This is a genomic window from Acrocarpospora catenulata, from assembly GCF_018476525.1.
Taxonomy (GTDB): domain Bacteria; phylum Actinomycetota; class Actinomycetes; order Streptosporangiales; family Streptosporangiaceae; genus Acrocarpospora; species Acrocarpospora catenulata.
Genome location: NZ_JAHCST010000025.1, coordinates 57,672 through 104,625 on the forward strand (window position 1 = coordinate 57,672; position 46,954 = coordinate 104,625).

33 protein-coding genes, 2 pseudogenes and 5 CRISPR repeat arrays (1 of these 40 running past the window's edge) are annotated in these 46,954 nt (G+C 68.4%); of the genes and pseudogenes, 13 read left to right on the forward strand and 22 right to left on the reverse strand.

Translation table 11 applies throughout. From position 1 onward, the window contains the following. Positions 1–808, forward strand: the 3' portion of a protein-coding gene (locus KIP79_RS24655) for an aminoglycoside phosphotransferase family protein (protein ID WP_214107280.1). Its footprint begins 38 nt before the window's first position; 808 of the gene's 846 nt are visible here — the last part of the coding sequence; its start codon lies off the left edge, out of view; its stop codon occupies positions 806–808. A 102-nt stretch (positions 809–910) separates the two neighbouring features. Here KIP79_RS24655 and KIP79_RS24660 read toward each other — a convergent pair whose 3' ends face one another. From KIP79_RS24660 to KIP79_RS24710, 11 genes are all read right to left on the reverse strand, one after another. After that, the gene (locus KIP79_RS24660) at positions 911–2,203 is read right to left on the reverse strand and encodes an IS110 family RNA-guided transposase (protein WP_214107281.1); all 1,293 of its coding nucleotides are present in this window, start codon (positions 2,201–2,203) and stop codon (positions 911–913) included. A 165-nt stretch (positions 2,204–2,368) separates the two neighbouring features. Then, on the reverse strand, positions 2,369–3,712 hold the full coding sequence (locus KIP79_RS24665; protein ID WP_214107282.1) for an IS630 family transposase: 1,344 nt from the start codon (positions 3,710–3,712) through the stop codon (positions 2,369–2,371). Positions 3,713–4,844: 1,132 nt separating this feature from the next. Beyond that, a CRISPR array of direct repeats spans positions 4,845–5,397; the repeat unit is 37 nt; unit sequence GTTGCGATCCTCACCGGCCACGGGGGGCCGGTGCTGG. Between the two features lie 553 nt (positions 5,398–5,950). Then, positions 5,951–6,275: direct repeats of the CRISPR family, unit length 37 nt; unit sequence GTTGCGATCCTCACCGGCCACGGGGGGCCGGTGCTGG. Between the two features lie 110 nt (positions 6,276–6,385). After that, positions 6,386–8,172: a CRISPR direct-repeat array (repeat unit 37 nt; unit sequence GTTGCGATCCTCACCGGCCACGGGGGGCCGGTGCTGG). A gap of 124 nt (positions 8,173–8,296) precedes the next feature. Next, positions 8,297–8,587 carry a CRISPR-associated endonuclease Cas2 gene (gene cas2 / locus KIP79_RS24670; RefSeq protein ID WP_214107283.1) on the reverse strand — a complete coding sequence of 97 codons (291 nt, stop codon included), beginning with the start codon at positions 8,585–8,587 and terminating at the stop codon, positions 8,297–8,299. Between the two features lies 1 nt (position 8,588). After that, entirely contained in the window at positions 8,589–9,614 is a 1,026-nt protein-coding gene (cas1c, locus tag KIP79_RS24675; RefSeq protein WP_214107284.1) for a type I-C CRISPR-associated endonuclease Cas1c, read from the reverse strand. Next, the gene (gene cas4, locus KIP79_RS24680) at positions 9,604–10,257 is read right to left on the reverse strand and encodes a CRISPR-associated protein Cas4 (protein ID WP_214107285.1); all 654 of its coding nucleotides are present in this window, start codon (positions 10,255–10,257) and stop codon (positions 9,604–9,606) included. Before cas4 ends, cas1c begins: the two co-directional genes overlap by 11 nt. Further along, positions 10,248–11,129 (reverse strand): type I-C CRISPR-associated protein Cas7/Csd2, encoded by an 882-nt coding sequence (cas7c, locus tag KIP79_RS24685; RefSeq protein ID WP_214107286.1) that lies wholly within the window; start codon positions 11,127–11,129, stop codon positions 10,248–10,250. The genes cas4 and cas7c overlap by 10 nt, the downstream gene beginning before the upstream one ends. Further along, positions 11,126–12,925, reverse strand: a complete 1,800-nt coding sequence (gene cas8c, locus KIP79_RS24690; protein ID WP_214107287.1) for a type I-C CRISPR-associated protein Cas8c/Csd1 — start codon at positions 12,923–12,925, stop codon at positions 11,126–11,128. Before cas8c ends, cas7c begins: the two co-directional genes overlap by 4 nt. Next, the gene (gene cas5c / locus KIP79_RS24695) at positions 12,922–13,605 is read right to left on the reverse strand and encodes a type I-C CRISPR-associated protein Cas5c (protein WP_214107288.1); all 684 of its coding nucleotides are present in this window, start codon (positions 13,603–13,605) and stop codon (positions 12,922–12,924) included. Before cas5c ends, cas8c begins: the two co-directional genes overlap by 4 nt. 203 nt (positions 13,606–13,808) lie before the next feature. Then, positions 13,809–16,076, reverse strand: coding sequence for a CRISPR-associated helicase Cas3' (gene cas3 / locus KIP79_RS24700; RefSeq protein ID WP_214107289.1), 2,268 nt, complete (start codon positions 16,074–16,076; stop codon positions 13,809–13,811). Between the two features lie 904 nt (positions 16,077–16,980). After that, entirely contained in the window at positions 16,981–17,868 is an 888-nt protein-coding gene (locus KIP79_RS24705) for a phosphotransferase (RefSeq protein WP_214107290.1), read from the reverse strand. A gap of 1 nt (position 17,869) precedes the next feature. Continuing rightward, the gene (locus tag KIP79_RS24710; protein WP_214107291.1) at positions 17,870–18,295 is read right to left on the reverse strand and encodes a glycine-rich domain-containing protein; all 426 of its coding nucleotides are present in this window, start codon (positions 18,293–18,295) and stop codon (positions 17,870–17,872) included. Between the two features lie 193 nt (positions 18,296–18,488). On the opposite strand from KIP79_RS24710, the gene KIP79_RS24715 reads away from it, so the two are divergent. Then, complete coding sequence (locus KIP79_RS24715; RefSeq protein ID WP_214107292.1) at positions 18,489–19,238, forward strand: GntR family transcriptional regulator; 750 nt, start codon at positions 18,489–18,491, stop codon at positions 19,236–19,238. A gap of 269 nt (positions 19,239–19,507) precedes the next feature. Further along, positions 19,508–19,963, forward strand: coding sequence for an NUDIX domain-containing protein (locus KIP79_RS24720; protein WP_308169869.1), 456 nt, complete (start codon positions 19,508–19,510; stop codon positions 19,961–19,963). A 2,096-nt stretch (positions 19,964–22,059) separates the two neighbouring features. Next, a CRISPR array of direct repeats spans positions 22,060–22,768; the repeat unit is 37 nt; unit sequence GTTGCGATCCTCACCGACCACGGGGGGCCGGTGCTGG. Between the two features lie 111 nt (positions 22,769–22,879). After that, positions 22,880–24,684: direct repeats of the CRISPR family, unit length 37 nt; unit sequence GTTGCGATCCTCACCGACCACGGGGGGCCGGTGCTGG. A 329-nt stretch (positions 24,685–25,013) separates the two neighbouring features. On the opposite strand, the gene KIP79_RS24725 is transcribed toward KIP79_RS24720, so the two are convergent. The 3 genes from KIP79_RS24725 to KIP79_RS24735 all read right to left on the reverse strand — a co-directional run bounded on the left by KIP79_RS24725 (position 25,014) and on the right by KIP79_RS24735 (position 27,000). Next, a complete protein-coding gene (locus KIP79_RS24725) occupies positions 25,014–25,286 on the reverse strand; it encodes a DUF6879 family protein (protein WP_214107293.1) in 273 nt (90 codons plus the stop codon). A gap of 301 nt (positions 25,287–25,587) precedes the next feature. Continuing rightward, positions 25,588–26,340, reverse strand: a complete 753-nt coding sequence (locus KIP79_RS24730; RefSeq protein ID WP_214107294.1) for a DUF2637 domain-containing protein — start codon at positions 26,338–26,340, stop codon at positions 25,588–25,590. Between the two features lie 453 nt (positions 26,341–26,793). Then, positions 26,794–27,000 carry a hypothetical protein gene (locus KIP79_RS24735; protein WP_214107295.1) on the reverse strand — a complete coding sequence of 69 codons (207 nt, stop codon included), beginning with the start codon at positions 26,998–27,000 and terminating at the stop codon, positions 26,794–26,796. Positions 27,001–27,009: 9 nt separating this feature from the next. Between KIP79_RS24735 and KIP79_RS24740 the strand changes: the two genes are divergently transcribed. Continuing rightward, a complete protein-coding gene (locus KIP79_RS24740) occupies positions 27,010–27,612 on the forward strand; it encodes a TetR/AcrR family transcriptional regulator (RefSeq protein ID WP_214107296.1) in 603 nt (200 codons plus the stop codon). After that, a complete protein-coding gene (locus tag KIP79_RS24745; protein ID WP_214107297.1) occupies positions 27,609–28,856 on the forward strand; it encodes a glycosyltransferase in 1,248 nt (415 codons plus the stop codon). Before KIP79_RS24740 ends, KIP79_RS24745 begins: the two co-directional genes overlap by 4 nt. Positions 28,857–28,904: 48 nt before the next feature. Here the strand turns inward: KIP79_RS24745 and KIP79_RS24750 are convergent, their stop codons facing one another. Beyond that, positions 28,905–29,918 carry a questin oxidase family protein gene (locus KIP79_RS24750; protein ID WP_214107298.1) on the reverse strand — a complete coding sequence of 338 codons (1,014 nt, stop codon included), beginning with the start codon at positions 29,916–29,918 and terminating at the stop codon, positions 28,905–28,907. A 60-nt stretch (positions 29,919–29,978) separates the two neighbouring features. On the opposite strand from KIP79_RS24750, the gene KIP79_RS24755 reads away from it, so the two are divergent. From KIP79_RS24755 to KIP79_RS24775, 5 genes are all read left to right on the forward strand, one after another. Further along, positions 29,979–30,257 (forward strand): ArsR/SmtB family transcription factor, encoded by a 279-nt coding sequence (locus KIP79_RS24755; RefSeq protein ID WP_308169870.1) that lies wholly within the window; start codon positions 29,979–29,981, stop codon positions 30,255–30,257. Positions 30,258–30,590: 333 nt separating this feature from the next. Continuing rightward, positions 30,591–31,100 carry a PadR family transcriptional regulator gene (locus KIP79_RS24760; RefSeq protein WP_214107300.1) on the forward strand — a complete coding sequence of 170 codons (510 nt, stop codon included), beginning with the start codon at positions 30,591–30,593 and terminating at the stop codon, positions 31,098–31,100. Next, positions 31,097–31,789 (forward strand): ABC transporter ATP-binding protein, encoded by a 693-nt coding sequence (locus KIP79_RS24765; protein WP_214107301.1) that lies wholly within the window; start codon positions 31,097–31,099, stop codon positions 31,787–31,789. The genes KIP79_RS24760 and KIP79_RS24765 overlap by 4 nt, the downstream gene beginning before the upstream one ends. Continuing rightward, a complete protein-coding gene (locus tag KIP79_RS49005; RefSeq protein WP_214107302.1) occupies positions 31,786–34,293 on the forward strand; it encodes an ABC transporter permease in 2,508 nt (835 codons plus the stop codon). Before KIP79_RS24765 ends, KIP79_RS49005 begins: the two co-directional genes overlap by 4 nt. 344 nt (positions 34,294–34,637) lie before the next feature. After that, positions 34,638–35,180, forward strand: coding sequence for a hypothetical protein (locus KIP79_RS24775; RefSeq protein ID WP_214107303.1), 543 nt, complete (start codon positions 34,638–34,640; stop codon positions 35,178–35,180). 83 nt (positions 35,181–35,263) lie between these two features. On the opposite strand, the gene KIP79_RS24780 is transcribed toward KIP79_RS24775, so the two are convergent. From KIP79_RS24780 to KIP79_RS24795, 4 genes and pseudogenes are all read right to left on the reverse strand, one after another. Next, positions 35,264–35,545, reverse strand: coding sequence for a hypothetical protein (locus KIP79_RS24780; RefSeq protein WP_214107304.1), 282 nt, complete (start codon positions 35,543–35,545; stop codon positions 35,264–35,266). Positions 35,546–35,555: 10 nt separating this feature from the next. After that, a complete protein-coding gene (locus KIP79_RS49615) occupies positions 35,556–36,704 on the reverse strand; it encodes a helix-turn-helix transcriptional regulator (RefSeq protein WP_308169871.1) in 1,149 nt (382 codons plus the stop codon). A gap of 416 nt (positions 36,705–37,120) precedes the next feature. Continuing rightward, entirely contained in the window at positions 37,121–37,930 is an 810-nt protein-coding gene (locus tag KIP79_RS24790) for a methyltransferase domain-containing protein (protein ID WP_214107305.1), read from the reverse strand. 138 nt (positions 37,931–38,068) lie between these two features. Next, a pseudogene (locus tag KIP79_RS24795) lies at positions 38,069–38,287 on the reverse strand (IS982 family transposase); the annotation flags it as partial. A 1,195-nt stretch (positions 38,288–39,482) separates the two neighbouring features. On the opposite strand from KIP79_RS24795, the gene KIP79_RS24800 reads away from it, so the two are divergent. Then, on the forward strand, positions 39,483–40,508 hold the full coding sequence (locus KIP79_RS24800; RefSeq protein ID WP_214107306.1) for an ATP-binding cassette domain-containing protein: 1,026 nt from the start codon (positions 39,483–39,485) through the stop codon (positions 40,506–40,508). After that, on the forward strand, positions 40,505–41,341 hold the full coding sequence (locus KIP79_RS24805; RefSeq protein WP_214107307.1) for an ABC transporter permease: 837 nt from the start codon (positions 40,505–40,507) through the stop codon (positions 41,339–41,341). Before KIP79_RS24800 ends, KIP79_RS24805 begins: the two co-directional genes overlap by 4 nt. Before the next feature lie 2,019 nt (positions 41,342–43,360). On the opposite strand, the pseudogene KIP79_RS47300 reads toward KIP79_RS24805, so the two are convergent. Further along, positions 43,361–44,404 (reverse strand): annotated as a pseudogene (locus tag KIP79_RS47300) (AfsR/SARP family transcriptional regulator); the annotation flags it as partial. A gap of 180 nt (positions 44,405–44,584) precedes the next feature. Further along, positions 44,585–45,922, reverse strand: a complete 1,338-nt coding sequence (locus KIP79_RS24815) for an AAA family ATPase (protein ID WP_250213766.1) — start codon at positions 45,920–45,922, stop codon at positions 44,585–44,587. A 299-nt stretch (positions 45,923–46,221) separates the two neighbouring features. Here KIP79_RS24815 and KIP79_RS24820 point away from each other — a divergent pair, with 299 nt between their 5' ends. Then, entirely contained in the window at positions 46,222–46,476 is a 255-nt protein-coding gene (locus KIP79_RS24820) for a hypothetical protein (RefSeq protein WP_214107309.1), read from the forward strand. Between the two features lie 352 nt (positions 46,477–46,828). Here the strand turns inward: KIP79_RS24820 and KIP79_RS24825 are convergent, their stop codons facing one another. Beyond that, positions 46,829–46,951, reverse strand: coding sequence for a cellulose binding domain-containing protein (locus KIP79_RS24825; protein ID WP_308169739.1), 123 nt, complete (start codon positions 46,949–46,951; stop codon positions 46,829–46,831). Positions 46,952–46,954: the final 3 nt, after the last annotated feature.

Below are 46,954 nucleotides of genomic sequence, written 5' to 3' on the forward strand. Positions count from 1 at the left end.
TCTGGCCGCCGTCCACGGCCGCGTATTCGTCAAGGCCGTCCCCGCCGACCATGACCTGGCGCCGAAGTATCGCGCCGAGGCGGCCGTCGCCGCGCGGCTTCCACACGCCACCCCCGCGCCCCGGCTGCGCTGGACCGGTGACCTCGACGGCTGGGTGGTGCTCGTCTTCGACGACGTCCCGGGCCGGCACCCCGACCTGTCGCCGGACTCGCCGGATGTGCCGATCGCCGTCGCTGGAGTCGCGGGCCTGGCCGCCACGCTGACACCGAGCCCCGCCGATGCCCCGCCCGCGCCGATGGCTCGCGGCGGCCTGCTCCACGGCTGGGGTGAACTGCTCCGCGACAGTGCCCGGGACAAGCCCGACACCGGACTCGGCCCGTGGGAGCGTGACCGGCTGCCGTTGCTGGCAGAGCTGGAAAAAGCGTGGGTCCCCCGCGCGGAGGGATGGTCGCTCGTTCACGGCGACATTCGCCCGGACAACCTGCTCATCCGCGATGGGGACGGGGCACTGATGGTCATTGACTGGGCGCAGCCATCGATCGGGGCGCCCTGGCAGGATGTTCTGGACCTGATACCGCACATGATCATGGCTGGGCACGAACCCCGTGCTGCGGAGAAAGCCCTCATCGGGGTGCCAGCCTGGGAGGAACTGCCCGCCGAGGTGGTGACCAGCTACGCCGCCGCCTACGCCGGGTACTGGACGCGCATGAGTCGGCAGCCTCCGCCACCCGGCGTTCCGCACCTGCGCGCCTACCAAACGCACGCCGCCCGGGCCGCGCTCATGTGGACCCACGTCAGGCTGCTGTGACGAAACTTGGGCCTCAGCCACAGGGCGGCAGCGAACAGTAAACGAGCAGGCGGGATCAGCGGCTCGGACGTGGATGTGTCCGGCCGCTGACCTGCCAGGTCATCAGCCTGTCGACTCCTTCGGGTACGCGGGAGCCGAGACGTCGGCGGGATCTGGACCCGGCGGGATCAAGGTGACCTGGTAGCCGAGGCGTTCCAGGGTCTTCTGGTAGCGCTCGGCCAGGTGCTGAGCCTGCCGGGCCTGGCGCCGGTCGTAGAAGTCACCGCCGTCCTCCCGGTAGTCCTGGCCTGTGGCCATCACCGCCCAGTCGATGCGGATCAGGGTGTGGGCGACGGCGACCGCGGCCTTCTCGGCGTGCGCGGGGCCGAAGCGGCGGATCAGGCGGCGCATCCGGGCACCGGGGCGGGATCGGGTGCGGGCGGTGGCCCAGGCGGCCTCCACCATCGCGGCCTTGAGATGCTTGTTGCCCTTGCGAGCGCCGGTGCGCTTGCGCTTGCCCGCCGATTCCCGGTTGCCCGGGGCCAGCCCTGTCCAGGCCGCCAACTGCTCCGGGGTGGGGAAGCGGGACATGTCACCGCCGGTCTCGGCGACGATCACCTCGGCGGTCCGCCGCCCGATCCCGGCAATGGTCGTCAGCCGGGCGATGACCGGCTCGAAGGGGGCGGCGGCCTGGGCAACCAGCGCGTCCAGCTCGGCGATCTTCCCCGTGGCGTGGTCGTAGGCGTCCAGGTGCAGCCGGCACATGGCCGCGTGGGTGCCGGTGAACCGGCCGTCGCAAGCCATCACCAGATCCTCGTGCCTGCGGCGCAGCACGCCGCGGGCCAGGGCGGCCAGCACGTGCGGGTCGCGTTCCCCGGCGATCAGCGCCTCGATCATGTCCCGGCCGGAGACGCCCAGCAGCGTGGAGGCCACCGAGTCAATCTTGATCCCGGCGTCCTCCAGCACCTTGGCCAGCCGCTGTCCCTCGCTCATCCGCTGCTCGATCAGCTTCTTGCGGTAGCGGGTGCGCGCCCGCAGCGCCGCCACCTGCTGCCCCGGGATGAAGCTGGGCCGCAGCAGCCCGAAGGAGTGCAGCTCGGCGATCCACTGGCAATCCCGCAGGTCGCTCTTGCGGCCGGGGACGCTTTTGAGATGTTCGGCGTTGGCCAGGCACACCTCGATCGTCCCGGTCTGGGCCAGCGCATGGTAGACCGGCCACCAGTACACCCCGGTCGATTCCATCGCCACATCGGTGACGCCCAGCTCCGCCAGCTCAGCGGCCATCTTCCGCAACGCCCGCCAGAACGTCGGGTACTTCTTGATGATCGGCTTGTGCTCACCGGGCAGCCGGACCGCCACCCATAAGACCTTCTTGTGCACGTCGATCCCGGCCACCCGGGGATGCACGACCTCCATTGCGCCTCCGTGGCTGCTCCCCCGAAGATGGGCAAGGGCGCGCCGTCCGTGGAGCCCGCGACAACATCGAGATGCTGTGACACGCGCTCGTAGCGGCAATCCGGGGTACCTCCCGGGCAGGCTCCAGCGTCAGTCTCTAGTGTCCCGCGCCTGAAATCTAGGCGGTTAGTCCTGCTCGGTCTTGCTTGTGTCGATCCTGATTCTGGCCAGATAGCCGGCAAGGGAGTTGAGGATCTGGTCAGCGGTCTTGGTCCAGGTGAACGGCCGGGGATTTTCGTTCCAGGTGGCGATCCACGCCTGGATGTCGTTCTCCAGGGCCTTGACGGAGGTGTGCACGCCGCGGCGGATGAGTTTGTCGGTCAGCAGGCCGAACCAGCGTTCGACCTGGTTGATCCAGGAGGAGCCGGTCGGGGTGAAGTGGACGTGGAAGCGGGGACGCCTGGCCAGCCACGTTCTGATCTCGGCGGTGTTGTGGGTGGCGTAGTTGTCGCACACCAGGTGGACGTCCAGTTCGGCGGGCACCGCTTTGTCGATCGTGACCAGGAACTTCTTGAATTCCACCGCCCGGTGGCGGCGGTGGAGCCGGCCGATCACGGTGCCGTCGGCGATGTTGAAGGCGGCGAACAGGGTGGTGATGCCGTGCCGCAGGTAGTCGTGGGTGCGCCGCTCGGGCATGCCCGGCATCATCGGCAGCACCGGCTGTGATCGGTCCAGCGCCTGGATCTGGCTCTTCTCGTCCACGCACAGCACCACCGCCCGCTCGGGCGGGTTGTGGTAGAGCCCGACGACGTCGACGACCTTGTCGACGAACTGCGGGTCGGTGGAAAGCTTGAAGGAATGCTGCAGGTGGGGCTTGAGGTCGAACCGTTTCCAGATGCGGCCGATGGTCGATTTCGACAGGCCGGTGCGCGCGGCCATCGAGGCCCGCGACCAGTGCGTGTCGCTGCCGGGGGTGGATTCCAGCGTCGCGACGATCACGTCCTCGACCCGATCGAGCAGAATGGAGGGCGGTCGTCCGGGCCGGGGCTCATCGTGCAGCCCGTCAAGTCCCGCGGCGATGAACCGGGGCCGCCAGCGCGCCACCGTCGATTCATCGATCCCCAAATCGGCTGCGGCCTGCTTGTTGGTCCCGCCCTCGGCACACCGCAGAATGATCTTCGCCCGCAGCGCCAGGTACTGCGCGCTCCTGGCGCGCCTGGCCCACCGCATCAGCTGAACCCGCTCGGCCTCGCCCACGACCAGATCGGCCTTCGGCCGGCCGATACGGCCGGCATCCTCAAGACCGGCCAGCCCATGCTCGGCGAAGCCGCGCCGCCACTTGGTCACCGACTTGACCGCCACACCCAGCTCCCGGGCGGCGCCCATGTTCGACATGCCCTCAGCGCACGCCAGCACAATCCGGGCCCGCTCGGCCAGACGCCGATCGGCTAATCCCGCCCGCCGCACCAGCTCGGCGCGCTCTTCCTCTGACAAGGTGATCTCGACCGCAGAAGGGCCTGGATGCGACATCACAACAAGGTAGAGACTTATCTACAAGATTTCAGGCGTTTGACACTAGCACGGCCTCGCAAGTCCAAGCGAGAACGACGTCGAGCGGGCGGCGCGCCCCAAGTTTCACCTATCCGTGGGCGCCACGAAGTGGCATGAGGTCTCTAGTGATCGCCTTGTCGCTGAAAATGGGCGCCATCATCGACAACGGCTCCGTCATCAACGATCCGAAGGCGTAACGGTCACTGTCAGAGACGGGGAAGGCTTCATGCGCCAAGAGTGCGATAACTGGATCCGCGCTTAAGGGATGTGCGAAAGCTCTCGGATGCTTCCCCGCGCAGGGGCCAGCAGAGACAATCGACCCCGCTGACGTCGTCCCTGGTGCGGCTGGCTTTGGCGAGTCCTTTGTCGAGCGGGGCGAGGATCCCGCTTGCAGTCCTCCCCCCTTCACCCGTTCGGCGCGCCCACCCCGCACGCCATGGTGGCAGCCGGGCCGGTAGAGCCGCTCGTGCCGCCGGGGCAGGTAGGGACCTGCTGCGGCTGCCCTGTCGAGCCGGCCGGTGAGCCTTCCACGGGCCGGTGCGCATGTAACCCGCCCGGACCAACCGGGACTTCCCGACTTGGGGACGGAAGATGAGTTGCGATCCTCACCGGCCGCGGGGGCCGGTGCTGGGTTGAGGGTGACCACGCTGCCTGCGGGTGTGGTGTACGTGTTGCGATCCTCACCGGCCACGGGGGGCCGGTGCTGGCTGGGCGATATCGACGGGCCGATCGAAGACGCCCTGATGTTGCGATCCTCACCGGCCACGGGGGCCGGTGTTGGGAGACCGAGGACGCGGGCACGTCGAAGTACAACATCGTTGCGATCCTCACCGGCCACAGGGGGCCGGTGCTGGCACGGAACCCGGCCAGCAGCGGCTGGAGGGCTGGCTGGTTGCGATCCTCACCGGCCACGGGGGGCCGGTGCTGGGTCCGACTGGGTCTGTAGCCGCTGTTTGAATCCGGGAGTTGCGATCCTCACCGGCCACGGGGGCCGGTGCTGGCTGTTCGGCTTGATCCTTCGCCATGCCTTGGAGCAGCGTTGCGATCCTCACCGGCCACGGGGGCCGGTGCTGGCTGTTCGGCTTGATCCTTCGCCATGCCTTGGAGCAGCGTTGCGATCCTCACCGGCCACGGGGGGCCGGTGCTGGAGCAGGGCATGGCCGCCCAGCAGCCGGAGAACGAGGTTGCGATCCTCACCGGCCACGGGGGGCCGGTGCTGGCTGAGCACTGTCCGCGTCCCCGCCGAGCGCCTCGTTGCGATCCTCACCGGCCACGGGGGGCCGGTGCTGGGCGCATCGACGCCCACCGTCACGCCGTCGCCGTCGCGTTGCGATCCTCACCGGCCACGGGGGGCCGGTGCTGGGCCACCAGGGGCGCCGACAGCCGGAACAGGCCCTCAGCGTTGCGATCCTCACCGGGAACGAGGGGCCGGTGCTGGTGGTCCCGGAATCGTTGGTGACGGCCCGGACCTCGTTGACGTTGCGATCCTCACCGGCCACGGGGGGCCGGTGCTGGTACCTCTCGCCGACGGACTACGTGACCGGCATGGCCTGGTTGCGATCCTCACCGGCCACGGGGGGCCGGTGCTGGGCCGAAGGCGTCCATCTGCCGCGCGAGCATTGCCACGTTGCGATCCTCACCGGCCGCGGGGGGCCGGTGCTGGCTGACCTTCAGCGAGAGGGAGGAGCGTCGCACCACGTTGCGATCCTCACAGGCCACGGGGGCCGGTGCTGGGGGGACCGCGTCCGCGGATGGGACCAGGCCGTCGGCGTTGCGATCCTCACCGGCCACGGGGGGCCGGTGCTGGTGGGTGATAGATCGGCCGCGCGTCCCGCTCAGCCCGGACATGTTGCGATACTCACCGGCCACGGGGGCCGGTGCTGGCCTCGCCGTGCTCCAGTTCGTGCTGGTGCGGGCCCGCTGGTTGCGATCCTCACCGGCCACGGGGGGCCGGTGCTGGTGGTTCCTGCCTATGGGTGTCGCTGAGTCGAACCCAGCGTTGCGATCCTCACCGGCCACGGGGGGCCGGTGCTGGTAGGCGGCGTTCTTGCCGTGGCGGGCCGAGAGGCAGATGTTGCGATCCTCACCGGCCACGGGGGGCCGATACTGGTGCAGGTCAAGCACTCAGCTGAGGTACCCGCTGAGGTTGCGATCCTCACCGGCCACGGGGGCCGGTGCTGGCTGGAACTGTGGCACGACGCCACCCAGCTAGGCCGCGTTGCGATCCTCACCGGCCACGGGGGGCCGGTGCTGGCTTCGACGGTGGTCACCTGGATCTCGGTCATCTGTTGCGATCCTCACCAGCCACGGGGGGCCGTTGCTGGCCGCGTTCCGTAGACCACCCGGACCTGTACAGGGTGTTGCGATCCTCACCGGCCACGGGGGGCCGGTGCTGGGACAGACCGATGGGAGAGGACCGGGTCGACCTGGTGTTGCGATCCTCACCGGCCACGGGGGGCCGGTGCTGGCAGGTCCTGGAGGAAAACGCCGGGCGCCTGGACCATGTTGCGATCCTCACCGGCCACGGGGGGCCGGTGCTGGCCGCGAGCCCAGTCCCTCTGAAAGTCCTGAACAGAGAGTTGCGATCCTCACCGGCCACGGGGGCCGGTGCTGGCCCGACCTCGTCCGCATCCTCCAACTCCTCCATGCCGAGTTGCGATCCTCACCGGCCACGGGGGCCGGTGCTGGGTCCAGCTCCCCGACGGCATCGCGCCGCTCACCCGGGAAGTTGCGATCCTCACCGGCCACGGGGGGCCGGTGCTGGGGTTCCCCGGACTCCGCGCGTTCCTTGAGTTCCTTAACGTTGCGATCCTCACCGGCCACGGGGGGCCGGTGCTGGCCCGTCGTCGTCCCTACGAGTACGCCAGGAGCGCTGCGTGTTGCGATCCTCACCGGCCACGGGGGGCCGGTGCTGGGTGGCGAGCCGCTTGACGTCCTGGCGGACGGCGAGCTCGTTGCGATGCTCACCGGCCACGGGGGGCCGGTGCTGGTCGCCCGCGTACTCGTGGCCGTCCGGTATCGGCCCTCGGTTGCGATCCTCACCGGCCACGGGGGGCCGGTGCTGGCGCCGAGCTCGCCGAGCGCGAGGCGGGTGCCCTGTGTTGCGATCCTCACCGGCCACGGGGGGCCGGTGCTGGGCGCCGTGGTAGATCCCGGATGCCCGCCGCCACGGGGGGCCGGTGCTGGCGAGGGCTCGGGCTGGCAGGTCACCACCTTGACGAGGTTGCGATCCTCACCGGCCACGGGGGGCCGGTGCTGGCCCCCGTGTGCCTGGTAAGAAGGTGATCCAGCTTCCCGTTGCGATCCTCACCGGCCACGGGGGGCCGGTGCTGGATCGGACCGCAAGCGCTCTCAGGCTGGCGTTACCTAGTTGCGATCCTCACCGGCCACGGGGGGCCGGTGCTGGATCGAGGCGGCGCCGCACCCCCACCAGGTCGCATGGTTGCGATCCTCACCGGCCACGGGGGGCCGGTGCTGGACTGGAGCCACCAGGCGTCGCATTCGTCCTCGGTGGGGTTGCGATCCTCACCGGCCACGGGGGGCCGGTGCTGGTCAAGGTCCCTCAGCGCAGCCTCGATATCGGTCCGGGTTGCGATCCTCACCGGCCACGGGGGGCCGGTGCTGGGAGACGCGCCGCGCTGGCGAGACGCTCCGTGAGGCGCTGTTGCGATCCTCACCGGCCACGGGGGGCCGGTGCTGGGTGCTGACGCGCCGCGGCCTCGTCCCGATCGAGGACGTGTTGCGATCCTCACCGGCCACGGGGGGCCGGTGCTGGTCGCGATCCGAGCGATCCTCATCGCCGTGGACTGGTGGGTGTTGCGATCCTCACCGGCCACGGGGGGCCGGTGCTGGGCTCGGCACCCGCGCCTTCGACGACCCCGCGTCCGGGTTGCGATCCTCACCGGCCACGGGGGGCCGGTGCTGGCTGGCGGTAGACCTGCTCGCCGAGGGCGGACTCGAAGTTGCGATCCTCACCGGCCACGGGGGGCCGGTGCTGGCAGGGACCTCCCTAGATGTTGAATCCGCGCAGGCTGTTGCGATCCTCACCGGCCACGGGGGGCCGGTGCTGGAACCCCTGATAGCGAGCAAAGGAGCAAGTATGCGGGACATTGTTGCGATCCTCACCGGCCACGGGGGGCCGGTGCTGGGTGTTCTGCACGGCGACCTCGCCGGGTTGACCGGTGTTGCGATCCTCACCGGCCACGGGGGGCCGGTGCTGGAACGGCATTTCCGGCCTCACGGGCTAGCGCCCGACGTTGCGATCCTCACCGGCCACGGGGGGCCGGTGCTGGCGCGACCACGCGCACGACTTTCCGCGTTGCGGTCGGGTTGCGATCCTCACCGGCCACGGGGGGCCGGTGCTGGCGTCGAGACGGGCCAGGACGTACGCGCCCGATCGGGTGTTGCGATCCTCACCGGCCACGGGGGGCCGGTGCTGGAGTCTTTGAGCAGGGTCTTCTGCTGAGAAGGGGTGTTGGGGATAGTTGTGGATGTGCTGGATGTCCGGTTGTTGGCTTTCGAGGGTTGGGTGCGAGTGGCGTGTCGCTTGCCTGCTTGGGGTTCCTAGATCACTAGTGGTCCCCGTGGGTCGATGTCGCGGGGACGGCCGAGGTGTTCCACATCGTCGAGAGCGTGATGGGGCAGGTGGTAAATGCGGATGCTGTCACGTTGAGGGTCGATTACCTGGTGCAGAGCGGCGAGCAGGCGAATCTTGTCTACATCGCGGCAGACGACCTCAAATACTGACTTCTGGACGCGGTGGCCATACGCCTCGCAGATCTTGGCGACGCGACGAAGTCGAGCTTGGCCTTCCGGTGTGACGGTCTCCACGTCGTACGTGATCAGCAGGTCCATGTCAGTTCACGGTCCAGGGCAAGTATTGGTCGAGGTCGCCGCGGACATGGCGGGCCAGGAGACGGGCCTGGATGAGGGGCAGCAGCGCGGCCGGGATATCGCGGCCGAGATGCGCGTGTGGCCAGGTGCGCAGGCGGCTCTGCTGCCAGGCGTTCAGGACGGTACGGCGGCCGGTGTCGGTCAGGCGGACGGCGGGGCCGGGGAGGGTTTCGAAGTCGGTGGTGGTGATTTCCTTGCGATTGAGCAGGGTGATGGCCAGCCGGTCGGCGAGCAGGGGGCGGAATTCTTCCATGAGGTCGAGGGCCAGTGCTGGCTTGCCGGGGCGGATGCCGTGGAGGAAGCCGATGTAGGGGTCGAGGCCGGCTTGTTCGAGGGCACCATGGACGGCGACGCGGAGCATGCCGTACAGGAAGGACAGCAGGGAGTTGAGTGGGTCGGCGGGTGGGCGGCGGCTGCGTTCGAAGGGGTCCGGCGCGGTGGGGCACATGTGTGGGACGGCGGCGAAGTAGTCGCGGGCGGCGGTGCCTTCGGTGCCCATGAGAGCGTCGATGTCGGGGATGTGCCGGGTTTGGTCCAGGCAGTGGGCGTGGCGTTCGGCTGCGGTGCGCAGGCGTTGTTGACGGGGTCCGGTGGTGTCGCGGGCGGCGCGGAGCAGGACCTGACGGCTGTTGTGGATCTTTCCGGCGACCATGCGCTGGGCGATGTGGAGGCGGCTGGTGGGGTCTTCGTGGGCGCGGTGCTGGGCGCGGCGCAGGAGCGGGTTTCCGGCGGTGGGGCCGTTGAGGCGGGCGCGGAATCGGCCGTTGGAGGTGAGCCAGCTGACGCTTCGGCGGTCGTCGGCGCATCTCAGGAGCAGGTCATCGGTGATGGTCACGCCGCCGAACAGGACGATGTGGTCGATGCGGATGAGCGGCAGGATGCGTCGGCCGGGCTGGTCGGCCTGCACGATGCGTACGGTGGCGCCCTCCAGATGGAGGCTGGTACCGGGAGTTTGGACGTAGAGGGTGTTGAGCAGTTCAGTTGTCATGCCAGGCTCCGAGGGGACGGGGGGTGAACAGGTCCCGGGGCTGGGGTTGGGTTCCGGTGATCTCGGGGATGCAGTCGTCACGTAGGGAGCAGCGGCGGCATCGGCGGTCGTTGTGCGCGGGTGGCAGCCGTTCGGCGGCCAGCAGCCTGCGCATCTGCTCGGCGGCGTCGCGTACGGCATCGATGAGCGCATCGTCGATGACGACCTCATGTCGGCGGCGTTCGGCGGCCGAGTAGACATAGCCTGCGGGTACGTGGAATCCGGCTTCCCGTAGGCAGAGTGCTTGTCCGGCGACCTGGAGATCGGCTGCTCCGCTGGGCCGGTAGGCGCCCACCTTGTACTCCACGGGGGTGGCCGTTCCCGCGGTGATCTCCACCAGGTCGCAGACGCCGTGCAAGCCGAAGGCCCGGCTGGCGACAGGCAGGGCGCGGATGAGGGTCAGGCCGCGTCGGCTGCGGGTGCCGGGCAGGTCGACGGCCTGGTGGACAAGGTCGCCGCGGGCGGTGTCGGCGTTGTCGGCCCAGGTGGCCTCGACGTGGATGAGGGCGGCCTGGCGGCGGCAGTAGGCGACGTGTTCGAGGGCTGACAGGGGGATGCTGACGGGGTCGGCATCCCCCTGTTCCTGGGGCGGGTTCAGACCCACAGGTCGGTGCCGCGCCAGAGGGTGACGCCCTCGGGCAGGTCGGCGTCGTCGATGCGACGGGTGTAGTCGCCGCGGTGGCGGGCGGGTTTGTCGGGGTCGGTCAACTGGAGGCGGATGCGCTGGGTCAGGCTGGCGGAGGGGGCGCGGCCGAAGGCGTTGTCGTGGGTGAAGACGTACAGGCCGCACAGGGTCATCTCGCCGCGGGAGGCGGAGCGGTCGTGGTCGAACATCATGGCGAGCGCAGTCCATAGTGTCTGCAGGTCGTCGCTGGTGACGCCGGTTTTCAGGCCGCGGCTGGCGGAGTAGAAGGCGTGCCCGCGGTAGAGGCCGTAGGGAACGGTCCATTTGGAGCCGATCTCGGTGCTCTCGCCCTTGTCGATGTCCGACCTGCGGGTCTGGGTGACCCGTGTGATGGTGTGGTCGATCGGCTGGATCGGGTGCAGGCTGCGGGCGAAGGTCAGTTGCCAGGGGCCGCGGATCTGGCCGGCTCCTGCGGTTTTCTTGCCTTCGTCTTTCTGCCCGGTGCTCAGGACGGCGCCGAACATGCGGATGTCGAAGTACCGTTCGCACAGCCAGCGCTGCTTGTCCTGGATCGATCCGGTGGGCTGGGCGGTGGCCGCCTCGGCGATGCGGTCGTTGAGGGCGTGGCCGGCTTCGACGAAGATGCCGAAGCGGGGGTCGGCGGGTTTGATCTCCGGGACGACGTCGCGGATCTTCCGCTTGAGGGCGACGTCGGTCACCAGTCCTTGTCCGGTTTCGTCGTCGATGCGTGGCTGGTTGCCCGCGTCGGGGTCACCGTTGGGGTTGCCGTCGCTGACGTCGAACAGCAACACGATGTCGTGGCGGAGGGCAGGGTCGAGGTGGGCGCTCACGCGGAGTCTCTTTCGTCGGGGGTGGGGGTGTTGTCGTCTTTGGGGGCGTTGCGCGCCGCGCGTTGCTCGGCGCGCTGCTGGTGGTAGCCGAGGATGAATGCGCTCTTGTCGGCGAGGTTGGTGGTGTGGGGCGGTCCGCCCGCTTCAGCGAGTTGCCGCACGAGGTCGTCCAGGCGGCCGCCGACCGCGCTGGCCCAGCCCGGCTTCTTGCGGCGCATGCGTTTGAGCCAGGCTCGGGAATTCTTGCTGCCGGCGAGCAACACCAGTGCGGGGCTCGTCGTCGCGCGTCCCCAGTACTTGTCCGCGAAGGTCGTGTTGGGCGGCTCGTCTCCTTCGGCGCGTGCGGCTGAGAGTTGGATGTCCTCCAGAACGGCGAAAATCCGTCCCGACAGGTACGCGGGCTGGTTGTTGCCGGGATTGAGGGTGGGCATGTAGAGCTCCCGTTGGTGTTCGGGCAGACGTCGGCGAAGGGCGAGCCGCACGAGCGCGGCCCGTTCCAGGTCCACGCGGCCGTCGGTCGCGATGCGGTGGACCAGGTGGGACAGCAGCTTGGGCGGCAGCGGCTTGGCCAGCAGGGCGCTGCGCAGCAACGCCCAGTACAGGCCGTCGGGGCGGTCGGCACCGGGCTGGCCGAGCTTGGCATAGCTGCCGTTGGCACCGTTTCTGCCGCTGATCCAACGCCCGGCGGCAGCGACCAGACGAGTCACTTTGGGCTGGCGTACCTGCCCGGACCAGGTGTCGAGCATCATGAGGTCGGTGGCCCAGTCGTCCAGGTTGGCCTGAATGATCGGTAACGGCTGCTCGATCCACTGCCTGACCATGACGCGGGAGACGTTCCCGCCGATCGCCATGGCGTAGAACAGGGTGGCGTCATCGCGTTCCAGCGGGGTCGGCGCCCGCCCCCGGGCGGCTGCGGACACGAGCGAGGCGGCCTGCTCGGGATCGGGCGGCTCGAGATAAAGCTGGAGGTCGAACGCTTCGGGGCCCTTGGTCCACCACACCAGGCGGGTGTCCTCCCCGACGACGGTACTGGACCATTGGTCGTTGAGCAGTCGTTCCAGGGTGTCCATCACCTGCAGACCGCACCCGTCGCAGATCGGTGTGAAGACGAGTTGTTCCTGCAGGTCGAACCCGTGTGTCGCCTTGTTGACACTGACCAGGGACGCCCGCTGGGTGGCCTTGGGCACCAGCCGGGCCGGCAGTTGCTGCGGGATCGACTGAAGCAGGTTTCCCACCTGGCCGCACACCAGGCACAGTCCCGTCCGGCCCGTGGACTTGCGGCCGCCGGCGATCTGCTGCCAGAACACGCGTGCCGAGTCGGTATCGTGCAGGAACCGCCGGTCCACCCGGATCGCGATCAGGTCACCGCGGGACCAACCCTCCGGTCGCCGCAGTTGCTGAACGTGGCCGTCGCGGTAGAACCGCTGCAGTGCCTGGCCGGGACCGCCGGGGTCTGCGGTCGCCCACTGGTCGACGAGATCGCGGGACTGCTCGTGCATCCGTGCCACTCGCCCGGGGTCCTTGGTCGCCTCGTCCACCCAGCCGAACAGGTACTCACCGGAGTCGACCGCGAGGGTCGGGGCGATACCCGAGGTCTTGACGATTGAGGGAACGGTGTGGACCACCCCGTTCTTCATGCGGGGTTCGGCGGGGTTGGCGAGCGAGGTGAGTTGCGCGGACGCGAGCGACCCGTCAGCGTTGAGTTCCAGGACGAAGCGGATCACCTTGTCCTGGTAGTACGCGGGGACACCTGCCTTGCCGCTGGCGTGCTCGACGAGGCTCTTCAGCAGCGTCATCGTGCTCCGATCGTCTCAAGGGACGCGGGGATCCCGTGCTCGGGCACGTACAGCACTCCGGCGTCCAGTCGCGCGGTGAACCAGTCCATCGTCACCGGCGGGCCGTGATGGATCGTGTGGATCATCAGGCCGAGATCCTGGCTTGTGGTGATCGGAGGCGTGTCGTCGGGGTTGCCGAATTCGGCGCTGAATTCCTTGGTCCCGAGGAACGGCTGGTGGAAGCAGGCGCCCCGGCTAACCCGCCGCCGGAACTGGTCGCGGTACCCGGCGGCGTTGTGCTTGGCACCGGGCAGCGCTTCGATGTGTGCGTGGATCCGGTAGGCCACCTCGCGCAGGCATACCGCGTTGCGCTGGTCACGGTGGGCGGCGGTGTCCACGCGCTCGCCGCGAAGAGCCGCGTCCAGGGGCACCACCCGGTGCGTCTCGTTCCGCCGCACGGTGAACTGCTGGATCGGCGTGAGCACCTCGATGGCGGCCACACGGTAGCGCATCTGCGGTTTCCAGAAGATCGCTTCCAGGACGCCGCGGGCAGCGGGCGGTGTCATGACCGGATAGGTCACCCGCTCGGCCTTCAGCTCCGGCCGGGAGAACAGGGCGGCGTCCGCACGGACCTGGACCACGACGGGCGGCGCATTGCCGGAAGATCGTTCCAGGCATGGCAGGGGGAAGGCATGGGTCATAGCTGAATTTCCTCACTGACGTATCGCGAATGAAGCGAACGAGAAGCGCAGCCACAGACAGGCAACTGCGCCCATTTGCCCATTTCGTGGCATATCTGAGGATCGATGGATGATTGCGAGCCTCGCCAGTAAACATGGCGCTTCGCCCAGAGTATTCCATCCATCGATTCTCAGAGGGCGGATCGACAAAATATTTCACCCACTTAGAGAACAAACCGCTCCATATCCGGATTTATCTCAATTCCGGTTCTGGAGTCGTATTCTCCAATCCACTCGGCGAGCACGCCATTCCATGCGGTCGGCGAGGAGGCGGGCTGTGGCGTACCGAGGATGGGGCGCAGTTGTGCGATGGCGCCGGGAGTACGAAGCGCGGAGGTGTGGAGAGAGGTCATGTACGGCTGGAGCCGCCGAATGTCGGCCAGGTCCGGTCGCGCAGCCGTACGGACGCGTTCGATCAGCGCCTCCACAACCTCTCGAGCGACCGGGTCCTCCTCTGCTTGGGGCGTGACGACGGTGACTCCGTTCTCCTCGATCATCCGGAAGCTCTCCTTCCGGTCGCGGCGCCCGGTAGCCGGATCCATAGGGCCGTCACGGACCGTCAACAAGTCGAACCTTGCCCGTGCCTCCTGCAGGCGCATCCCACGACTGGTTGGATGCTGAAGGTTGAGCGAGCCGTAAACGTCCTGGTAGTAGGCAGTCAGCGCCTCGGGATCCGCTAAGGAGCGACTGCCGTCCCCGAAGATCTTGAGCGTGGTATCCACCAGCGTCTTGTATGGCGGAGGCTGCCCAGCATCAGCCGCCGCGACAATGACCACACGACCCCGACCTGGCAGGTTCCCGTCGCGGTTGGCGCGGCCGGCGGCCTGCAACAGCGAGTCCGCCGGAGCGATCAACCGGTAGACCACCGGGAAGTCGACATCGACCCCGGCCTCGATGAGTTGCGTCGAAACAAGCTTGACCGACTCGCCGTTCCTCAGACGCTTACGCACGCTGTCCAGTACGCGCCGCCTGTGCATGGCGCACATGCGTGTCGACAGGTGCCATGCGACACCGGGCTGGTCGTCCCAGGCGTTGAAGAGGTTGTTCGCGTCCGCGGTGGTGTTGACCACGACCAATACCTGATCATGGTCACCGGCGGTTTCGGCGACCTCCTCGAGGGTCGGCTGCGGATCGATCCACCACTCGAAATCGACACGCTGCGAACGGGAAATAAGCGCCGGGGCATCCGGCAGCACATCATGCACCGGCAGCTGCTGGAACGGGCTCAGGTCCCAGAACGCAGGCTGGGTCGCCGACGACAGCAGAACGGTGACCCCGAAGTGCTCGACCAGACAGCGAAGCCCATCCAGGATCGGGACCAGTAGTAAATGCGGCAGTGCCTGGATCTCGTCAAGCACGATCACTGACCCCGCCAGCCGGTGCAACCGGCGCATCGCCGCCGGACGACGGTCGAACAGCGACTCGAACAATCGCACCATCGTGGTCACCACGAATGGCGCGCCCCAGTTCTCCGCGGCGAGTCGATCCCAGCCACGCCCGACCGCATCGAAGTCGACACCGCTGTGATGCTCCAGGATCACCCGGTCATCGCCCTCATCGAGCAGTTCCCGATAGACATCGGCGTTCTGCTCAGTGATCGTCAAGAACGGGACCGCCACAACGACCCGGCGCTTGCGATGGGCGGCGGCATGATGGACCGCGAACGCCGCCCCGGAGATCGTTTTCCCGGACCCGGTCGGCGCCGCCAGCCGGAAGATCCCTGGCTCGCGACTGGCTGCGGCCACGCACGCCCGGTAGACCTCATCCCGGATGTCGTCCATCTGTGCCCGCCGACGATCACCACTGAACTTGACCCGCCGGTGGCGCTCGAACCGATCCCGCAGCAGGGCGTAGTCCGCGTCCGCGCTTACCGCCGGATAGGCGCGGCCGACGAAGTGGGCGGATGTGTCCAGGTAGTCGGCGTCGCAGAGCGCGCTGAACACTAACCGCAGCCCCATCTCCTTCACATGCGGATCGGCCTCCCATGCCGTCGGTACAGTAGGCCGCTCCGGCAGCGCGAGTTCGGGAAGCAATTCCGTGAACGCTTCGCCTGCCTGCGCCAGGGCCGCCGCCTCCTTTGCCGTGGACTGCGCCAGCCAGTTCCGAAGTTCGGTAGGTGATGTGAGGCCGCCATGATGGCCCTGGATCGCCATTGCGAACCTGCCCAGACCGCGCTCAGCGGCAAGGTGAGCGCCCAGGCGCTTGTGATCCAAACCGACCGGCTTGCCCGTCCCCTCGACCTCCAGCAACCGCTGCTGCCATGCGCACGACACTTTTCCCGCGTCATGCAAGGCCCCCAGCCACCACGCGATGCGTCCCGCGCCGAACGGCTCCGCAAAGGACGCTCCTAGTTCCGCAGTACCACGCAGATGATCGATCAGAGCATGACGCGTTCCGAACGCATTAACGCTGTGAGCCCAAGGACTGTTCATTTCCCGCCTCCTCGCGTCGACGGGCAGAACACTAGGGGTCGGGTACGACAAATTCGGCTTGGATATACCGGAGCACCCACGGGTAATTTACATGAATATTGCTCATCTTCTTAGGTTGGCGTCGCGCCGAACAGCGATTAGCCAGCCCACGGCGTTTCCGGGAAATGGCAGGGACAGGTCCTTCGCACCAGAGCGACTCGGGTCCGCATCAACGTCAAGGACAAACACCTGACACACACACGACAGACCCCGAACGAAGAACTCGGGAGTCGCCAGCCTCCTGGCCGAACACGGTCGAGTCGATCAACTACGCGTCTGTACAGAGGAGGTGATGTCGGAGCGTCGCGATCGGGGTGGCCGACCAGCAGCTTGATGGCCTCGTCCGCCAGTCCCTGCCTGGCCAGCAGCTCGGCCGAACTGTTTGGTGGCTTGCCGAGCTCAGGTTGATGATGTAGCCCTTGAGCTGGCGAACTCTGTGGTCTTGTCCACTCTCGAACCAGCCAGGCTCGTGGGTTGACTACTGATTCCAGTTCCCGTCTGGGGTCATCCGCGCGCCACGAGGAACGCTGACTGGACGGCGTCCGCCGTGTTCCTCGCCCCGATCGCAGACGGCGATGATCAAGTTTTCAACTTCGTCCGGGGCAGCGGCCTCGGTCGTGGTGTACCAAGGTGTCCGGCAGGAGGACGGCCGCGCACTCGTCCCGCGACCAGCAGTCCCGCCGAACCACTCCGGCTCCCGCGCGAGGTGACCGCCCTAGTCCACGGTTATCAGCCCGGCCACTCGCGAGGTCGGCGCTCGTCGGGCTGTCCGTACGGCGGCGTTAACGGCCGTTCCAGATACGGCGGCGGTAGGAGTGCCCGCTTCCCGGGACAAGGCACCCGGAGGCGGGCACTCCGTGCGGTGCTACGTGTTGCGGTACTTCACCCACGCCCGTCCGGCGGTGGCCGCGCGGGCGCGGTGTTCCCGCGCCTCGGCGGGACCGAATTCCGCCTTGTAGACACGGAACAGCGTCCACAGTGCGGCCAGCGCGGTGACCGCTCGGGCGGGCGCGTCCTGCCATCCGGGCAGCTGGCTAAGAATGCTTTCGGCCTGCTCAGGGGTGTGCCCGGCCTCGATGAGGCGTGGCGCGAGCATGACGCCGTCGACCCATGCCGCGCCCCGGGAGGCGAACGACCAGTCGATGACGAACACGCCGCGGTCCGTCATGCGCAGGTTCCCGGGGTGCAGGTCGTAGTGGAGCAGCGTCTCCCCGGCCAGGTCCTCGATGTCGAACCCGTCCAGCGCTCGCTCGTACATGGCCCGGTCGGGGATCATGTCGGCGCGTGGGCCGAGCATGTGCGCGCCTTTGCGCAGCAGTGCGGTGACGTTGTCGGCCACGAACGGCGCGGTGGCCGGGCACGGCGTGAGGATGCGGTGCATTCCGGCGACGGTGCCGAACACGAGCGGCAGGTCCGGAGAGCCGGGTGACAGGTCCGCGCCGCGGCCGTCGATGTACTCGAACAGCATGACGAGCCAGCCGCCGGTGCGCGCGGACCAAGTCATGCGCGGTGCGGGTACGGCTTCAGGGAGCACGGCGCCTGCCCACATCTCGCGCTCGTACAGCGGCGCGGCCGGGCTGTCGTCGGCGACTGCCTTGAGGAACACCTGACCGCCACCCTCGACGTGCAGGTGAATGGCCGTCCCCGGCATGAGTCCCTGGCTTGCGGACTCGGCCTTGAGGACTTCGCCGGCCTCAGCCGTGACGGCGTCGCGGACCTGCTCGGGTAGGTCATCCCAGGTGGGTCGGGTCATGTCAGCCTCCGCTCGGGTCGTCGACGCAGCCCGCGTAGCACTGACTGCATTCGCTGGTCGGGATCCAAAGCTCGACGTCGACCGGCAGCCCGGCGGCGCGCATGGCCTCGACCGTAGCGCCGACCCGGGTGGCCGGGCTGGAGGTTTCAACGTCCGCCGTGTCGTCGTCGGGCCGGTGGTGGATCATCCGCCCGGCGACGCGCTGGCAGAGTTCGGCGTATTCCCGCGTGTACAGGATCAGGGTGTGCCAGCCGATGTCCACGATCTTGGACGGGGCGAGACCGAGGCCCGGGTTGGCCGCGCACGCCAGCAGGAACGCCAGCGTCTGGGCGAGGATGCGGTCGGCCTGGTGGGCGTGCTCCGGGTGGTCGAGCCGGATGCGCGCGGTGAGCTGGTCGTGCAGCTTCTCGGGGATAAGGGCCCTCATCGTTGTGAGGGTTGGGGGTGAGGTCACGGGGGTTTCCCCTCCTCGTGATGGCGACCTTGATGAGGTCGGTCGGATAGTCGCGACGGGGTTCACCCCGCCGAATAGGTAGCTATCTATTGCGGAGTGTGAGTCGAACGTGGCGGGTCGTCAATAGGTAGTGATGTAATCGGCGGACCGCATCACAGGAGGCACCATGGCTCGCTGGCAGGAGGTCGCTGACGCGCTCCGCGCCGCCATCACGTCCGGCGCGTTCCCACCCGGCAGCAAGATCCCAAAGGAAGAGGAACTGGAAGAGCGGTACGGGGTGAGCCGTACCACGATCCGCCGTGCCGTTGCGGCCCTCGCCGCCGAGGGCCTCCTCAGCCCAGTACGAAAGGGCGGCACCTACGTTCAGCCCCACCCCGCCCGGCGTCCGGTCACGCTGGATACACAGGTGCATCGGGACGAACTGGGCTACTACTTCTCGGCCGCAGTGCAGGAACTGCGCGCTCTGCAACCGCCTACCGTCACCATCGGTCCCTGCCCTCCGGATCTCCTCACCGTGCTTGCCCTGGAGCCGGGCGCCGAGGTCATCATCCGGGATCGGGTCATGGGAGACCCGGCCACAGGCAAGGCCGCGCAGCTTGCGACCTCTTATCTGCCTGCGGATCTGGCCGCTGACACCATCCTTGCCGAGGCCGACACCGGACAGGGCGGGATCTACGACCGGATGGAGCGAGACCTCGGCTGGGGGCGCCTGGAGTGGGCGGGGAGAATCTCGGCGCGCGCTGCGACGCCGGAGGAGGTGCGACTGCTCGGGCTCGCGCCTGGCGTTCCGGTGCTGTGCGTCACACGCACGACGACCGCGACAGACGGGTCAGTACGGGGGCGGGTCGTCGAGGTGAACGTCACCCGTCGTGACGCCTCGCTGTGGGAGGTTGGCTATCCGATCGCGCGCGCCTGAGCAGCCGTCTGAGTCGGCGGTTTCGACCTCGCAGAGGGGTACGGGCAAGTCTGCAGCCGGATGATCGCGGCGGCGACCAAACCGGCCCACCGCCATCACCCGGCTAAGCCGGATTCTTCTACTCCCAGCGCGTCGACGCCGCCGCCATCGAGGCGAGCTGGCGCCCTGAGCCATCGCCCCCAACGCGTTGCCGTGACCGATACGGTATTCCGATGAGTCACACTGGCCTCGAGCAGCGCACAACCGACTCCTGCCTCGCCGATACACGCGTGGCGATCACTGAGTACGATGACGCGCTGGCCTGGCTGGAGGTCGCGATGAAAGGCCCGATGGACCCGATCGCGGCGGAGGTGTGGGCGTTCGACGAGACCTTCGAGCATGTGCTGCTGGTGAAGCACCGCTGGCGGGGCTGGGTTCCTCCGGGAGGAACGGTCGAGGCGGGCGAGACTCCTCGTGAGGCCGCCCTGAGGGAGCTGCGAGAGGAAACCGGGCAGGAGGCCCATTTACTGGAGTTGCCCGCTGCGGTGACAGTGCGTGCCTACCGAGCGGACTGGACGCCCACGCTCGGCCTCTCCTACGCGGCAGTCCTGGATGGTTCGGCCGACGTGGTAGGCGAGAGCCACCAGCCCGCCGCATGGGTCCCGCTGCAGCACGACTGGGAGGGGGTTTTCCCCGAGGACCTGCCCCGGATCCGGGCCTTCGCCGGGCAGCTGAAATCTACGTAGATTGCCGCGACCGGTTTATCAGACCGGTTCAGTCCAGAGCGTCGACTGCGCTGAGCTCACACGGTCGAGGGACGGAGTGGTGACGTCCAGGCCTCGCGGGTGGCGTGCTGGCACAGTTCGCTGGTCAGGGCGGCGGGACCGAGGTCATCAGCGCGCCCAGGGCGCGCCTCGATCCCTATAAGTTGCGATCATCACCGGTCACGGGGGCCGGCGCTGGAGCCATGGGCGCACGTGGAGCGCCGAACGGGGGTCGTTGCGATCCTCACCGGCCACGGGGGTCGGTGCTGGGGTCTGGGTCTTCGGCCCGGCGGTGTGGTGCACGAAGTTGCGATCCTCACCGGCCACGGGGGGCCGGTGCTGGCTCCGTTGTCCAGCATCTTGTGCGCCGCGGTTCCCCGGTTGCGATCCTCACCGGCCACGGGGGGCCGGTGCTGGCACGAGCGTCCCGAACATGTACGTGCTCGCGTCGTAGGTGTTGCGATCCTCACCGGCCATGGGGGGCCGGTGCTGGTGGTTCGGGAAGCGTGCGGCGGACGAGCTGGCCCGCGCTGTTGCGATCCTCACCGGCCACGGGGGGCCGGTGCTGGCGAGCGCCTTGACGTCCTCCTTCGACGGCCGCCCAGCGACGTTGCGATCCTCACCGACCACGGGGGGCGGTGCTGGCCTCATCATCGCACTCGTCAACCTCAAGCCCGGTACGGGGTTGCGATCCTCACCGACCACGGGGGGCCGGTGCTGGCGGATGTGAACCGATGGTTTGGACCGTTTCATAAGAGTTGCGATCCTCACCGACCACGGGGGGCCGGTGCTGGCTCGGGTTGAGCAGGCCGCCGCGCTGGTGGCGGCCGTTGCGATCCTCACCGACCACGGGGGCCGGTGCTGGGACTCATGAGCCGCCGCAGGATGACGAGTTCATTGAAGTTGCGATCCTCACCGACCACGGGGGGCCGGTGCTGGCCCTCGGCGTCCCCGGCAGGCCGCACGAACAGCGGGTTGCGATCCTCACCGACCACGGGGGGCCGGTGCTGGTGTCGCCGTAGCGGGCGTTGAGCAGGTCCCACTTGAAATTGCGATCCTCCCCGACCACGGGGGGCCGGTGCTGGTTGGACATCTCGTTCCTCCTACAGTCCGAGCGCCAGTTGCGATCCTCACCGACCACGGGGGGCCGGTGCTGGCGCCCGCGGCTTACAGGGTGTAGCACCCTGGAACATGAGGTTGCGATCCTCACCGACCACGGGGGGCCGGTGCTGGGATCAGCGCGCGTGACGCGCTCGGGAGCCTGCCGAACCAGTTGCGATCCTCACCGACCACGGGGGGCCGGTGCTGGTGCGTTTGCTCAGGTCCCGTAGCCGGTCCTCGGGGAGCCAGTTGCGATCCTCACCGACCACGGGGGGCCGGTGCTGGCCCGTTGGGGGTGAGCGTCCATTCCTCGATCGGCGTGAGTTGCGATCCTCACCGACCACGGGGGGCCGGTGCTGGGACCTAGTGGACAAGCGCACCCGATGAACGACCTTCAAGTTGCGATCCTCACCGACCAGGGGGGCCGGTGCTGGGATCGAGGCCGAGCCACACGGTTGATACCGTGCAGCGGTTGCGATCCTCACCGACCACGGGGGGCCGGTGCTGGCTCGACGTACCCCACGACGTACCCCCCCGACCAATGGTTGCGATCCTCACCGACCACGGGGGCCGGTGCTGGCTGGGTGGCGACGCCGCCGGTGACGACATCGCTCAAGTTGCGATCCTCACCGACCACGGGGGGCCGGTGCTGGCCCCACCGTGTACACGCCATCCCGGAACGCCGTCGTTGCGATCCTCACCGACCACGGGGGGCCGGTGCTGGTCGGCCTTCTCCGAGATGGTTTCGGCCAGCACCATGTTGCGATCCTCACCGACCACGGGGGGCCGGTGCTGGCCTCGCGGGCCTGGGCGACGATGCGCGCCACCCACTCGTTGCGATCCTCACCGACCACGGGGGGCCGGTGCTGGGCTGTTCGGCCGCGACGAGGACGGCAACGCCGTCCGGTTGCGATCCTCACCGACCACGGGGGCCGGTGCTGGTTCGCCGCCCGGCTGATCCCCGAGTTCAGCTCCGCGTTGCGATCCTCACCGACCACGGGGGGGCGGTGCTGGTGGGCCAGGGCGTCGGCCGCCGTGGACTTGACGGCGTTGCGATCCTCACCGACCACGGGGGGCCGGTGCTGGCCGTCCCGCCGCCCGCGCTACGCCGTGCCGACTCGCCGTTGCGATCCTCACCGACCACGGGGGGCCGGTGCTGGCGCTCCCCCACCAAAGGGACCGAAACCATGGCTACACCGTTGCGATCCTCACCGACCACGGGGGGCCGGTGCTGGCAGAGACAGTGCCCCCATGGCGGTGTCAGCGGCGATCGCGTTGCGATCCTCACCGACCACGGGGGGCCGGTGCTGGCCGTGCAGCTGCACGGGGGAGGTCCGCACCGCAGGAAGTTGCGATCCTCACCGACCACGGGGGGCCGGTGCTGGCGGCGCCCACGGATGGCCTCTCCGTTGCCGACCGGCCGTTGCGATCCTCACCGACCACGGGGGGCCGGTGCTGGAGTCGGGGGTTGGCTTCAACACTCTGTCCCGGGTCGAGTTGCGATCCTCACCGACCACGGGGGGCCGGTGCTGGCCCGTTGGATGACCTCCTCCGACTTGGACACGATTCCGTCGTTGCGATCCTCACCGACCACGGGGGGCCGGTGCTGGACGACGCCATCGCAACAGAGTCTCCTCAATCAGTCGGGGTTGCGATCCTCACCGACCACGGGGGGCCGGTGCTGGCGAGGATCACCATCAGCAGCCCGATGATGACCACGAGTTGCGATCCTCACCGACCACGGGGGCCGGTGCTGGCTCCAGACGGGCGGGAAATTCCGGACCTGGATGCGATCTGGTTGCGATCCTCACCGACCACGGGGGCCGGTGCTGGGTATGACCCCCCACTCGTCTCCTCCGGGCGTAGGGTTGCGATCCTCACCGACCACGGGGGGCCGGTGCTGGACGGCGGCGCCGTCGGCGACCTGCAGCGTGTCGCCGCAGTTGCGATCCTCACCGACCACGGGGGGCCGGTGCTGGCACGAGCACCGTGCTCACATCGGCGCCGGCCGAAACGTTGCGATCCTCACCGACCACGGGGGGCCGGCGCTGGGACGGCGTGCCGCCGGAAATCTGCACCGTCAGCTTGTTGCGATCCTCACCGACCACGGGGGGCCGGTGCTGGCCCAGGGCCGCGCCGGGCTGGTCTTCCCCACCGAGGACGTTGCGATCCTCACCGACCACGGGGGGCCGGTGCTGGTCCTACCACCACTTCTACGGCCTGGCCCGCCGCCTCGGCGTTGCGATCCTCACCGACCACGGGGGGCCGGTGCTGGGCCGTCAGGACTTGGAAATTTGGGGGCCCAAAGGGCGTTGCGATCCTCACCGACCACGGGGGGCCGGTGCTGGGCCCGCTACCTGCCCACACCTCCGAACTGGACCCCCGTTGCGATCCTCACCGACCACGGGGGGCCGGTGCTGGGTTGCCGCTGGATCTGTTCTTCGGCGAGGAGAGCGTTGCGATCCTCACCGACCACGGGGGGCCGGTGCTGGCTCGCCCGCGAAACCGAGGCGTGTGGGTCTCCATGGTTGCGATCCTCACCGACCACGGGGGGCCGGTGCTGGGCGCTGCCGGCGATCTGGTTCTGGGCGTGCTCCCAGGTTGCGATCCTCACCGACCACGGGGGGCCGGTGCTGGCTGGAGTCCTTCGAATGGCTGGACGCCCACCCCGAGTTGAGGGTTGCGATCCTCACCGACCACGGGGGGCCGGTGCTGGCTGGTGGCGTGGTCGCTACGGGCGAGGGACATCCAGGTTGCGATCCTCACCGACCACGGGGGGCCGGTGCTGGATGGGCCAGCGCACACCGACGGCGCGTTCCCGTTGTGGTTGCGATCCTCACCGACCACGGGGGGCCGGTGCTGGTTGGCGGCTGATGCCGACTTCATGGCCGATGACCTCGTTGCGATCCTCACCGACCACGGGGGGCCGGTGCTGGGCCGGTCTGAACGGTCATCGCTTGCCCCACTTCTCGTTGCGATCCTCACCGACCACGGGGGGCCGGTGCTGGGGGCACCTCGCAGAAAGAGGTAGGTCCATCATGCCCCAGTTGCGATCCTCACCGACCACGGGGGGCCGGTGCTGGCGGGCCCCGCCCCGGCCGAAGCCGAGGCGGGGGTGGGGTTGCGATCCTCACCGACCACGGGGGGCCGGTGCTGGCCGGTATAGCCAGGCGATGCCCACAAATTCGCAGAGTTGCGATCCTCACCGACCACGGGGGGCCGGTGCTGGCTGGCCTAGAGCCTCCGCTGACCCGTGGCAGTGCGTGGCGGTTGCGATCCTCACCGACCACGGGGGGCCGGTGCTGGGAGCCCTCAGAGGCGGTTTTCATCGCCCACACCCGCCGGTTGCGATCCTCACCGACCACGGGGGGCCGGTGCTGGGTCGTGCGATTGAGCTGGTCGAAAGCGGTCAATCGCGTTGCGATCCTCACCGACCACGGGGGGCCGGTGCTGGTTCCTTCACGGCCACGGGCGCAACACCGGCCAGCAGTTGCGATCCTCACCGACCACGGGGGGCCGGTGCTGGTGGCAGTGACCGAGTACCCCGGGGCGAGAATGCTGCTCGGTTGCGATCCTCACCGACCACGGGGGGCCGGTGCTGGAGTCTTTGAGCAGGGTCTTCTTCTGAGAAGAGATGTTGGGGGTAGTTGTGGATGTGCTGGATGTCCGGTTGTTGGCCTTCGAAGGTTGGGTGCGAGTGGCGTGTCGCTTGCCTGCTTAGGGTTCCTAGATCACTAATGGTCCTCGTGAACTCAGCGTAAGTGCACGATGGCAAATCATGCCCGGCGAATGTCGCACCACGTAAGACGAAACACGCCGGACAATCTGAACGCCAGCGCTGACCACGTTCCGGCTCGCGCGGACAGGCATCGGTCCCGATGGCGTGAACTCGGTACAGCCAACGTGAACCTTCCCAATCCGCCACCCCCCGCTACTGGGGGAAGACATACAGGTAGGAGCGGTAGGTGAGGGCGTGCTGCCAAGCCGCATCCCGCCACACCAGATGCCGGACGACGGCGACGGGATCGTCGGTCTGCTCGAAGCCGATGAACCGGTCGGACTCGTCGAACCGTAGGTACACCGGCTGGGCCGCGACCGCCTCAGCGCGTGCCCCCAGCGAGCGGACCTTCCGCCGGGTACTGAGCGGGGCCGTGCTGCCGCCCGCACGTCGAGGAATGACAGCCATGAGGTGCTGCAGTTCCACGACCCGACGGCAGGTCACAAAGCGGATTCATCTTCTGTCGATCTTCCTGGTGGACGTCCAGGAATATCCCAGAGCATTGGCGGCAGTATCCAGGCCGGGCACTACGTTCGGAGCATGCCGCCCTTGACGTCCCCTCCCCCGAACCTGGAACCTTCACGGAATCCTGACACGAACGGATGAGTAGGAGTTCGTTTCCCTCTCCACCTGGGCGGTTGGAGAGGGAAACGCGGACCTACCCGTCGTGGTGTTCGCTTTCGCAGGCAAGAACGAGACCCGCACATAGCAGCGATCGGCTGCCCTTTTACGCCCCGTCCCCATACGTGAGGCTCGGCGGCACTAGGTCCTCCGTACCAGACACCTCGCTCCCTACCACAGCGGTGGACTGCGTCCTTTCCTTCTCCACCTCAGCGATGATCTCCTCCGCTTCGCGCTGCTCCAATCCCCAACGGCGCATCAGTGGGCGCCGGCCGATGCGCTGCTTACCCTCGCCAAGGCTGTCGATGTAGCTGAGCCGTGCCGCTTCATGCCGGTCGATAGGCAGCACCGGCACCACCCGTTCCACCTCGACCACGGTCTCCAAGTGCTGGCACACGTGCTCTTGCGCCTCAACCGCCTCCGAGGGGCGCCGATTGTTGCGGACGATCCACATCAGCAGCTCGTACGCTCCCGCGAAAGCCAGCGGTGCCAGGGCACTGACCAGCCGCGATCCGAGTCCACCGGACCAGCCATGCGCCACATTCGCCGCCAGTGTCACCGCACCTCCCAGGGCGAGCGCCACCCACGCCAGCACTGGCACACGAAGCCGACGACGCGAGCAATAGACCATCACCAGCGAAGCCATGACGATCACGCCGTCGGACATCGCCGGATACAGGATGGCCATGTCGTGCCGCTCACCCAGAGCGATCGCAAGACCGTAGAAGTGGTGGTAGGAGACGTAGGCAGCCGCGCCGGCGACCGCCAGCAGAACAGCCACCGCAGAGCCCAGGATGATCCGGTCTCCGTACTGATCGCGCTGAGTGCGCTCGACCCAGGCTCCTTCGATCGGAACCACCCCCTCGGCAATTGCTGGTGTCGAGGGGCGGCGCGCGGCCTGGCTTCCGAGTCGATCAGGTTGCTGGGATGAAGAAAGGGGCTCGGTGCTGCAATCACCGAGCGCCTGCCCCCTTACCAGCGCTGTTCTGGGCGCAGTTGAGATCCTCTGCTGAGGATGCTGAACTGGCGGTTGCTGGGCTCCTCCGGCATGGGTGTGTGCCGCGAGGTAGGAGCCAATCTCGTTGAGGTGGGTGCGGGCACCGCCTCCCTGCGCGCCTATTCCGGACATGAGATGTCCAGCCATGGAGCGTCGGTGCTGCTCAGGAGATGGGCGAACGGTTCAAGTCCCCCCTCGGACACCAGGAAAAGCCCTGCTCAGCTGGGCTTTCTTCATGTCGGGGTTGCAACACAGCCTGATCGACGTCAGGCGAAGAGGGCGGACACGGTCTCGGCGGCTTCCGCCTGCATGCCCTTACATAACGTGCGCGTAGATGTTCATCGTGATCGACGGGTTCGCGTGCCTCTTGTTCTCCCAGTCGATGTCCTGCCAGCGAAGCCCAAGCGCCTCGCCTCTCCGCACGTCGCGCCACCGCTCGGCGCCGGCCACCCGGATCTCCTTGCAGCGCAGTTGTTCGTGGAGCGAGGGCCGGGCTTGACGCTTGGCGATTTCATGTCCCACACTGCGGACATGAAATCGGAGGGGTCTCGTTCGTACCGGATGACGGTGCGGGCGGCAACGACGGCGCGAACCGGTGAGCAGATCGTGTCGGCGGCACTCGCGCTGTACCACGAGCTGTGGTTGGACGAGATCACCGTGGAGCAGGTGGCCGCGCGCGCGGGCGTGTCGAGCAAGACGGTCCTGCGTCGCTACGGGAGCAGGGACGGCCTGCTGACCTCGGTCGCGGGCCAGCTCGCCGCCGACGTGGCCGAGCAGAGGTTCGCGGCGCGAGTCGGGGACCTCGACGACGCCGTGAACAACCTGATGGCCCACTACGAGCGAAACGGACGCCTCGCCCTGCGCAACCTCGTGCAGGCTCAGCGTTCACGCTGGATCGCCTCACTCGTCGACCACGCCCGTGCCGAGCACGCGCAGTGGGTATCAACGATCTTCGCCCCGTTCCTCGCCCGGGACGACGACGTCGACCGGGAACTCCTACGCGTTCAGCTGACCGCCGTGACGGACATCGCGATGTGGAACGTGCTGCGCAACGAGCTGGGCCTGTCCCCGGCCCGTACCGAACAAGCCATAGCCGGCCTCCTGTGCGGCCTCCTGAGAGAGGACCACCCATGACCCGCTTCCTGTTCTACCTGAGCCCGCAGACCGGACACCTGTTTCCCCACGTGCCCGCGTGGCAGGAGCTGATCCACCGCGGCCACGAGGTTTCCGTACGATGCCAGCCGCAGCACATCCCCTTGCTCGCCGAGTTGGGGATCGCGGCCGAACCGGTCGCGCCGGCCATCATCGCCCGCGAACAGGACGACTGGAAGGCGCGTACCCCGATCGAGGCGTTCGAACGTTCGATGCGGACCTTCCTCGACCGCGCCCGGCTGGAAATCGACGACCTGCGTGGATCGCTCGCGAAGACGACCCCCGACGTCGTGGTCGTCGACGGACTGTGCTGGGGAGCCGCCGCGGCCGCCGAGGCATCCGGTCTGCCGTGGGCCTGGACCGCGCCGTACCCTCTCGCGATCGAATCCAAGGACCTCCCCCCGCCCGGACTCGGGCTCGCGCCCCGATCCGACGTCATCGGCGCACTGCGAGATGCCGCGGTCGGTGCCGTCACACGCCGCTTCTACCGGCCGTTCCTCGCCGAACTCAACGAACTGAGGACCGGGCTGGGGGTGTCGGCCGTTGCCGATCTGACCGAGATGTGGACGACGCGTGCGCCCCTCACGATGATCTGGGTCGCCGAGCCGCTCGAATACCCGCGTTCGGACTGGCCGTCGACCGTGTCCCTCGTCGGCCCGAGCGTATGGTCCCCTCCGACACCCGAGCCCGGCTGGCTGGCCGCGGTCGATGTCCCGCTCATTCTCGTGAGCTGCTCGACCGAACGCCAAGCCGACGGCCGGCTGGCGACCGTCGCGCTGGAGGCGCTCGCGGACCGGGACGTCTTCATTGTCATCACCACGGGCGCCGCCGACATCGAGCTCGGGCCCTTACCTCGCAACGCGCGCGTCGAGCGCTTCGTCCCGCACGGCCCTGTCATCCGCCGAGCGGCGTGTGTGATCTGTCCAGGCGGGATGGGCACCGTCCACGCCGCCCTGCTCGCCGGCGTCCCGCTCTGCGCGGTGCCCTTCGGCCGGGACCAACCCGAAGTCGCCCGACGTATCGAGCGCGCCGGCGTCGGGGTCAGGCTGCCGGCCGGCCGACTGAACGCGAAGCGACTCCGCCGAGCCGTGGACAACGCGCTCGGAATGCGCCGGCGCGCCGCCGACGTCGGGCGGCAACTCACGCACGCCTCGAACCCCGCCAACGCGGCCGACGCTCTCGAATCACTCCAACCCATCCTCGACGACCCCTCTCTACCTGTCTAAGAAGCGGAAGCGCCAGAAACGGGCCATAGGCCAGGGCTGGATCACGCGCTACCCGCCCAGGACCTCGATCGCGCGGGCGGCGGTGTGAAGGAAAACCGGGTCTCCGGTGATGGTGTGCTGGCGGAGTACCGCCTCGGTCAGCTTGATCGCGTGTTCCTCGCCTGTCTCCGCAGCCTGCCCAGCGAGTTCCTTGGGGGAGGATGGGTCGGCCGAGGGTGGTGGCTCCACGGTGCCCTGGTAGGCGTAGCCGCTGTACAGGGCGGCCGACATCTGCCAGATCCGGTCGTAGGTGGGGCGCCAGGTCTCCTGCGGTAGGTGGTGGAGGATCGAGGAGACGGCTATGGGCATGGTCACCGCGTGGGTGAAGGGGATCGGCGCGTGCCTGGCGTGCGTGAGGAACACCCCGGAAAACACTCGCGACAGTTCGGACAGGTCGGCCCGGACGTCCGAGGGCGGGCGCAGCGCGGAGACGGCGTTCGCGAACTCCGGCAGGTCCTTCAGATTGCCGAGATGGCTAACGATGAGGCTCCTGGGAGCCAGTTCCAGGATGGGCAGTACGGCGACGGCCTGTTCCATCGTCCGCACTCCGGCGGTGAGTGGCCTGCCGGGAAGCTCGACATAGGCGGCGGCCCAGTAGGCCAGGGCATGGGCCAGCTCCGCCTGTCGCGGTTCGGTCTCCTGGTCGGCGACGGCTCGTACGGCGTGTGCCGTACGGATCACACCGTGGGTGGCGCCGGCCGCCAGCCCAGGGGTGAGCCGGGGCCACCACTGGGCCAGCACCTCACGCCAGGGGGATTCGGCCAGCGCGGCCGTGAAGTACGCGGTCCAGTCGCCGATCCTGCGCTTGTCACCGAGCGCGTCCCGCCAGTCGGTGATGCGCTCCCGGGTGCCCGGTTGGTCGTCAAGCTTGGGCAGGTACGCGGAGATCCATCCCGGCACCATCTCCGGCGCGCCCAGCCGCACCAGGGCCTCGGCCACCATAGGGCCGTGGTTGGACAGTCCGCCGTGGAACTCAGGACCGGTGTCTGCCAGCCGTACGAGTGCTTCGTCCAGTTGATCCATATCGCCTCCCCACTATATAGGAAATCTACTATATAGCGGGGAGGCGATATGGTGTCCAGTGTGGAGATCGAGGTTCTGCGGGCGCTCGCCCATCCGGTACGGCTCGGCATCGTACGCAAACTGGCCGCCGAGCCTGAGATCTGCGCATGTGACTTCACCGACGAGTTCGAGGTGAGCCAGCCGACGATCTCGGCACATCTCAAGGTGCTGCGCGAGGCGGGGCTGGTCACCACGAGACGGCGGGGCACCACCATCTGTTACTCACTGAACCGCGAACCGCTGGCCGCACTCGCCGCCGATCTGGGGGCACTGTCCGTCGGGGAAGGCGCCCTGACGTAACACCGCTCCGCACCGCACACCCGTACCCGCCTCACCCGCGCCGCACGGCAGAACCACAGCCCTCCTGGGCCGACACCCCGGGTGAGACACGGGCATGACGCGCCGACGAAGCGACCGAGGTGTGCCCGGAGTAAACCACCGCAGCCTCGCTCACCCCGAGCCCCGGCGACCACGGCCGGGATGCGGTTGGCGTCGCGCGCCCGGTAGTGGCATTTCAGGCTCGTCCCCGCCGCCCGAGCGAGCGCCGTGATCCGAGGCGACGCGGAACGCCGTGACCTGCACATACGTCGGTCTGCTTGAGAAGCACATACTGAGTATGCATACTTAGTATCCATGTCGACCAGGCACGGCCTGCTCGCCCTACTCAGCAGGGGACCCCGCTATGGCTACCAATTGCGGGTCGAGTTCGAGGCGTCGACCGGGGCGACCTGGCCGCTCAACATCGGCCAGGTCTACACGACGCTGTCCCGCTTGGAGCGCGACGGTCTGGTCAAGCCGGGCGAGTCGGACGAGCAGGGCCGGGTCGTCTACACGATCACCGCGGCCGGCCGGGAGGAGATGGCGCGATGGTTCAGCACCCCCGTCGTCCCGTCCGACCGGCCGCGGGACGAGCTGGTCATCAAACTGGCCATGGCCGTCGCGGCCAAGGAGGTGGACGTCTCCGAGGTCATCCACAAGCAGCGGACGGCGACCATGCGAGCCCTTCAGCGGCTGACCCGGGCCAAGCGAGCCGCCACGGACGGCGTGGCCCAGCGGCTCGTGCTCGATTCCATGATTTTCCAGGCCGAGGCCGAGCAACGGTGGCTGGACCACTGTGAGGCCGTTCTCACGGAGGAACGATGACAGTCGTACGGCTGGCAGAGGTGGCCAGAGTCCATGGCGAAGGGGCGGCAGCCGTCCACGCGCTGAAGTGCGTGAACCTCGAGGTCGACGCGGGAGAACTGGTCGCGGTCATGGGCCCGTCCGGGTCCGGCAAGTCGACCCTGCTCAATCTCGCGGGCGGGCTCGACCGGCCCACGTCGGGGATGGTGCACATCGGCGAGCAGGACCTGGCCACCCTGCGTGACCTGGCGGCCCTGCGGCGCCGCCGCGTCGGCTACGTCTTCCAGGACCTCAACCTGATCACGTCGCTGACCGTGGTGGAGAACGTGATGCTGCCGCGTGAGCTCGACGGCGTGCGCTCACGCCGGGCCCGGCAGGAGGCCATGGCCGTGCTGGCGGAGATCGACGTGGCGGACCTGGCCGACCGCTTCCCCGGCGAGCTGTCCGGTGGCCAGCGTCAGCGGGTCGCGATCGCCCGCGCTCTGGTCGGCGAGCGGCGCCTGCTGCTGGCCGACGAACCGACCGGCGCGCTCGACACGCGCACCGGCGACGAGATCCTGCAGACGTTACGGGCTCGCTGTGACGCGGGCGCGGCGGTCCTGCTGGTCACTCACGAGCCGCGCTACGCCGCCTGGGCCGACCGTGTGGTGTTCCTCCGCGACGGGATGATCGCGGACACCACGGACGTGTCGCTGGTGAGCGCCCGATGAGCGCCGTACTGGTCGCGCTGCGCCTCTCCCGCAGAAACGCGTGGCGTTCCCGGGGGCGAAGCGCGCTCATCATGGTGATGATCGGCCTGCCCGTCCTGGTGATCACGGGGGTCTTCACCCTCACCGAGACCATGACCGTCACCGCTCGGGAGGGGCTGGTGGCCGCGCTCGGCACGGCCGACGCCCGCCTTCTCCAGATACCTGAGGGTACGGTGCTCCAGCAGGAGCCGAACGGGGCGAGCTGGAACACGGGAGGCGGCGACGACGGAGCGGCCGCTCCCGAGCTGAGCACCGCCGAGGTGGCGGCCCTGCTCGGACCGGGCACCCGGTTGATCCCCTTCAACTCCGGCGTGCTCCGACTGGGCGCCGAACGGGTCGACGCGCTGGAGACCGACCTGCGCGATCCCCTCACCTCGGGGATGCTGACATTGAGCGAGGGCAGATTCCCCGCCGCCCGCGAGGTCGCGGTGACACCCGCGCTCGGCCTGCGGCCCGGGGACATCCTGCGGCCGTCCGGCGCGGCGCCGCTGACGGTGGTCGGCGTGGTCGAGCACCCGCACCGGCCCTCGCTTCGCGAGGTCGTGGGCCCGGACCTGCCGCTGGCACCCCTGGATGAGTTCTGGTCTCCGGACTCGTACGGTTCCGGCTGGCTCGCCGACACCGCGAAGCCCGTGTCCTGGACCGACGTGCCCGCGTTGAACACGGCCGGCCTGTACGTCACCTCCCGCGCCATGATCTCGGACTGGCCGCGCGCCCTGGTTCGTTTCTCCCCCTTGGACATCCCGCAGACGGTCGGGCTCGGCGCCATGGTGATCATGGTGCTGCTGGAGACCGTACTGCTGGCCGGGCCCGCCTTCGCCGTGGGCCTCAGGAGACGGCGCCGGGAACTGGCCGAGATCGCGGCGCAGGGCGGCTCCGCCGGGCACCTGCGGACGATCGTGCTGGCCGACGGACTGGTCCTCGGCGGTGCGGCCACCCTCGTGGCGACGGCGCTGGGCGTCGGGGCCGGCGTGCTGGGCGCCCCGGTCGCGGCGGCGCGCTGGGGAGGGCAGGTCGGCCCGCCCGATGTGCCGTGGGCGCCGGTTCTGGGCGTCGCCGCGCTGGGCCTGATCGCCGGGGTCGTGGCGGCGCTGGTGCCTGCCGTACAGGCGGCTCGGCAGGACAATGCGACCGTGCTGGCCGGCCGCGCGCCCGCGGTGGCCGATCGGCCGGGATGGCCTCTGGTGGGGGCCGGGCTGGTGCTGGCCGGGCTGGGGGCGACCGTGGTGGCGCGGCGCCAGCCGGGATCGATGTGGGTGTGGGCCGCCGCGGTGCTGGTCATGATCGGGCTGGTGGTGCTGACGCCATGGCTGGTCCGCCTCACGGGACGGGTGGCCGCGCGGTTGCGGCTTCCGCTGCGGGTGTCCGTCCGCGACGCGGTCCGCCACCGATCCCGTACGGCGAGCGCCGTGGCGGCGGTCATGGCAGTCACGGCCACGGTCGTGGCGACGGGCATCGGCACCTACAGCGAATACATGGATCGGCGCAACGCCTACACCTCGGCGCGCCCGACCGGCATGCTGGCGATCTGGGGCGGCACCATGGCCGACGCGACCTGGAACCGGCTTCGCGCCGAGGCGGGCCGCCAGTTGCCGGGCGTGCCGCTGGCCGCCGGCTATCAGGTGCAGGACGCCCAGGGCCGCCGCTACGCGTTGCGATACACGGTGCGATGGAATGGGACACGGACGCGCCGCACGGCGGCCGTCGGCGACGAGGCTCTGCTCAGGCTCCTGCAAGGGCGCCACGATCCGCGGGCGGCCGCGGCGCTGGCGAGCGGCAAGGCCGTGGTGTTCGACGCGGCCGCGGTGCGGAATGGCAAGCTGGCGCTGCGGGCGGGCTCCACGTCCGGCCCCGCGCGCAAGCTTGAAGTGCCGGCGGTGCTGGCCACACCCGCCGACGAGTACCAGGGCGGGGCCCTGCTGCCGCGCGCCCTGGTCGAGCAGGCCGGCTTCTCGACGAAGGAGCGTCAGCTCTATGCCATGTACCGGCCACCGGCCGACTCGACATTGTGGCGCGATCTTGGCAAGGTGACCCCCCGCGTTTCGGTCGCCTCCGAAGAGGGCTATCGCAACGTGCCCGACCCCAGCTTGTGGGGCTGGCTCGGTGGCGCTCTCATCCTCGTCGTCGGTGGCACGCTGGTCGCCACCCGCCTGGCAGCCGCCGACATGCGGCCTGAGCGGGCGACGATGATGGCCATCGGCGCACCGCCGGGCACGTTGCGGATGGTCGTGGCCGGCCAGGCCCTCTACATATCCGGGCTCGGCGCGCTGGTGGGGCTGGTCGCGGGGACGGTGACGGGCGTGGCGCTGAGCCGGCCGATGACGACGCACGGCGCCGGAGATCCCGCCACGATCGCCATACCGTGGTCATTCGTGATCGCTGTGGCGGTGGGGCTACCCGTTCTGGCGACGGTGGCGGCACTGATCACCCGGACCAGACTGCCCCTCGCCCGCCGGCTCCTGTGACACGGATCCTGGACTGCTCGCGACCACCGCGTACGCCATTCGGTCATGTCCGCTGCCGGGGCTCAGCGCAGCTCCGGCGCCGATCTCCTCTACTAGCGGCGCGAGCAGGGAGCAATGGCGCTCCCCGCCTGGACTATGCGGAGGAGCAGCTCGTGCCGCTGCTGATTCGGTCGTAACCGCGGTTATGCAGGTGGAATTCATGCCGCTTTGGGTGATCAAACGTGAATGGAACTTTCCTGGTCCCGTGGTGGTCACGGGATGGAACGCGATGTCACGCCCTAGCTGACGAGACGAGGAACCACCGCATCACTCGGTGGTCGGAGGATGGGAAGACTGTTATGCGTATGATCGTTACTGCGGCCATAGCCGGGGTCGGCATCCTCGTCTTCTCGTCCGCCTCTGCCGCGACAGCCGTATCGGCTCCCCGGAAGTCGTGCACGTTCACCTGGTTCAACATCGACGACCGTCACGTGCTCAGCGCGGTCTCCGAGGCGAAGACGCTGGCAAAGGGTGAGAAGTGGGTCCCGGTCATGCAGGTGCTGCGGTCGGGCGTCGCGCAGGTGACCGGGGTGAAGCTTGATAAGCCGCAGGCGGCGATCACGTCGTTGGGCAAGCGAGTCCGTCAGCGGTTGGAACCGATCGGCCGGACGTACCCCTCCAAGGGCAGTCAGGGTGAAATCTCTGGCGCCGGCGCGAAGAAGCTCGTCGCCTACCAGAAGGTGCACCACCTGGTGGACGCCGACTTCGTCGTGGAGTGCGCTGGAAAGCGGCTTGGCTCGGGACACGCCACTTCCTGGAATATCGAAGCCCACGGGACGGCCCGGTGTGGTGTCAAGACGGGGGACAAGACCCGCATTTCCGACACGGCGCTGAAGCTGGCCTGCTAGGCGCTAGGGGGCGCTGTTCAGCAGGTGAGGTCGCTGCGGAGGAACTCATCGAGATGGGTGAGGAGCCGGGCCAAGCCGGCTGTCTAGCATCGGCCGCCTCCAGGAAGATCGCTACCTCCCTGGCAGTTATCGAGAATGCGGCTGATCTCGCCGGACACGTCGTAGGTAAGACGGTCGTCTTGGACGGTGATCGGGCTGGCGGTGTCGGCGGCAGTCTGGGTGGTGACGCGGTTGAGCCAGCCGGTCCGGGTGTCCCATTCCAGGGTGCGTTTGATCTTGCCGGATGTGCCGTATCCACGTTGAGAGAGCCGTCGGGTGGAACAGTAAGCGGTGGAGTCGATGTAAGCCGCCGGCCCCAATGCCAACGAGCGGTTCTTACGATTCGTGTACGACCGATGTGTGCATGTGGTCGAAGTAGTGCTCGGCGAAGAGTTTCGCGGTCAGTTCCCCGCGGCTGCTCACGCCGGCCTTCTCGAAGACGGACTTGATGTAGTCGCGCACGGTGTGGCTGGACAGGAAGAGTTCGGCGGCGATGTCCGAGGTCGAGAGGCCGCGGACGAGGGCCCGCAGTACCTCGCGTTCCCGGGCGGTCAGCGCGTACGCCTCCACGATGATAGGGACGATCTCGGTGCCCTGCGCGGGCTTGATCACGATGGCGACCGGGCTGCCGGGATCTCTCTCATCCATGCAGGAGGCGTGGAGCACGACCCACCGGCCGCTACGGTCCCGGCAGCGCAGCCAGGCGGATCCGGCCTCGTCATGGCCCCTGGCGACCGCCTGGGCCTGCGACACCAGTCCCTGCAACCGGTACGCCTCCGGACCGTGCGACGCCGGGTGCTCCGACAGCAGGATGGTCCACGAATCCTCGCCCTGGTCGTAGATCTCGCGGAGCCACGCCTTGGCGTGCGTGTTGGCGGACATGAGCATGCCCTGAGCGTTGAAGAGCAGCACGCCGGGCGACCTGAGCGCCTCACTCCCCCGGGTAGCGGGCACCTGCGACACGCTGCGGTTGCGCAGGGCAACCCCCACGGGACGGGAGATGGACTGCAGGAGCCTGAGCGCGTCCGTGTCGAAGGGCGGGCGCCCCTTCTCCCGGTAGAGACCGGCCACCGCCCAGGTCGTGGTGCCGGTACGGAAGGCCACGCGCACTTCGTCCTCGTACCCCTGCGGGCGGACGAACTCCCGGTAACGCGTGCTGCGGAGGGGTCTGTCACCGGTGGCCATGCGCAACGACCCCGCCGTCTCCGGTTGCCGGGCCAGGTCGCGGAAGAGCAGTACGTCGTGGGCCTGGAACTCGCTGTGCCACAACGGCCAGCAGTACGAGGCGTCCATACTTTCGATCCGCTTGTACGAGGCCGCGAGCAGTGTCGTGGGATCGACCCCGAACCACAGGCCACCGTCAAACGGAACGGCCTTACGCACCTCACCGCTGACCGCAGCCAGGAACTCGTCAACGGTCGCGTAACGCGCGTCCGCGCTCTGGATGGACGCCACCAGACGCTCGGCGGCCATGGCCCTGGTCATGCCAAACATGCTAATCCTGGGCTGTTTCCGCATCATCCCCCCAAATGGGGGGAGTCGCTGGCCCTGGTGCCGTGTCAGAGCCGCGTCCGCCCCACATGCACGGGAACGGAATCGCACTTACAGGCGGCGAGCCATGGCTGATCTACCGATCGTCGCCAACCACCATGTTTGAGGTCCGACTTGGCGGTCGGGGAAGCGAGCGAATGGGCGACGATGAAGTGGTCGCCGTCAAGTATGAGGAGCCGCCTGCCCCCTTTTGCCGGTGAGATGCGGCGCTCCGCGCATTGGTTCGCGCAGAACAGAGCCCGAGGTGTCCGTGAACGCGGCATCACCGAGCGAAGCGACCGGCCCAGCCCCAACCGTCACGGCGACGACATCGCCGAGCTCACCCGTGGCTAGAACGGGAGCGGCGGAGATCACTCGGGCTTGCGGGCCCAGACAATCATGCCTAGGAACGTGTCGAAGAAGCGACCCGCACGGTGCGCGGCTTCACCGGCGTCAAGCCATTTCCGGTATGTCGCCGCATCCAGCGCGCCGGATTCCACGGCCGCGGCGAGGGCGGGCTGGGCCAGCCGTAAATAGAGGTCATAGGAAAGGGGCATGGCGATGGGTTCGGAGGTGACGTCGCGCAGCCCGGCGTCGTAGAAGAGCCGGCCGAGCGATCGACCTGTCCACGGATGCGGGAGCGTCGCCTCCAGGGTGTCCTGCACACGCCGAGCCGCCGACCGGTCGGGCATATCGATCGTGGCGGCGCCGTAGTCGAGTTCGAAGACGACCACCGTGCCACCGGGTTTCACCACTCGGACGATCTCGTTGATCGCCCGCATCTGGTCGGGGACGTACATCAGGACACGCTCGGCTCGTACGACGTCCATGCTGGAGTCGGCCAGATCGAGCCGTTGCGCGTCACCTGTCCGGCACTCGACGAGGTCGCCGAGATGCGCCGTGCGCCGCCGCGCCTCGGCGATCATGTCAGGGTTCAGGTCGACGCCGATGACGCACCCGCCGGGCCTGGCCAGTTCGGCTAACCGGGGCAGCTCATGCCCCATGCCACAACCGAGGTCGAGGATACGCAGCCCCTGCCGCCGATCGAGCACACCCGCCATACGGTGTTTGACCGCCTGGACCAGCGGCAACCCATCAACGCGATCGAGAAAGGCGAACAGCCCCTCTTTGAGGGTATCCACATCCGATCGCTGGAAAGCCAAATGAATATCGGATGACAAGGGACTTTCCTCCCCTCCGGCCCACACGATGAGGCAGCGCTCAAGTGTACTTCGGCACGACTTTCCATCCGGCTTCACAGAGCATCCCGACCTGATCTGGGGAGCGGTGCAGTCGGCAGAACCTTTGATCAGGGCTTACTCGGCCCATCCGGCCAGGGCGCTGCGTGATGCGGTCTGCCGGGAGCGTCCGCATTCCACCGGGGTCGAGTCGGCCACCCATACGTCGTCGCTCCACAGGCTGCTGTCACGGCCCAGGACGCGGATCATGTGCAGTACCAGGGCGGAGGCGGCGCGCAGGCGTTTGTTGTAGCCGCTTTGGCCGGGCAGGTAGGGGAACATGCCGGCCAGATGTGTGCGGTGGCGAGGGTGTTCAGGTCTTTCGTCACAAAGATCTTGGACACCCTCGCCCATGTTCGCAGACGATCAGCGAACCTCAGCCCTTGGAATCAATCATCTAGTCCTCATCGGTGAGGACTCCAGCGCCCCGATGAGTTGCCAGGAAGGTGGCAACCTCTGCGAGATCAGCTCGTTGAGTTCCGGAGCCGTCGTCATCTCGCCTTTGGTACGCAGCCAAAAGCTCGGCGATCAATTCATCATCAAGCCGAGGAACGACATATTGCGGCGTAGTACCCCGTAGGAAGAGCAGGGAGGAGACACGACTAGCCGGGCCGGGAACATCGCCGTGCTTGTCCAGGACCCTCCCAAGGCGGAGTCGGGGAGCGACCACCACGAGATCGTCAAGCACCGGCGCCTCTTTGCAGTTCCACCATCTCCTGACCTCGTCGTCCGGAACCTCACAATCCACGACCACCAACGAGATGTCACACGTCAAATCCGTCACAAGGTCATCCTGGCCGCTCTTCACGCCCTCTGCACACAGCGGCCATTTAGCCGGGTGACGAGGGGGCAACGACGGTCCCCCATGACCGGCTCCACGTCCAGGTCAGCGTCCGCACAGGGTCCGCACCGCCGTCTGCCCATGAGCGCAAGGAACTTCGCAACTTTTCGCGCTGAATGGCCGGGAGGCAGTGAGAGTTAGATGTCGAGGGTGACGTTAACCAAGGATTTCAACGCCGCGTTAGAAATGAGTACGTTTCTGCGGCGTTGCTTCGGTCGATTTCCGTCACGGAGCATGATCCAAGGGAATTGGCGAGGCGATCGTCGGTTAGGCGCACCTGACCAAGGTCTACAGACTGGTCACGGAGGCGAAGGGGCGTTTCAGTCACGAGGCGTTGCTCCCAGAAGGCGTTCGATGAGTTGAATCGCGGAGCGTCGAGAGCGGGGCTCACCGCTGTCCAGCAGATCCACAGCGATCACCCCGACCGACATGACCTCACGAGCGAGGACGACAGACAGGTGGGATTCGGATACGGCCGGGACCCGCAGTACCAGATTGCCCGACGGATCGGGGCTGAGGCGGAACTCCCGCTGAAGGACTCGCCAGGTCTGGTCGCTGACGTAGACCTCCGCTTCGTCCGTTGCGATGAGGTCGAGCCCGTATATGAAACCGGGTCGAGGGTGCCGTGAAACCGGCAGCGTCGACAGTGGAGGCATGAGTATCACAGAACTCGACCGGGCCGGGGGCGGTGCTGTCGTCTCCGGTGGGACCGGTCTGGCCGTGCATGCGGAAGGGCTGGTCAAAACGTTTGGCGAGCATCGTGCCGTGGACGGGATTGACCTGGATGTGCGGCCTGGGGAGATTTTCGGCGTCCTCGGGCCGAACGGTGCCGGCAAGACCACCACGCTACGGATGCTGGCCACGCTGTTGAAGATCGACGCCGGTCGCGCCGAGATCTTCGGTGTCGACGTGGTGGGCAACCCGCACGTGATCCGGCAGCTGGTCGGTGTCACCGGGCAGTACGCGTCGGTCGACGAGCACCTGACCGCCCGCGAGAACCTCTGGCTCTTCGGCCGGCTGCTGGGGATCGCCTCGCCGCGCGCCCGGCGGATCGCCACCGAGTTGCTTGAGCAGTTCGGCCTGGAGGAGGCGGCGAACAAGCCGATCGCGCAGTTCTCCGGCGGCATGCGGCGGCGCCTCGACCTGGCCGCCAGCCTGATCAGCCGACCGCCGCTGATCTTCCTTGACGAACCGACCACCGGCCTCGATCCGCGTACCCGCGGCCAGATGTGGGACACCATCCGCGGCTTGGTCGCCGACGGCTGCACGGTGCTGCTGACCACGCAGTACCTCGACGAGGCCGACCAGCTCGCCGATCGGGTCGCCGTCATCGACCTCGGCCGCAAGGTGGCCGAGGGAACCCCTGATGAGCTGAAGACCGCGGTCGGCAACTCCACCCTCCAGCTGCTGCTCGCCGAGCCGGGCGAGGTGCCCGCCGCCGCGGAGGTGGTCCGGCGCGTCCTCGGCTCCGATCCCGTCCTGAGCCCGGAGCGGGGCCGGCTCAACGTCGCCCTCGACCAGGCCGACCTCGCCGCCGACGTGCTGATCGCGCTGCGGACCGCCGGGGTCTCGATCACCTCGGTGAGCGTGGCCAAGCCCAGCCTGGACGAGGTGTTTCTCGCCCTCACCGGCCACGGGGCGGACGGAGACGACGAAAACAGCAGGGAGGAGAACCGATGAGCACCATGATCGCGCCTGCCCGGGAGACCGTGCGGGCCGCCGACCGGGTGTCGGCTGCCCGGCGGCACGTCTCCCCGGGGGAGACGCTGAGCCAGACCCTGACGATGGCGTGGCGGGCGCTCAAGAAGATGCGCCGCAACCCGGAACAGTTCTTCGACGTGACGTTCCAGCCCGTCCTGCTCACCGCGATGTTCGCCTACATCTTCGGTGGCGCCATCGCCGGTGACGTGGCGAGCTATCTCCCGCTGATGATCCCCGGCATCCTCGCCCAGACCGTGCTGACCAGCTGCATGGCCACCGGGACGCAACTGCGCGAGGACATGGAGAAGGGGGTCTTCGACCGATTCAAGTCGTTTCCGATCGCCCGGATCGCGCCACTCGCCGGCCCGATGGTGGCCGACCTGTTGCGTTACACGATCGCGGCGACCCTGACCTTCTGCATGGGCCTGCTGCTGGGTTACCGGCCCGGTGGCGGAGCGCCAGGCGTGTTCGCCGCGATCGTGTTGGCGATCTTCACGGGCTGGTCGCTGGCGTGGGTCTTCACCTGGGTCGGCACGATCGCCCGGAGCGCCCAGGCCGTGCAGGGCATCTCCATGATGATCCTGTTCCCGCTGACCTTCCTGTCCAACGCGTTCGTCCCGGTCGAGACCTTGCCGGACTGGCTTGCCGCGTTCGTCAAGATCAACCCGGTCTCACACCTTGTCACGGCCGCCCGCGACCTGGCCAACAGCGCGCTCGTCACCGGAGAGGTGGCCTGGACGGTCCTGGCCTGCCTGATCGTCATCACGATCTTCGCCCCACTGTCCGTCCACAGCTACAAGCGGCACATGTGAGCCCCCCGCGCCACGGACCTTCTCGACGAGCGCCCGTGCTTCGTCGAGAAGGTCCGAGCCGTGCCGATGACCGTATTCGGCGCGCATGGCGGCGATCATGCCGGGCGCGGCCGCCTCGGCGTGCGGTTCGATCCGCTCGAAGGCCAGGCTCGGCGCGAGGCGGCTGTAGGCGAACCGCTCGGCCAGCACCAGCAGGTCGGCCGCGTCGCCGGGGGCCATGCCCCCGCGCAGCGTGCCCCAGGCACCGAGCGCGAAAAGAATCGAGCCGCACGACGGGTAGTCGAGGAAAGGGCTTCCCTCTGTCAGCACGTCGCCGGCCCGGAAGGTGACGCAGAAGTGGAACAACTCCTCGCCGTACCGCAGGTCCGCAGGGCCGGCGTGGTAGGCGTGCGCCGTCAGGGCGAAGGCCTCCGCGATGACCACCCACGGCTCGGCTCCGGTCAGCGGCACCCCGGGCATGCGCAGGTCACGCGCCTGCTGGACGGCCAGGCGGTACTCCGCCAGGGCGGCGGCCGTGTCACCGCGCGAGAGGGCGAGTTCGGCGGCTAACAGCGGGACGATCGCCTGCCCACCGAGGACCGCCTCGCCGTCGTTGATCCGGGTGATCTCCGTGAACTCGGCTGCCGCGGTCTCGGGGTCTCCCTCGGCGAGCGCGGCGAACAGCACCACCCCGTGCAGTTGCGTCTCGTCGTCTGTGGCGCCGAGCCGGCTCAGGACCGGAAGGGCGGCCCGCGCGTGGCCGATCGCCCCCTGGCGGTCACCGAGCTGCAGGGACAGGTGGGCCAGCGTGGCGTGCAAGGTCGCCGCGATCCACGGTCCGTCCTCCTCGCGGACCAGCGCCAGAGCTCGCCCGGCCGCCGCGGTCGCCCCCGCCAGGTCGCCCGAATTCTCCAGAAGATGGGCGTTCAGATGCGTCGCCATCAGCGCCGTTTCACGAACGTCGCTCCGGCACAGTTCGGCGAGCCGCCGGCGGCAACCGACGGCATCGGATGGGTCATTGGCGAGCACCACCGCCGCCATCGCCGCGATCCGAATGTCCGTCGTGTCCCGGATGGGCAACCTGCCGAGCAGGCCACGCAGTTCCCTACCCTCGCCTTCCCCGATGATCATCACGTTCATGAGAACGATCAGCAGGGCCACCCGGGTCACTTCTTCGAGCTCCGGGGGTGGATGCCAGCCGGTGACCGCCTGCCTGATCGCATCCCTGAGCACGATGATCCTTGGGTGGTCACCCCGGACCGACCACAGCGTGCCCACGCCGGCCAGCAGGTGGACCACGGTGGCGGGGTCGGGCTCACCAAGCGCCCGGCGGAGCAGGTCGGCCAGGTTGCTCTCCTCGGCCCGCAGCGCGTCAGCCGCCGCGAACTGGGCGGGGCCGAACAGCTTGGCGGCGTTCGTCCAGGCGTAATCGGTCGCCCAGGCCCGCAGCGCGGCCCGCGCGGGCGCCTCCTCGCCGGCCTCCGCCAGCCGCATCCGGCCGAACTCCTTGACGGTCTCCAACATCCGGTAGCGGAGGCCGTAGCCCGTCTCACGGACATTCAGCAGCGACTGCTCCGCCAGCGCGTGTACGGCATGCAGGGCATCGGGCCCCAGCACATGCTCGGCGGCGGTCAGCGTGAACCCGTCGCCGAACAGTGACAGCCACCGCAAGGCCCGCCGTTCGGGCTCCTCCAGCAGATTCCACGACCAGTCGATGACCGACAGCAGCGTCCGATGCCGGTCAGGAGCGGTGCGGTTGCCGCCACGCAGCAGGGCGAACCGGTCCGCCAGGCGCCGCGCGATCTCCTCCACCGACATCACCCGCACCTTGGCGGCGGCCAGCTCGATCGCGAGCGGCAGCCCGTCGAGGCGGGCGACGGTCTCGCCGACCACCCCTTCTTCGATCCGCACACCGGGACGCGCCGCCGTGGCGCGCTGCCGGAACAACTCCACCGCGTCGCCGGCATGCAGCTCGCTGAGGAGGTAGACCCGTTCGGCGGGGATCGACAAGGGGGCGCGGGAGGTGATGAGCACCCGCAGGTCCCGGGTGGCCGTGGTCAGAAAGGCCGCCAGGTCGGCGACGGCCTCGATCACGTGCTCGCAGTTGTCGAGGATGAGCAGCGCCGGAGCCTGGTCGAAATGCTGGGCGATCCTGGTCCGTATGTCGGCTCGCTGCTGGGGGGTGAGGGCACGACGCCCGCTGACCGAGTCGCGCACCCCGAGCGCCGAGCCCACCTCGCCGACCACGCCCTCGGGTGAGGAGACGCCGACGAGCTCAACGAAGTGAGCGATGGGCTGTGTGGCTTTCCTGCCGACGACGTGGGCGAGCCGGGTCTTGCCCAGCCCGCCCGGACCGATGATGGAGACCACCCGGCTGGTCTGGAGCAGGGCGTGCACCGCGCGGATGTCGTCGTCGCGACCGAGCAACGAGGAACCGTCGTACAGGATGCCCTCGCGCACCGGTCGATCCGCGATGATTAATCCGGCGTGCACGCGAGCGAGTTCGGGCCCTGGATCGGCGCCGAGGCGCTCGGCCAAGCCCGCTCGATAGCGCTCGTAGCGCTCCAGCGCCGCGGCGGCGCCGCGCACCGCGGCCTCGCTGCGCAGCAGGCAGGCGAGCAGTTCCTCATCGTGCGGCCAATCAGCCGCAGCCTTCTCCAGGAGCGGCAGCGCGCCCTCGTGGTCACCGCTTCGGCCGCGGGCGACAGCCGACACGCGACGCGCCTCGGCCAGCCGCCCGGCGGCCACGTCCCTCAGCTCCGCCAGCGGGCCCGTGGCGGCCTCCAGTTCGTCGGCTGCGAGACTCATGGCCTCTTCGGCACGTCTGAGCGCGAGGGCCACGTCGTCCTTGCCCAGCGCGGCACGTGCCTGCTCCACCAGAACGCCGAGCAGGAGCGTGTCCACCTGCTCATCGGGAAGTCCCACCCGATAACCGCGCGCGGTGCGCACCACGGCGTCGGCGGAGGTCGCGGCCCGGGTCCGTGAGACGACCACCTGCAGCGCCTTCGTGGGGTTGGCCGGCGGTTCGTCGCGCCACAGCTCGTCCACCAGGCGCTCGTCGCTGGCTCCCGTCCGTCCGTACATGACGAGCACCGCCAGCAGGGTCTGCGCGCGATCGCCGATCACACGGACGCCTCGCCAGCGGACGCCGTCGAGGAGGGTCAGCGCTGGAGCCACACTCTCAGCTTACGGTCGATCCCGGCGCTGCCCGCGCCTACGCGGCCACCTCACGCAGCCGGACCCAATCGACGACGTCGCCGGCCGTCATGCTCCCGCGTACAGCCGGTCCAGGTTGATGAGTTCGATGTCGGGTCGTTTGTCGGCAAGGCGAGCGAGGTCGCTTGAGAAGCCGGAACGGGCGAACAGGAGGAGCTTGGGGAGGGGGCCGACCTTGGCACTGGGCAGGAGGCCGCGTAGGTGTTCCAGTCGTTCCAGTTGAGGGGTGTCGACGGGAGCCTCGGTGCTCTTGGCCTCACCGATCGCGATGATGCGGTCAGCGGCGAAGGAGGTCGTCTCCGTGACGACGACATCCAGTTCGTGGCCTCGGCGGTGTTCGCGACAGGGCAGTTCCGTCGGGCGTACCGCAGTGGCGGTGCCGCCGAGCGTGTCGGGCGCCGCGTGCTCGAAGCACCACTGCCGTGCGAGGTCCTCGAAGTGTGCGCCGTAGATCTGAGCGGCGACGGTGTCCGCGTTGGAGACCCAGACACGATCGGCGCGGCCCGCGATCAGTTCGGCTTCGTGGCGTTGAATGAGAAGTTGGTGCAGGCGTACGACGGGTTCGGCGATGCGGAAGACGCTGCGCTTGCCGCGTAGGGCGTCGTCGATCTGTTCGATCAGGCCGATGTCCTGCAGGCCCGACAGCAGGTGGGCGAGGGCGCTGCTGGGGCGTCCCAGTGCCGCCGCTATCTCCGAACGCCGGTGGTTGCCGGCACTGATCGCGCTCAGCGTGGCCGAGTATGAGGTCGGATCGGTGATGGAAGGCTCTTCTCGGAGCAGCAGGGCGCCTTCACGGAACATCGCGGAGGCTGGGTTCAGTAGACGCCTCTGCACCCAGCGGTCGAACTCCGCTGTTTCCGTGGGTCCCGATCCGCCGCTCATCTCCAGATAGGCGGGGGTCCCACCCAGCAGGGCGTGCAGCCGAAACGCCAGCTCCGGATCGTGATCAGCGCCCCAGAAGGCGGCGGCCTCACGGAACCTGAAGGGGCGCATGATCAACTCCATGGCCGCCCGCCCGCGCAGGGGCGCACCGCCGGCGAGTAGCTGCGCCATCGTGGTCAGGGCGCTGCCGCAGAGGATCATCCGGGTTCGGGTGTGCTGCTTGGCGTGCCCGAGCGGGCTGAGCGCCTGCTGGAGGTAGGAGGGGAGCGCGGGCGTGGCCGAGACAAGGTAGGGAAACTCATCGATGATCAGGGGGACGGCCTGGTCCTCCCCGAGTCGGAGCACTTCGTCGATCGCTTCGCGCCACGTACGGAAGGTGACGGGCTGGCGTAGGCCGCGATGGGCGGCATAGGCCGCTCCGAGGTCGGCGAGGTTCTGCGCCTCGGTCTGTTGGGTCGCGCCGAACAGGAACCCGCCGGTCTGCTGGGCGAGCAGTTCGAGCATGAGGGTTTTGCCTTGGCGACGGCGGCCGTAGACCAGTCCGAGAGTCGCACCTCGCGAAGGGGACGCGACAAAGTCAGCGAGAGCTTCCCATTCGGTGTCCCGGCCGAACAAGCGCTCCGGCTTCTGCGACAACGACAGCCCTCCAGATCGTGGCAGCTATGGTAGTCGAAACTATCATAGGTGAAACTATCAAATCCGTGCGGGATCGGCAGAGCGGTAGCCGCGGTGGATGGGCAGCGGCTACCGCTCTGGTTGGGTCAGTTGCAGTTGGTTGCGGGTAGGCGGCGTCAGACGATGAGGTGACCTGGTGGCCGTTGATCGTCGCGGTGGCCGTCACCGTGGCCGTGCCTGCGGTGAGTTGGGGGGTGCGGGTGTTGAAGGACTGGTACGCCTGCTTGCCCGGGGCCACGTCGGCCACGGTCTTGGAGCCGTACGGGGTGGACAGGGTCACGGTGGCCGGCGTCGTGCCGTCGTTGGTGGCCGTTACCGCCACGTACGCGGAGGTGCCCAGGCACCGGGAGGAGGCGGTCACGGTCAGCGGGACGGTGTCGTAGCCGGTGCCGGTGAGGGACACGGCGGTCGGGCTGGATCGTGTCCCCGCTGTCGAACAGCAGCGTGTGATCTCGCCCCTTCTCGGCCCGGACCCCTTCTACGAGGCTGGAGATCCTGGCCAGGCCACGCCCCGTGTCCGGCTTATCGGTGTAGTAGTCCCAGTTGAAGATATGGGCATGTAGATCGGTCGTACTCATGACGGTGACGGAGACGCTGTCGTCGGTCGGCTCGGCATGTGCGGCCGGTAGGCCGATGGCGACGAGGCCCGCGAGCGTTTCGGACGACTTTTACAAAGGGTCCCGACGTGCTGAGCCCCTGGCCCACCCAGTGGATGGGCCAGGGGAGGGATAACCGTCAGGCGCAGGTGTATCCGCTTGGCAGTGAGGTGTTGCCGTTGGGGCGGCTGACCTGGAAGCCGAAGGTGGTGCTGGCTCCGGCGCCGAGGTTGCCGTTGTAGGCGGCGTTCCTGGCGGTCACGGT

Coding starts and splice junctions, on each gene's coding strand:
- KIP79_RS24660 (WP_214107281.1), bottom strand. CDS start 2,203: ATGGAGGTCGTGCATCCCCGGGTGGCCGGGATCGACGTGCACAAGAAG.
- KIP79_RS24665 (WP_214107282.1), bottom strand. CDS start 3,712: ATGTCGCATCCAGGCCCTTCTGCGGTCGAGATCACCTTGTCAGAGGAA.
- cas2 (WP_214107283.1), bottom strand. CDS start 8,587: ATGGACCTGCTGATCACGTACGACGTGGAGACCGTCACACCGGAAGGC.
- cas1c (WP_214107284.1), bottom strand. CDS start 9,614: ATGACAACTGAACTGCTCAACACCCTCTACGTCCAAACTCCCGGTACC.
- cas8c (WP_214107287.1), bottom strand. CDS start 12,925: ATGACGCTGCTGAAGAGCCTCGTCGAGCACGCCAGCGGCAAGGCAGGT.
- cas5c (WP_214107288.1), bottom strand. CDS start 13,605: ATGACCCATGCCTTCCCCCTGCCATGCCTGGAACGATCTTCCGGCAAT.
- cas3 (WP_214107289.1), bottom strand. CDS start 16,076: ATGAACAGTCCTTGGGCTCACAGCGTTAATGCGTTCGGAACGCGTCAT.
- KIP79_RS24705 (WP_214107290.1), bottom strand. CDS start 17,868: ATGACCCGACCCACCTGGGATGACCTACCCGAGCAGGTCCGCGACGCC.
- KIP79_RS24710 (WP_214107291.1), bottom strand. CDS start 18,295: ATGAGGGCCCTTATCCCCGAGAAGCTGCACGACCAGCTCACCGCGCGC.
- KIP79_RS24715 (WP_214107292.1), top strand. CDS start 18,489: ATGGCTCGCTGGCAGGAGGTCGCTGACGCGCTCCGCGCCGCCATCACG.
- KIP79_RS24740 (WP_214107296.1), top strand. CDS start 27,010: ATGAAATCGGAGGGGTCTCGTTCGTACCGGATGACGGTGCGGGCGGCA.
- KIP79_RS24745 (WP_214107297.1), top strand. CDS start 27,609: ATGACCCGCTTCCTGTTCTACCTGAGCCCGCAGACCGGACACCTGTTT.
- KIP79_RS24750 (WP_214107298.1), bottom strand. CDS start 29,918: ATGGATCAACTGGACGAAGCACTCGTACGGCTGGCAGACACCGGTCCT.
- KIP79_RS24760 (WP_214107300.1), top strand. CDS start 30,591: ATGTCGACCAGGCACGGCCTGCTCGCCCTACTCAGCAGGGGACCCCGC.
- KIP79_RS24765 (WP_214107301.1), top strand. CDS start 31,097: ATGACAGTCGTACGGCTGGCAGAGGTGGCCAGAGTCCATGGCGAAGGG.
- KIP79_RS49005 (WP_214107302.1), top strand. CDS start 31,786: ATGAGCGCCGTACTGGTCGCGCTGCGCCTCTCCCGCAGAAACGCGTGG.
- KIP79_RS24775 (WP_214107303.1), top strand. CDS start 34,638: ATGATCGTTACTGCGGCCATAGCCGGGGTCGGCATCCTCGTCTTCTCG.
- KIP79_RS49615 (WP_308169871.1), bottom strand. CDS start 36,704: ATGACCAGGGCCATGGCCGCCGAGCGTCTGGTGGCGTCCATCCAGAGC.
- KIP79_RS24800 (WP_214107306.1), top strand. CDS start 39,483: ATGAGTATCACAGAACTCGACCGGGCCGGGGGCGGTGCTGTCGTCTCC.
- KIP79_RS24805 (WP_214107307.1), top strand. CDS start 40,505: ATGAGCACCATGATCGCGCCTGCCCGGGAGACCGTGCGGGCCGCCGAC.
- KIP79_RS24815 (WP_250213766.1), bottom strand. CDS start 45,922: ATGCTCGAACTGCTCGCCCAGCAGACCGGCGGGTTCCTGTTCGGCGCG.